Annotated in this window: 53 protein-coding genes (2 of these 53 cut by a window edge); 33 read left to right on the plus strand and 20 right to left on the minus strand. The window is 60.7% G+C overall.

The features are described 5' to 3' along the window. The 3 genes in view from EX00_RS13285 to EX00_RS13295 are tightly spaced (at most 43 nt apart) and all read left to right on the plus strand, a layout consistent with a single transcriptional unit that may run on beyond the window. On the plus strand, positions 1–128 hold the 3' portion of the coding sequence (locus EX00_RS13285; RefSeq protein ID WP_047458348.1) for a DUF3175 domain-containing protein. The gene continues 163 nt to the left of window position 1, outside the view; only the last 128 of its 291 coding nucleotides appear in the window; its start codon lies beyond the left edge, outside the window; its stop codon occupies positions 126–128. Positions 129–171: 43 nt separating this feature from the next. Beyond that, complete coding sequence (locus EX00_RS13290; RefSeq protein WP_047458351.1) at positions 172–909, plus strand: glutathione S-transferase; 738 nt, start codon at positions 172–174, stop codon at positions 907–909. Next, positions 906–1,481, plus strand: a complete 576-nt coding sequence (locus EX00_RS13295) for a methyltransferase family protein (RefSeq protein ID WP_047458354.1) — start codon at positions 906–908, stop codon at positions 1,479–1,481. The genes EX00_RS13290 and EX00_RS13295 overlap by 4 nt, the downstream gene beginning before the upstream one ends. Positions 1,482–1,487: 6 nt before the next feature. Here the strand turns inward: EX00_RS13295 and ligD are convergent, their stop codons facing one another. The 5 genes from ligD to EX00_RS13320 form a co-directional block, all read right to left on the minus strand. Then, on the minus strand, positions 1,488–2,375 hold the full coding sequence (gene ligD, locus EX00_RS13300; protein WP_052210736.1) for a non-homologous end-joining DNA ligase: 888 nt from the start codon (positions 2,373–2,375) through the stop codon (positions 1,488–1,490). Between the two features lie 80 nt (positions 2,376–2,455). Next, positions 2,456–3,250 carry an SDR family NAD(P)-dependent oxidoreductase gene (locus EX00_RS13305; RefSeq protein WP_047458357.1) on the minus strand — a complete coding sequence of 265 codons (795 nt, stop codon included), beginning with the start codon at positions 3,248–3,250 and terminating at the stop codon, positions 2,456–2,458. 153 nt (positions 3,251–3,403) lie between these two features. Next, the gene (pcaF, locus tag EX00_RS13310; RefSeq protein WP_047458363.1) at positions 3,404–4,609 is read right to left on the minus strand and encodes a 3-oxoadipyl-CoA thiolase; all 1,206 of its coding nucleotides are present in this window, start codon (positions 4,607–4,609) and stop codon (positions 3,404–3,406) included. Between the two features lie 10 nt (positions 4,610–4,619). Continuing rightward, entirely contained in the window at positions 4,620–5,309 is a 690-nt protein-coding gene (locus tag EX00_RS13315) for a CoA transferase subunit B (protein WP_047458366.1), read from the minus strand. After that, positions 5,306–6,013, minus strand: a complete 708-nt coding sequence (locus EX00_RS13320) for a 3-oxoacid CoA-transferase subunit A (RefSeq protein WP_047458369.1) — start codon at positions 6,011–6,013, stop codon at positions 5,306–5,308. The genes EX00_RS13315 and EX00_RS13320 overlap by 4 nt, the downstream gene beginning before the upstream one ends. A gap of 153 nt (positions 6,014–6,166) precedes the next feature. Between EX00_RS13320 and EX00_RS13325 the strand changes: the two genes are divergently transcribed. Beyond that, positions 6,167–6,922: an IclR family transcriptional regulator domain-containing protein gene (locus tag EX00_RS13325; RefSeq protein ID WP_047458374.1), complete on the plus strand. Its 756-nt coding sequence runs from the start codon at positions 6,167–6,169 to the stop codon at positions 6,920–6,922. Positions 6,923–6,928: 6 nt separating this feature from the next. Here the strand turns inward: EX00_RS13325 and EX00_RS13330 are convergent, their stop codons facing one another. Beyond that, positions 6,929–7,816 carry a helix-turn-helix domain-containing protein gene (locus EX00_RS13330; RefSeq protein ID WP_047458377.1) on the minus strand — a complete coding sequence of 296 codons (888 nt, stop codon included), beginning with the start codon at positions 7,814–7,816 and terminating at the stop codon, positions 6,929–6,931. 113 nt (positions 7,817–7,929) lie between these two features. Between EX00_RS13330 and pobA the strand changes: the two genes are divergently transcribed. Continuing rightward, a complete protein-coding gene (gene pobA, locus EX00_RS13335; RefSeq protein WP_047458378.1) occupies positions 7,930–9,102 on the plus strand; it encodes a 4-hydroxybenzoate 3-monooxygenase in 1,173 nt (390 codons plus the stop codon). A 12-nt stretch (positions 9,103–9,114) separates the two neighbouring features. Here pobA and pcaQ read toward each other — a convergent pair whose 3' ends face one another. Then, on the minus strand, positions 9,115–10,041 hold the full coding sequence (gene pcaQ, locus EX00_RS13340) for a pca operon transcription factor PcaQ (protein ID WP_047458380.1): 927 nt from the start codon (positions 10,039–10,041) through the stop codon (positions 9,115–9,117). Between the two features lie 93 nt (positions 10,042–10,134). Between pcaQ and pcaD the strand changes: the two genes are divergently transcribed. From pcaD to EX00_RS13365, 5 genes are read left to right on the plus strand one after another with little or no spacing between them, the layout of a single operon-like run. After that, entirely contained in the window at positions 10,135–10,947 is an 813-nt protein-coding gene (gene pcaD / locus EX00_RS13345) for a 3-oxoadipate enol-lactonase (RefSeq protein WP_047458382.1), read from the plus strand. Then, a complete protein-coding gene (gene pcaC, locus EX00_RS13350) occupies positions 10,940–11,344 on the plus strand; it encodes a 4-carboxymuconolactone decarboxylase (RefSeq protein WP_015917817.1) in 405 nt (134 codons plus the stop codon). The genes pcaD and pcaC overlap by 8 nt, the downstream gene beginning before the upstream one ends. Positions 11,345–11,356: 12 nt before the next feature. Then, positions 11,357–12,106, plus strand: coding sequence for a protocatechuate 3,4-dioxygenase subunit beta (gene pcaH / locus EX00_RS13355; RefSeq protein ID WP_047458387.1), 750 nt, complete (start codon positions 11,357–11,359; stop codon positions 12,104–12,106). After that, entirely contained in the window at positions 12,106–12,720 is a 615-nt protein-coding gene (pcaG, locus tag EX00_RS13360) for a protocatechuate 3,4-dioxygenase subunit alpha (RefSeq protein ID WP_047458389.1), read from the plus strand. Before pcaH ends, pcaG begins: the two co-directional genes overlap by 1 nt. A 3-nt stretch (positions 12,721–12,723) precedes the next feature. Next, on the plus strand, positions 12,724–13,773 hold the full coding sequence (locus tag EX00_RS13365) for a 3-carboxy-cis,cis-muconate cycloisomerase (protein WP_047458390.1): 1,050 nt from the start codon (positions 12,724–12,726) through the stop codon (positions 13,771–13,773). On the opposite strand, the gene EX00_RS13370 is transcribed toward EX00_RS13365, so the two are convergent. Together EX00_RS13370 and EX00_RS13375 are read right to left on the minus strand one after the other, a co-directional pair. Beyond that, entirely contained in the window at positions 13,770–14,093 is a 324-nt protein-coding gene (locus tag EX00_RS13370; RefSeq protein ID WP_047458393.1) for a helix-turn-helix domain-containing protein, read from the minus strand. The two genes, EX00_RS13365 and EX00_RS13370, sit on opposite strands and share 4 nt — an antisense overlap. Further along, positions 14,086–14,442 (minus strand): type II toxin-antitoxin system RelE/ParE family toxin, encoded by a 357-nt coding sequence (locus EX00_RS13375; protein ID WP_047458403.1) that lies wholly within the window; start codon positions 14,440–14,442, stop codon positions 14,086–14,088. Before EX00_RS13375 ends, EX00_RS13370 begins: the two co-directional genes overlap by 8 nt. A 229-nt stretch (positions 14,443–14,671) precedes the next feature. Here EX00_RS13375 and EX00_RS13380 point away from each other — a divergent pair, with 229 nt between their 5' ends. The 5 genes from EX00_RS13380 (at position 14,672) to EX00_RS13400 (ending at position 19,283) form a co-directional block, all read left to right on the plus strand. Beyond that, a complete protein-coding gene (locus EX00_RS13380; protein ID WP_047458405.1) occupies positions 14,672–15,844 on the plus strand; it encodes an ABC transporter substrate-binding protein in 1,173 nt (390 codons plus the stop codon). Positions 15,845–15,955: 111 nt separating this feature from the next. Continuing rightward, positions 15,956–16,819, plus strand: coding sequence for a branched-chain amino acid ABC transporter permease (locus tag EX00_RS13385; RefSeq protein WP_007691834.1), 864 nt, complete (start codon positions 15,956–15,958; stop codon positions 16,817–16,819). A gap of 1 nt (position 16,820) precedes the next feature. Next, positions 16,821–17,825 carry a branched-chain amino acid ABC transporter permease gene (locus EX00_RS13390; protein WP_047458409.1) on the plus strand — a complete coding sequence of 335 codons (1,005 nt, stop codon included), beginning with the start codon at positions 16,821–16,823 and terminating at the stop codon, positions 17,823–17,825. Next, positions 17,822–18,586, plus strand: coding sequence for an ABC transporter ATP-binding protein (locus EX00_RS13395; protein WP_047458411.1), 765 nt, complete (start codon positions 17,822–17,824; stop codon positions 18,584–18,586). The genes EX00_RS13390 and EX00_RS13395 overlap by 4 nt, the downstream gene beginning before the upstream one ends. After that, the gene (locus EX00_RS13400; protein ID WP_047458413.1) at positions 18,567–19,283 is read left to right on the plus strand and encodes an ABC transporter ATP-binding protein; all 717 of its coding nucleotides are present in this window, start codon (positions 18,567–18,569) and stop codon (positions 19,281–19,283) included. The genes EX00_RS13395 and EX00_RS13400 overlap by 20 nt, the downstream gene beginning before the upstream one ends. 92 nt (positions 19,284–19,375) lie before the next feature. Here EX00_RS13400 and EX00_RS13405 read toward each other — a convergent pair whose 3' ends face one another. Beyond that, positions 19,376–20,287 carry an agmatinase gene (locus tag EX00_RS13405; protein ID WP_047458416.1) on the minus strand — a complete coding sequence of 304 codons (912 nt, stop codon included), beginning with the start codon at positions 20,285–20,287 and terminating at the stop codon, positions 19,376–19,378. Positions 20,288–20,564: 277 nt separating this feature from the next. On the opposite strand from EX00_RS13405, the gene EX00_RS13410 reads away from it, so the two are divergent. From EX00_RS13410 to EX00_RS13420, 3 genes are all read left to right on the plus strand, one after another. Further along, positions 20,565–24,197, plus strand: a complete 3,633-nt coding sequence (locus EX00_RS13410; protein WP_047460270.1) for a hydantoinase B/oxoprolinase family protein — start codon at positions 20,565–20,567, stop codon at positions 24,195–24,197. 9 nt (positions 24,198–24,206) lie between these two features. Next, positions 24,207–24,737 carry a winged helix DNA-binding protein gene (locus EX00_RS13415; RefSeq protein WP_047458419.1) on the plus strand — a complete coding sequence of 177 codons (531 nt, stop codon included), beginning with the start codon at positions 24,207–24,209 and terminating at the stop codon, positions 24,735–24,737. A 250-nt stretch (positions 24,738–24,987) separates the two neighbouring features. Continuing rightward, entirely contained in the window at positions 24,988–25,818 is an 831-nt protein-coding gene (locus tag EX00_RS13420; RefSeq protein ID WP_047458422.1) for an MBL fold metallo-hydrolase, read from the plus strand. Here the strand turns inward: EX00_RS13420 and EX00_RS13425 are convergent. After that, on the minus strand, positions 25,815–26,561 hold the full coding sequence (locus tag EX00_RS13425) for a polysaccharide deacetylase family protein (RefSeq protein WP_047458425.1): 747 nt from the start codon (positions 26,559–26,561) through the stop codon (positions 25,815–25,817). The genes EX00_RS13420 and EX00_RS13425 overlap by 4 nt on opposite strands. Further along, complete coding sequence (locus EX00_RS13430; protein ID WP_047458427.1) at positions 26,551–27,654, minus strand: glycosyltransferase family 4 protein; 1,104 nt, start codon at positions 27,652–27,654, stop codon at positions 26,551–26,553. The genes EX00_RS13425 and EX00_RS13430 overlap by 11 nt, the downstream gene beginning before the upstream one ends. Before the next feature lie 200 nt (positions 27,655–27,854). On the opposite strand from EX00_RS13430, the gene EX00_RS13435 reads away from it, so the two are divergent. Further along, entirely contained in the window at positions 27,855–29,579 is a 1,725-nt protein-coding gene (locus EX00_RS13435) for an adenylate/guanylate cyclase domain-containing protein (protein WP_047458430.1), read from the plus strand. A 29-nt stretch (positions 29,580–29,608) separates the two neighbouring features. Further along, a complete protein-coding gene (locus tag EX00_RS13440; protein ID WP_047458432.1) occupies positions 29,609–30,487 on the plus strand; it encodes an FkbM family methyltransferase in 879 nt (292 codons plus the stop codon). Positions 30,488–30,592: 105 nt separating this feature from the next. On the opposite strand, the gene EX00_RS13445 is transcribed toward EX00_RS13440, so the two are convergent. Then, positions 30,593–31,072 (minus strand): class I SAM-dependent methyltransferase, encoded by a 480-nt coding sequence (locus EX00_RS13445; protein ID WP_047460273.1) that lies wholly within the window; start codon positions 31,070–31,072, stop codon positions 30,593–30,595. A 148-nt stretch (positions 31,073–31,220) separates the two neighbouring features. Between EX00_RS13445 and EX00_RS13450 the strand changes: the two genes are divergently transcribed. The 11 genes from EX00_RS13450 to EX00_RS13500 all read left to right on the plus strand — a co-directional run bounded on the left by EX00_RS13450 (position 31,221) and on the right by EX00_RS13500 (position 47,461). Beyond that, positions 31,221–32,414 (plus strand): DUF3095 domain-containing protein, encoded by a 1,194-nt coding sequence (locus tag EX00_RS13450; RefSeq protein WP_047458436.1) that lies wholly within the window; start codon positions 31,221–31,223, stop codon positions 32,412–32,414. A 356-nt stretch (positions 32,415–32,770) separates the two neighbouring features. After that, a complete protein-coding gene (locus EX00_RS13455) occupies positions 32,771–34,108 on the plus strand; it encodes an adenylate/guanylate cyclase domain-containing protein (RefSeq protein WP_047458438.1) in 1,338 nt (445 codons plus the stop codon). 161 nt (positions 34,109–34,269) lie between these two features. After that, entirely contained in the window at positions 34,270–36,177 is a 1,908-nt protein-coding gene (locus EX00_RS13460; RefSeq protein ID WP_047458440.1) for an ABC transporter ATP-binding protein, read from the plus strand. Then, positions 36,171–38,087 carry an ABC transporter substrate-binding protein gene (locus EX00_RS13465; protein WP_047458443.1) on the plus strand — a complete coding sequence of 639 codons (1,917 nt, stop codon included), beginning with the start codon at positions 36,171–36,173 and terminating at the stop codon, positions 38,085–38,087. The genes EX00_RS13460 and EX00_RS13465 overlap by 7 nt, the downstream gene beginning before the upstream one ends. Beyond that, positions 38,080–39,078 (plus strand): ABC transporter permease, encoded by a 999-nt coding sequence (locus EX00_RS13470; protein WP_047458445.1) that lies wholly within the window; start codon positions 38,080–38,082, stop codon positions 39,076–39,078. The genes EX00_RS13465 and EX00_RS13470 overlap by 8 nt, the downstream gene beginning before the upstream one ends. Next, positions 39,075–40,250, plus strand: coding sequence for an ABC transporter permease (locus tag EX00_RS13475; RefSeq protein ID WP_047458447.1), 1,176 nt, complete (start codon positions 39,075–39,077; stop codon positions 40,248–40,250). Before EX00_RS13470 ends, EX00_RS13475 begins: the two co-directional genes overlap by 4 nt. Before the next feature lie 101 nt (positions 40,251–40,351). Further along, positions 40,352–41,566: a glycosyltransferase family protein gene (locus EX00_RS13480; protein WP_047458449.1), complete on the plus strand. Its 1,215-nt coding sequence runs from the start codon at positions 40,352–40,354 to the stop codon at positions 41,564–41,566. Positions 41,567–41,583: 17 nt separating this feature from the next. Continuing rightward, positions 41,584–42,843 (plus strand): glycosyltransferase family 4 protein, encoded by a 1,260-nt coding sequence (locus tag EX00_RS13485; protein WP_047458451.1) that lies wholly within the window; start codon positions 41,584–41,586, stop codon positions 42,841–42,843. Continuing rightward, positions 42,840–43,985: a glycosyltransferase family protein gene (locus EX00_RS13490; protein WP_047460276.1), complete on the plus strand. Its 1,146-nt coding sequence runs from the start codon at positions 42,840–42,842 to the stop codon at positions 43,983–43,985. The genes EX00_RS13485 and EX00_RS13490 overlap by 4 nt, the downstream gene beginning before the upstream one ends. Positions 43,986–44,218: 233 nt before the next feature. After that, a complete protein-coding gene (locus EX00_RS13495; RefSeq protein ID WP_047458454.1) occupies positions 44,219–46,933 on the plus strand; it encodes an ABC transporter ATP-binding protein in 2,715 nt (904 codons plus the stop codon). Between the two features lie 51 nt (positions 46,934–46,984). Further along, positions 46,985–47,461, plus strand: a complete 477-nt coding sequence (locus tag EX00_RS13500; protein ID WP_037220261.1) for a cyclic nucleotide-binding domain-containing protein — start codon at positions 46,985–46,987, stop codon at positions 47,459–47,461. 49 nt (positions 47,462–47,510) lie between these two features. Here the strand turns inward: EX00_RS13500 and EX00_RS13505 are convergent, their stop codons facing one another. After that, positions 47,511–47,969 carry a DUF3237 domain-containing protein gene (locus EX00_RS13505; RefSeq protein WP_047458456.1) on the minus strand — a complete coding sequence of 153 codons (459 nt, stop codon included), beginning with the start codon at positions 47,967–47,969 and terminating at the stop codon, positions 47,511–47,513. Positions 47,970–48,077: 108 nt separating this feature from the next. On the opposite strand from EX00_RS13505, the gene EX00_RS13510 reads away from it, so the two are divergent. Both EX00_RS13510 and EX00_RS13515 read left to right on the plus strand, forming a co-directional pair. Continuing rightward, entirely contained in the window at positions 48,078–48,935 is an 858-nt protein-coding gene (locus EX00_RS13510; protein WP_047458459.1) for a LysR family transcriptional regulator, read from the plus strand. Between the two features lie 245 nt (positions 48,936–49,180). Further along, on the plus strand, positions 49,181–49,435 hold the full coding sequence (locus tag EX00_RS13515) for a DUF982 domain-containing protein (RefSeq protein WP_047458462.1): 255 nt from the start codon (positions 49,181–49,183) through the stop codon (positions 49,433–49,435). 192 nt (positions 49,436–49,627) lie between these two features. Here EX00_RS13515 and EX00_RS13520 read toward each other — a convergent pair whose 3' ends face one another. The 6 genes from EX00_RS13520 to EX00_RS13545 all read right to left on the minus strand — a co-directional run. Next, positions 49,628–50,770: a fumarylacetoacetate hydrolase family protein gene (locus EX00_RS13520; RefSeq protein WP_047458465.1), complete on the minus strand. Its 1,143-nt coding sequence runs from the start codon at positions 50,768–50,770 to the stop codon at positions 49,628–49,630. A gap of 182 nt (positions 50,771–50,952) precedes the next feature. After that, positions 50,953–52,323, minus strand: a complete 1,371-nt coding sequence (melA, locus tag EX00_RS13525) for an alpha-glucosidase/alpha-galactosidase (RefSeq protein WP_047458468.1) — start codon at positions 52,321–52,323, stop codon at positions 50,953–50,955. A gap of 17 nt (positions 52,324–52,340) precedes the next feature. Beyond that, complete coding sequence (locus EX00_RS13530; protein WP_047458470.1) at positions 52,341–54,011, minus strand: ABC transporter ATP-binding protein; 1,671 nt, start codon at positions 54,009–54,011, stop codon at positions 52,341–52,343. A 13-nt stretch (positions 54,012–54,024) separates the two neighbouring features. Further along, positions 54,025–55,152, minus strand: coding sequence for an ABC transporter permease (locus EX00_RS13535; RefSeq protein ID WP_047458472.1), 1,128 nt, complete (start codon positions 55,150–55,152; stop codon positions 54,025–54,027). Further along, positions 55,152–56,162 (minus strand): ABC transporter permease, encoded by a 1,011-nt coding sequence (locus tag EX00_RS13540; RefSeq protein WP_047460280.1) that lies wholly within the window; start codon positions 56,160–56,162, stop codon positions 55,152–55,154. The genes EX00_RS13535 and EX00_RS13540 overlap by 1 nt, the downstream gene beginning before the upstream one ends. A gap of 150 nt (positions 56,163–56,312) precedes the next feature. Continuing rightward, a protein-coding gene (locus tag EX00_RS13545) for an ABC transporter substrate-binding protein (protein ID WP_047458475.1) crosses the window boundary here: on the minus strand, positions 56,313–56,839 show its 3' end. It continues 1,561 nt past the right edge of the window; the window shows 527 of its 2,088 coding nt (coding positions 1,562–2,088); the start codon falls outside the window, past its right edge — the gene reads right to left on this strand; it ends in the stop codon at positions 56,313–56,315.

The raw sequence follows: 56,839 nt of genomic DNA on the forward strand, positions 1-56,839 counted from the left end.
GTTCCGCCATGTCGATGCTAAGTTTCTATATCAATCGCGCTGGCAACCATCTTGACCGGCGGCAGAGACAGACGCTCGAGGCCGCCAAAGATGAGTTGCGCAAGGACTTCGATCGTGAACCGAAATAGTGACAGCAACACACAGCGACACAAGGAACGGGAGGAACTTTAAATGGCCTACGAGCTGTATTACTGGGACGGTATCCAGGGCCGTGGCGAGTTCGTGCGTCTGGCGCTCGAGGAGGCCGGCGCTGACTATATCGACGTCAGCCGTGGTCCGGCAAGCGAGGGCCAGGGTGTACGAGCGATGTTTGCCGTGATGGAGAGCAAGTCGGAGGCGCATATTCCACTCGCCCCGCCCTTTCTGAAGGACGGCGATCTCGTCATTTCCCATGTCGCCAATATCCTGATGTATCTCGGCCCGAAACTCGGCCTCACGCCAGAGGATCAAGGTGAGCGCTATGTGGTCAACGGGCTGCAGCTGACGATCACCGATCTCGTCGCCGAGGTGCATGACACGCATCACCCGATCGCGACCTCGAAATATTACGAGGAACAGAAGGAGGAGGCCAAGGCCCGCGCCGCCGAATTTCTCGACAATCGCATGCCGAAATTCCTCGGCTATTTTGAGCGCGTCCTGGACCAAAATCCGAAGGGGCCAATGCACATATTCGGCAACCGGCTCACCTATGTCGACCTGTCATTGTTCCAGGTGTTCGAAGGGCTACGCTATGCCTTCCCACGCGCAACAGTGCATCTGAGTGACGAATATCCGCATCTGGCGGCTTTGCGTGAGACCGTTGCGAGACGACCGAACATTGCCCGTTATCTAAAATCCGAGCGCCGCATTCCCTTCAACGAAGATGGTATCTTCCGGCATTATCCCGAGCTGGACAGGGGCGCGGCATGAGCGAAGCACGGTTGCTGGCTGTATTCTTTCCGGCCTGCTGGAGTATCTGGGGATTGATCTGGGCTGTCGCGGCGTTCAGCGTCAAGAAGACGACACGGAGCGAGGATCCGTTATCGCGGTTTTCGAATACAGCCCCAATCTGGATATGCGGCCTTTTGCTATTGGCTCGACCATCCTGGCTCGGCCCACTCTCGTTCCAGCTCGTTCCGCAAAATCTGTTCTACTACGGCATCGGCGCGGCGCTGACCGTCGCGGGCCTCGGCTTTGCCGTCTGGGCGCGCTATCACATCGGCCGCAATTGGAGCGGCGTGATCACGGTCAAGGAGGATCATGCGCTGATCCGCACCGGTCCCTATGCCATCGTCCGTCATCCGATCTATACCGGCCTGCTGCTTGCCATCATCGGTTCGGCGCTCGCGCGTGGCGATATCGCTGCCTTGCTGGCGATCGCCTTCATGCTCTACGCCGTCCTGCGGCGCGTCGGCATTGAGGAGCGCTGGATGAGCGAGACATTCGGCCAAGCTTATGTGGACTACAAGGCTACGACGCCGGCGCTGGTGCCGTTCGTGTGATAGAGCCTAGCTTTTCAGCGGCTTCGCAGCTTCGAAGAAACCGGCCCATGGATCGGCGGCGTGTCCGCTCAGCCGCGAAGCCGCATTCTTGACGGTGAAGGAAGCCGGACCAATCTTTTCCGTCAACTCATCCCAGGCAAGCGGCATCGAAACCGCCGCCCCCGGCCTCGCGCGTGTCGAATAGGGCGCGACGGCGGTGTTGCCACGGCCATTGCGCAGGTAATCGATAAAGATATGGCCGGTCCGTTTTGCTTTCGCGGCAACCGAGAGGTATTTTTCCGGATTGTCGCCGCTCATGCCGTGGGCGATCGCTTCGGCTACGGCCTTGACATCCGGCCAGGTCGCCTTCGGCTTGAGCGGAGCGACCACATGCAATCCCTTGCCGCCAGACGTCTTGACGAAGGAAGCAAGGCCCATCTCCTCAAACCGCGCCTTTATGTCCTCCGCGCCCGCGATAACCGCGCTCCAGGCGACATCTTCGCCAGGGTCGAGATCCATGATGAGCATGTCGGGCTTTTCCCAATGATCCGTCGTCGTGCCCCAAGGGTGGATTTCCAGCGCGGCGGATTGGACAAGTGCGGCAAGCCCGTCAAAATTCCTGATCCGCAACAGTTTTTCACCGTCTTTATCGTCGGGATCGGCGACTTCCTCGATATGCGGATTGATGCCTTTCCAGGCATGCTTCTGGAAGAAACGCGGACCTTTTATGCCGTCGGGGCAGCGCAGGAGAGCCAGCGGCCGATCGACGACGAAGGGCGCCATGCGCGGCCAGGCAAGCGCGTAGTAGTCGACAAGATCCTGTTTGCTGACACCGTCATCCGGCCAATAGATCCGCTCCGGATGCGTCAGTTGCACGGAGGTCTTCGCAAGGTCCTGTGTGGGCGTCTTTGCCATCCGCATAGGCTCCATCATCGGTGCTGCGCCGGGCATAGATTACCATTGCCCGGCGCTAAAAGTCGATTGCCGGGCGCGCCTTACGGCATCAGCTGGCCGCCGTTGACCTCGATCACCTGGCCGGTGATGTAGCCGGAAAGGGCTGGCGAAGCGAGGAAGAGATAGGCGCCGACGCAGTCTTCCGAAGTGCCGACGAAGCCCATGGGAATGGTCTTGCGCTGCAACTCCATCTGCTCGTCATTGGTATAGCGCTCATGAAACGGCGTCGCGATGACGCCCGGTGCGACCGCATTGACGCGGATCTTGTCGGCGACGAATTCCTTGGCATGGCCATGAGTGATGGTGGAGACGAAGCCCTTGGAGGCGGCATAGAGGATCGCGCCGTTACCACCACCGTTGCGAGCGGCGATCGAGGTGGTGTTAATGATGAAGCCACCCTGCTTCTTGAGGTGTGGGTGCGCGGCCCGGGTAGCGGCAAGCACCGAGCGGGCATTGAGGTTCATCACGCGCTCGTAATGTGCATCGGTCATCTCGGAGGTCGGAACACGACCGAGCATGCCGCCGGCATTGTTGACCAGACCGTCGAGGCCGCCGAAAGATTCCGCCGTCTCGCTGACGACGCGCTCGGTCTCGCCGTCCCGCGAAACATCGCCCTGGACGAGATGCACCTGCCCGCCGGCAGTGGTGATTTCAGCGGCGAGCTTCTCGGCCGGCTCGCGGCTGGCGTTGAAGTGGATGCCGACCTTCATACCCTGCTGGGCAAAGGCTCGTGCCAGCGCCGCGCCGATGCCGGTCGAGGCGCCGGTGATCAGCACCCGCTTGCCGGCGAGATCGGGGATGCGAATGGATGCGAGGGATTGCGCAAGCTCTGTCATGACGGCTCCTCCTGAAAGTCGACAATAAATCATACGATGAAACCGCAACTGTAATATCAGGCGGAAGCGCGGCGCGGCAATGCGCCGTAGGCAAACAAAAGCGAGCCGCCCGGAACATTCCGCGCGACCCGCCGTCAATTCATCGTGAGGGGATCAGACCCGCTCGAGCGCGATGGCAATACCCTGGCCGACGCCGATGCACATGGTCGACAGCGAGTAGCGCCCGCCGGTTTCCTTCAGCTCTAACGCCGCCGTGCCGGTAATGCGGGCGCCGGACATGCCGAGCGGATGGCCGAGCGCGATAGCGCCGCCATTGCGGTTGACGCGGACATCGTCGCCGGCAATGCCGAGTTCGCGCAGGACGGCAAGCCCTTGCGAGGCGAAGGCTTCGTTGAGCTCGATGACGTCGAACTGTTCTTGGCGCATGCCAAGCCGTGCCATCAGCTTGCGCGAGGCCGGGACCGGACCAATGCCCATGACGCGCGGTGGCACACCGGCGGCAGCGCCGCCGAGGATGCGGGCAATCGGCGTGAGGCCATATTTCTTCACTGCCGCTTCCGAAGCGATGATCAGCGCCGCGGCGCCGTCGTTGACGCCGGAAGCATTGCCGGCGGTCACGGTCCCGCCTTCCTTCTTGAAGGGCGTGCCGAGCTTCGCCAGCGCTTCCATCGTCGTTGCGCGCGGATGTTCGTCCTTGCTGACAACGATGGCATCGCCCTTGCGCTGCGGAATGGTGACCGGCGTGATCTCCTTGGCGAGACGGCCGTTTTCCTGCGCGGCCGCAGCCTTAGCCTGCGAGCGGACGGCGAAGGCGTCCTGATCCTCGCGGCTGACCTTATAGTCCTCGGCAACGTTCTCACCGGTTTCCGGCATGGAATCGACGCCGTATTGCTTCTTCATCAGCGGATTGACGAAGCGCCAGCCGATGGTGGTGTCGTAGATCTCTGCGTTGCGTGAAAAGGCGCTGTCGGCCTTGGGGATAACGAAGGGCGCTCGCGACATGCTCTCGACGCCGCCGGCAATCATCAGCTCCGCTTCGCCCGCGCGAATGGCGCGCGCGGCGGTGATAACGGCATCCATGCCGGAGCCGCAGAGGCGGTTGATCGTCGTGCCGGAAACGGACATGGGAAGACCGGCAAGCAGAAGCGACATGCGCGCAACGTTGCGATTGTCCTCGCCCGCCTGGTTGGCGCAGCCATAGATGACGTCGTCGACGGCCTCCCAATCGACGGAGCCGTTGCGCTCGATCAGAGCCTTCAAGGGCACCGCGCCGAGATCGTCGGCGCGAACGGAAGAGAGCGATCCGCCGAAACGGCCAATGGGTGTGCGGATATAGTCGCAGATGTAGGCTTCGGTCATGGTCTTCTCCTCAGAGTACCGGCACGACGAGGTCAGCAACGGGACGATCGGCATGGAGGGGGGCGCCGGTCATCGCCTGCAGTTCGTCCATGGTCATGTCAGCCAGCTTTTCACGCACCACGAAGCCTCCGTTGATGATATCGATCACGGCATGGCTCGTATAGACGCGGGTGATGCAGCCGACACCTGTCAGCGGGAAGGTGCAGGCGTCGACCAGTTTCGGCTTGCCGTCCTTTGTCACATGCTCGGTGATGACAAAAACCTGCTTGGCGCCATGCACCAGGTCCATAGCGCCACCAACGGCGGGCACGCCCTTGGTGCCGACGCGCCAGTTGGCGAGGTCGCCATTTTGCGCCACCTGATAGGCACCAAGGATCGCTACATCCAGATGACCGCCGCGCACCATGGCGAAGCTATCGGCGTGATGGAAAAAGGCAGCGCCGGGCTTCAGAGTGACGGCCTTCTTGCCGGCATTGATCAGGTCCCAATCTTCCTCACCTTCCGCCGGCGGCTCGCCGAAATCCAGAATACCGTTTTCCGTGTGAAAGATCGCTTGGCGTCCTGGGGGCTGGTAGCGAGCGACCATTTCCGGAAAGCCGATGCCGAGATTCACATAGGCGCCATCTTCAATGTCCTGAGCCGCGCGCCAGGCAATCTGGGCGTTGGAGAGCTTGATGTCGTCGCGTGTGTCGATGGTCATGCGTATACCACTCCGGCCCGAATGAGGTTCTCTTCCTGTTGCGGATCGGCGACTTCGACGACGCCATTGACGAAGATGCCGGGGGTGACGATGTGCTCGGGATCGAGCTCGCCGAGGGCGACGATTTTAGAGACTTGCGCAATCGTCTTTGCTGCGGCCATGCACATCAGTGGATTAAAATTGCGGCCGGCCTTGTTGTAGATGAGGTTGCCGTGGACGTCGCCGACCTGGGCTTTGACAATGGCGAAATCGGCCTTGAGCCAGCGCTCCTGAACATAGTTGCGGCCGTCGAATTCGGCGATGACCTTGCCATTAGCGAGCTCGGTGCCATAGGCGGTTGGCGTGTAGAAGGCCGGGATGCCGGCGCCGCCGGCACGGATGCGTTCGGCCAGTGTACCCTGCGGCACCAGTTCCAGCTCGATTTCACTTGCCAGATAGCGGTCCGTGAAGGCGCGAGGATCGGACGAGCGCGGGAAAGAGCAGATCATCTTCCGGACCATGCCCGCATCGATCATCGCCGCAATGCCGATACGCCCGTTGCCGGCATTGTTGTTGATGACGGTCAGATTCTTCGGGCCCTTGTCGATCAGCGCATGAATGAGCTCGATCGGCGCTCCGGAGCCGCCGAAGCCGCCAATCATGACGGTCGCGCCATCGCCGATGTCCGAGACGGCGGCCGCCGTGCTCGCAATTGTCTTGTCCATGCGGAAACTCCCGTTTGCCGTCGCGGGCGGATAAAGACGGCCCGTCCTCTTCCTTCGAAATAGATCAGCGCGGACTGGACGGCAATTGATTTGTGCGTTATTTGATATTTGTTCATATATCGCACAAATTCGGATGCGTGATCGGAGGATGAATTGCGCGAAACGGATTTCGTCAGCGGCTTTGCCAGGGGCCTGAAGGTGATCGAGGCTTTCGGCGAGACCCGGCAGCGCCTGTCGATCGCCGAGGCGTCGAAACTGACCGGCCTCGATCGCGCCACCGTGCGCCGCTCGCTGCTGACGCTGGCGGAACTCGGCTATGCCGACTATGACGGCAAATTCTTCACGCTGACGCCGAAGATCTTGCGGCTCGGCCATGCCTATCTCGCCGCCACGCCGCTGCCGACGATCATCCAGCCCTATCTCGATCAACTTGCAGAACAGGCCGGCCACAATGCCTCGGCCTCCGTGCTCGACGGCACAGAGGTCGTCTATATTGCCCGTGCCTCGCAACGCCGGGTGATGTCGATCAATCTGACGCCGGGCAGCCGCCTGCCCGCCTTCTGCGCCTCCATGGGCCGCGTCCTGCTTGCCGCCCTGCCGGAGAGCGAGGCACGCGCCGTTTTGGCGCGAACCGACCTCAAGGCGAATACGCCGAATACCAAGACAGACCCGGATGAGCTGATAGCCGAGTTTCGCCGCGTGCGGGCTGAAGGCTACGCCGTCATCGACCAGGAACTGGAAATCGGCCTCTGCTCCATCGCCGTTCCAGTGGAAAACGATCGCGGCCAGACGGTGGCGGCGATCAATATCGGCGCACCGGCCGCCTATGTCGCCGCCGCTGAAATGGCGGAGCGCTTTTTGCCGCTGTTGCGGGAAACCCAGAAGGCGCTGCGACTGGTTTTGCGCTGAAAATCCCTACACCCCAAGTCTATCCCGCTCGGCAATGCGCCAGGCGCGTGGCGTCTCGCCGGTCTGCTTCAGGAAGAAACGCGAGAAATAGGCAGGGTCGGCAAAGCCCAGGCGATAGCCAATCTCCTGCACCGAGCCGAAGGTAAAGACCAGTTCGCGCTTGGCCTCATCGATCAATTTGCGGGCGATCAATTCGTGGATGGCTTGACCTGTCTTTCCGCGCACGATGCGGTTCAAATGGGTCGGCGAGATGCCGAGGGCTTCGGCGTAAAAGGCTGCCGGCTTGTGCGAGCGGAAATGCCGCTGGATCAGGCCGTATAATATTTCCATGCGCCGCTCGCTTTCGTCGGAAGCGCCCTGCCCTTCGCCCTCCTGCTGAGACAGCCGGGCGGTCAGAAGCAGCGACGATGTCAGATAGGCTTCGAGCAGGTCATTGCGCCCACCACGCCGGTTGGCGAATTCTGCGCCAAGTCGCCTCAACGTTCCCGAGACATGGGCCGCGTCCTCATTGTCCATATCGAGCCGCGTCAAGTGCGGCTTGGCCAGCCATTCGCCGAGCCGGCTGCGGTCGCCTGGTGAGGTCTTGAGATGCGAAATCAGTACGGTGACGACGAAGCCGTCGATATCGCGGGAAAAGCGGAAACCGTGATTGAGGCGCGGCGGCACGGTGATGACGGTGGGCGGCATAATCGCGTGGTTTTCGCCGTCGAAGACCGCGTCACCCGAGCCGGCGTCTATGTACAAGATCTGAAAGAAACTCTCGTGGCGGTGTGGGCGGATTTCCCAATGATGTAGGCTGCTGCGAGAGGGTATGGTTTCGCAATGCAGCCAGAAATCGGGCTTTCGTCCAGTATTTTCACCGTAGAGTTCATAGGTTGGTACAGGCCTCGACATGGCTCTCTCCCTTCGCCATGTTCGATTTGTGCAAGTTTCCGGGTGAAATGTCCATTGTTACCACCCTCTTTGCCGCGCAAAGTTCAACAAAAGACGAAGCGCGGGAGGAGCCCATGCGTACTCAGGTTGCCATTATCGGTTCCGGTCCTTCCGGCCTGCTGCTCGGCCAATTGCTGACGGAAGCTGGCATAGACAACATCATTCTCGATCGCGTCGGCAAGGATTACATTCTCGGCCGCGTGCGGGCTGGCGTGTTGGAGGAAGGCACGGTCTGGCTGATGGACAAGGCGAAGTCCGCAGCGCGGCTGCACGCCGAGGGCCTGCCGCATGACGGTTTTTCACTGGCTTTCGACGGGCGGGATCACCGCATCGATCTTCACAGCCTGACCGGCGGCAAGCGCGTGATGATCTATGGCCAGACAGAGTTGACCCGTGATCTGATGGCGCAGCGCGAGCAAAGCAGCGGCCTGACGATCTATGACGCCGCAAATGTTTGCCCGCATGAATTCGAGGGCGCCGCACCCTATGTCACTTATGAGAAAGACGGCGTCACCCACCGCATCGATTGCGATTTCATCGCCGGCTGCGACGGCTTTCATGGCGTCAGCCGCAAATCGGTTCCGGAAAAGGCGATCCGCTGCTTCGAGAAGGTCTATCCCTTCGGCTGGCTCGGCCTGCTCGCGGACGCCCCGCCCGTCAATCATGAATTGATCTATGCCAACCATCCGCGCGGCTTTGCACTTTGCTCGATGCGGTCGATGACGCGCAGCCGCTACTACATTCAGTGCCCACTTGACGAGAAGGTTGAGAACTGGAGCGACGACCGTTTCTGGGATGAGCTGCGCCGGCGCCTGCCCGCCCACCATGCCGAGGCCCTGGTCACCGCACCCTCGTTCGAGAAATCGATCGCGCCGCTGCGCTCCTTCGTTGCCGAGCCGATGCGCTTCGGCCGCCTGTTCCTCGTCGGCGATGCCGCTCATATCGTACCGCCGACAGGCGCCAAGGGTCTGAACCTTGCAGCGAGCGACGTCCATTATCTCTTCTTAGGACTGGCGGAGCACTATCAGGATCGCTCCAATGCCGGCCTGGACACCTATTCCGCCCACGCACTTGCGCGCGTCTGGAAAGCAGTGCGCTTTTCCTGGTGGATGACGACGATGATGCATCGCTTCCCCGATACCGGCGATTTCGACCAGAAGATCCAGGAGGCGGAGCTCGACTACCTCACGCATTCGCGCGCGGCGTCGACGGCCCTTGCCGAGAATTATGTTGGCCTGCCCTATTGAGATCGCGGTGGCTTAGCGCTTCTTCGCGACCTCGTCTGCCGCCTCGCGGATCGTTTGCATCAGGATCGACAGCGGCATGCTGGGAATGGCGTCGGTACGCATGGTGAGCCCAACCGGTCCCCTCGTCTCGCTGGTGTCGATGGGCAGCAAGCTCAGCAGACCATCCTCGACGTCGCCGGCGACGACGCCGGTCGAAATGATCCAGACTGCATCGCTGGAGCGCACGAAGGCGCGACCAAAGGAATCCGATACCGTCTCGATCTGGTTCGGCAGGGTGGCGACACCGTTGGAGATCAGAAAGCTCTCGACAAAGGGGCGGATGATTGAGCCGCGCGACGGCATCAGGATCGTATATTTGCCGAGATTGGAAAACAGCGATTGTCTGGCCTTCAGCAGCGGATGCCCTGCCCGCACCACGAAGACGACCTGTTCGGAATAAAGATGCTCGAAGGAAAAACCTGCCATCTTATCAGGACTGCTCAGGCGCCCGACGACGAGATCGAGATCGCCAACGCGGAGCTGCTCGAGCAGCACGGCATTCTCGCCGGTGACGATCTTGATGCGGCTCCAGGTTTCTTCCTTCAGGAACAGTTCCATCGCCCGCGGCATGATCCGCGTCGACACAGTCGGCAGCGCGCCGATCCGGATCGGCGGCGCCTCGCCGGATCGTTCCTGCGAAACGGAATCGAGGCCCTGCCTCAGCGCCGTCAGCGCCGCCCCCGCATGGCGCAGGAAGACTTCACCGTAGCGGGTGATTTTGATGCCCCGCCCGTCGCGTTCGAACACCGCGACGCCCAGCGCCTCCTCCAGTTCGCGAATGGTCTTGGTCACCGCCGGCTGGCTGACATGCAAGAGCCCGGCCGCCTTGACCACGCTTTTCTGCCGCGCGACCTCGACAAAAGTCTGGAGATGGCGGAATTTGACGCGGGTGTCGATCATGGTTTTAATAACCTTTTGGTTATCGGAAAGCCATAAAATATCATTTTACTTAACCAGATTAAACCGACAATCTCGCTGTCGAGGAGATTTCCAGTGCAGTTCGCCCGTATCAATGACGTCACGATCCATTATCAGATCATCGGTGCTGCCGGTGACAAGCCGGTGCTTGTCTTTGCCAATTCGCTCGGCACCGATTTTCGCATCTGGCGCGACGTGATCGTGCGGCTGGCCGGCGATTTCGCCATCGTTCTCTATGACAAGCGTGGCCATGGCCTCTCCGATATCGGCCGGGTGCCCTATGCCATCGAGGACCATGCCACCGATCTCGCCGGGCTGCTCGATCTGCTCAATGTCAAGAACGCCGTCATTTGCGGCCTTTCGGTCGGCGGGCTGATCGCACAGTCGCTCTATCAGCGCCGGCCGGATCTGGTGCGGGCGCTCATCCTTTGCGACACCGCCCACAAGATCGGCACCCCCGATACCTGGAATGCCCGGATCGCACAGGTGGAAGCGCATGGTATCGAATCGATCGTCGACGCGGTAATGGAGCGCTGGTTTACGCCGGCTTTCCGCCGCCCGGAAAACACCGCCTTCGCCGGCTACTCCAATATGCTGGCCCGTCAGCCGGCGGCTGGTTACGCAGCAACTTGCGCGGCACTGCGTGATGCCGATTTTACCGAGGCCGCGAAGAAGATCGCGGTGCCGACCATCTGCATCGTCGGCGATCAGGACGGCTCAACACCGCCGGACCTGGTGTTGTCGACCGCCAAGCTCATTCCGAATGCGCGCTATGAAGTGATCAAGGATGCGGGACACATTCCCTGCGTCGAACAGCCCGAGGCGCTAACCGCCGTCATTCGCGCCTTCATCGATTTCGCCTTGCATGGAGAAAGACCCCATGAATGAACCCAACGCTCCGTCCGAGCGCTATCGCCAGGGCATGGCGACGCGACGCGCCGTTCTTGGCGACAGCCATGTCGACCGCGCCCAGTCAGCATCGACGGAGTTCGACCAGCCTTTCCAGGAGCTGATCACCGAAGCCGCGTGGGGTCATGTCTGGTCGCGTCCGACGCTCAGCAAGCGCGAGCGCTCGATCGTCACCATCGCGCTTCTGGCCGCACTTGGCCAGGATGATGAGGTGGCGATGCATGTCCGAGCGACGATCAATACCGGCGCGACACGCGACGATGTCCGCGAAGCGCTGTTGCATGTGGCGATCTATGCCGGCGTGCCGGCCGCCAATCACGCGATCAAGATCGCCAAGCAGGTTTTCGAACAGATGGACGCCGAGAAGGCGGCTTGAAGCGAGGCAACAATGTCTGACAAAAGCAATAGCAGGCCCGAAACCGGCGCCTTTTTCGGGCGTGATCGCGCCTGGCACGCGCCGGCCTTGACGCCCGGCTACAAGACCTCGGTGCTGCGCTCTCCACAGCGCGCGCTCCTGTCGCTGGACGGCACGATCTCCGAGATCACCGGCCCGGTCTTCGGGCATTCCATTCTCGGCGAGTTCGACAACGACCTGATCCATAACTTCGCCAAGCCCGGCGAAAGCGCCATCGGCGAGCGTATCATCGTGCATGGCCACGTGCTCGACGAGCGCAATCGGCCGGTTCCGGGCGCTCTGCTCGAATTCTGGCAAGCCAATGCCGGCGGGCGGTATCGTCACAAGAAAGAGACCTATCTCGCCGCCCTCGATCCGAATTTCGGCGGCTGCGGCCGTGCCATCACCGACGAGGATGGCCACTATGCCTTCCGCACGGTCCGGCCCGGTGCCTATCCCTGGCCGAACGGCGTCAACGACTGGCGGCCGGCGCATATACATTTCTCGGTCTTCGGCCACGGCTTTGCGCAGCGGCTGATCACGCAGATGTATTTCGAGGGCGATCCGATGATCTGGAAATGTCCGATCGTCGGCACGATCCCCGACAAGAAGGCGATCGAGCAATTGATCGCGCCGCTCGACTGGGGCCATACGATCCCGATGGACGCGCGCGCCTATAAATTCGACATCGTGTTGCGCGGCCGCCGCTCTACCCTGTTCGAAAACCGGCTGGAGGGCAACTGATGGTTAGGGAAATCGGCTACCTCAAGGAAACGCCGTCGCAGACGGCAGGCCCCTATGTCCATATCGGCCTGACACCGAACTTTTGCGACATTGGCGGCGTCTATGACGCGGATCTCGGCACGTCCATGGTCAACGACAAGACGCTGGGGCAACACATCACCGTCAAGGGCCGGATTTTTGATGGCGCCGACACGCTGGTGAAGGATGCCGTCGTCGAGATCTGGCAGGCAGACAGTGCCGGGCTCTACAACAGCCCTTCGGAAATGCGCGGCACAGCCGATCCCAATTTCAGCGGCTGGGGCCGCTGCCCGACCAGCGCCGAAGATGGCGTTTTCTCGTTTGAGACGGTGAAGCCCGGCCGCGCTCCCTATAAGGACGGGCGTAAGATGGCGCCGCATATTACGCTTTGGATCGTGGCGCGCGGCATCAATATCGGCCTGCATACGCGGATGTATTTTCCCGACGAGGCCGAGGCCAATGCGGAGGATCCGTTGCTTGCCCGCATCGAGCATCGCCAACGTGTCGCCACCCTGATCGCCAGTCAGGAAGGGTCGGTCTATACGCTCGACATTCATTTGCAGGGCGACAAGGAAACGGTTTTCCTCGATATATAGACCATGAGCATTTCCGCCTTCGACCACCCGTTTCTCTCCGGCCTCCTCGGCGACGAGGAAATTTCCGCTTATTTCTCAGCGGAAGCTGATATCCGCGCCATGCTCGCCTTCGAAGCAGCACTCGCCAGGGCCGAGGCGCGGCATGGTGTCATTCCACAGGAAGCGGCACAGCGGATCACGGAGGTCTGCGGCACCTTCCAACCGGACATTGCCAGCCTGAAATCGGCGACGGCCACGGACGGCGTCGTCATTCCCGATCTCGTCAAGCAATTGCGCAAGGCGGTTGGCGGCGAGGCCGCACAACATGTGCATTTCGGCGCCACCAGCCAGGATGTCATCGATACCAGTCTGATGATCCGTCTGAAAGCAATCGCCTTCCTGTTCACCGGCCGTCTTTTCGCCGTCACCGCTGGGCTCGAAAAACTCGACAAGCAATGCGGCACGAACCAGCTGATGGGCCGCACCCGCATGCAGGCCGCTATTCCGATGACGGTATCCGACCGGTTGCGCGCCTGGCGCACTCCACTCGACAAGTATCGCGACCGCCTGACCCAGGAGAGCTTTCCGCTTCAGTTCGGCGGCGCGGTCGGCACACTGGAAAAGCTTGTACCCAAAGCCGCCGATATCAGGGCTTCGCTGGCGCAGGAGCTTGACCTGACGGACGCGCCGCAATGGCAAAGCCAGCGGGGAGGCATTGCCGAGTTCGCCGGCCTGCTCTCGCTGATCTCAGGCAGTCTCGGCAAGATCGGCCAGGATGTCGCTCTTCTGGCGCAGACCGGCGAGGAAATCGAGCTTGCTGGCGGCGGCGGCTCCTCGGCCATGCCGCACAAGCAGAACCCGGTCGCAGCCGAGACCCTGGTCTCGCTTGCCCGCTTCAACGCCGTCCAGCTTTCCGGCATCCATCAATCCCTCATGCACGAGCAGGAACGCTCGGGTGCCGCCTGGACGCTCGAGTGGCTGCTGTTGCCGCAGATGGTGCTGGCCACCGCCGCATCGCTGCGATCGGCGCGGGAGTTGATCGGGAACGTGAAGCGGCTGGGAATAACCGCTTAGTTCAAGACCGCAAGGCCATGTTTTTGCACGATCGAAAGCAGTTTCAGCGCCATGCCGCTTGGCCGCTTTGCGCCACTTTCCCACTTCTGCACGGTCGACTCGCTGGTGTTGAGATAGCGTGCAAAAACCGGCTGGCTCACGTGGTTGCTCTCGCGCAACGCCTTAATGTCCGCCGGCTCGAAATCGGTCGGCACAGCTAGACAATCCTCATCGAAGGAGCGCAAGGTTTCCTTGTCAATCGCCCCTACTTTATAGAGGGCCTCAGCGGAAGTATGGATCGCCTCAAAGGCATCGCTTCTATACTTGCGTGTTTTAGTCATTCCCGATCTCCATAAAATGGCCGATCTGCACCAAGTGCTGAAGTTGCTCGTCTGAAAGACCCGCATATGATTTGGCGAGTTTTCTAAATTGAAGCAGCTCGTCATCCTCGATGTTTGCCTGATCCTGTTTTGCGAACAGATATTCGTAGACCCAAAAGTGGCCAGCCTTTGTCAATATGATCGAGCGATGCCGATTGTCATTCAATCGCTTCTTGAAAACACCGCCTCCGAGATCATCGGCCTTGCCATCGGCAACCTGCTTGATAGCCTTCAGCAATTCAACATCCGAAATATGTGCTTTGCGGGCAGCCTTGCCGAACCACTTTGTCTTGAATATTCGCTCATTCATGATTTTATATAGCACCTGGTCCTACTTATTTCAACAATGCCTCGAATAGCTATTCCAAAAAAGCGCGGTTTTGTCCTATGCTTTCCATTGGGCGAAATCATAACCCTGGCATTATCGATGCAAGCGTTTATTTCATTTTACATCACTATTTCGTATGCCAGATTGACCGTAGCAGATCTGCTTAAAAGCAAGCTGGCCCGGGGAGCAGGTCGGTAGGGGAGGAAGAAATATGAAACGGGTTATTCTGGCCGCGATCGCGGCTATCGCCATCGGCAGTGCCGCCTATGCCGACACGATCAAGATCGGCGTCATCGGGCCGTTTTCAGGGCCCTTCGCCCTGCAGGGCAAGAATTTCAAGGCCGGCATCGATGCCTATATGGCCATGCATGGCAGCAAGGTTGGCGACAACGAGGTCGAGGTGATCTATCGCGACGTGCCGCAGGCCGATCCGGCGCAGTCGAAGTCTTCGGCGCAGGAACTGGTGGTCAAGGAGCATGTGCAATATCTGGCCGGCTTCTATTTCACGCCGGATGCCATGGCCGTGACGCCGATCCTCAAGCAGGCCAATGTGCCGATGGTGATCTTCAACGCCGCCACGTCGGCGATCGTCACCAAGAGCCCGCTGGTGGTGCGAACCTCGTTCACGACCTGGCAGACATCGACACCGATCGCCAAGGTCGCGCATGACGGCGGCGTCAACAAGGTCATCTCCGTCGTCAGTGACTACGGTCCCGGCGTCGATGCGGAAAATGCCTTCAAGGCCGGTTTTGAAAAGGTCGGCGGCCAGGTGGTTGAGGCGGTGCGCATGCCGCTGTCTACCAATGATTTCAGCCCGATCATGCAGCGCATCAAGGATTCCGGCGCGCAGGGCGTCTTCGCCTTCCTGCCCTCCGGCCCGACCACGCTCGGCTTCGTCAAGGCCTATAACGAGAATGGCCTGAAGGGTGCGGGCATCAAGCTGTTTTCGCCCGGCGACCTGACGCAGGAATCCGATCTGCCGGCGCTTGGCGACGCAGCACTCGGCATGCAGACGACCTTCCACTACGCGATTTCGCATGACTCCCCGGAAAACAAGGCCTTCGTCGCCGCTGCCGACAAAGCGATCGGCAATCCGGCCGAACTCACCTTCCCGGCAGTCGGCGCTTTCGATGGCATGCATGTCATCTACAAGATGATCGAGGAGACAGGCGGCAAGCAGGACGCTCAGAAGGCCGTCGACGCGGTGAAGGGCCTCTCCTGGGTCAGCCCGCGCGGCCCGGTGACCATCGATCCGGAAAGCCGGCACATCACGCAGAACATCTATCTGCGCGAAGTCGCCAAGGCGGCGGACGGCACCTATTACAACAAGGAAATCCAGACCTTCGAAAAGCAGGGTGATCCCGGTTTGGCGGCGGCGAAATAAAGCGGCTTTTCCTCCGCCCTTCGATATGGCCAGGGAACGGGCGGCTTGCGCCCGGTCCAGCGGCGAAGGATTAAGGTAAGAGCAAAAAAAGCGAACGGACCAGCCCGACCCATGCAAACCGTGTTCAGCATTGCAGTCGATGCCCTCGCCTACGGCATGGTGCTGTTCGTGATTTCCATCGGCCTCTCCGTCACCATGGGGCTGATGCGTGTCGTCAATCTCGCGCATGGCGCCTTTGCCATGATCGGCGGCTATATCGCCTCCTATGCGGCGCGGGATCTCGGCCTGGGTTATGCCGCCGCGGTTCTGCTGGCCGTGGTCGGCACGGTGATCATCTCCATCCCGATCGAGCGGCTGCTCTATCGCCGGATTTACGGCGCGCCGGAGCTGACACAGGTGTTGATGACGATTGGCATTACCTTCTGCATCATCGGCATCGCCAATTATGTCTTCGGCCCGACACTGAAGACCATCCCGCTGCCAAGCGAGCTACAAGGCTCCGTCGATCTCGGCTTTCGGACCATCGGCACACATCGCATCTTCGCAATCGTCTGCGGGCTCGTCGTCGCCCTGGCGTTATGGTTCACCATCGAGAAAACTTCGTTCGGCGTAAAGCTTCGTGCCTCCGTCGACAATGCCTCGATGGCGGCGGCTCTCGGTGTACGTACCGAGATCGTCTATGCCGTCAGCTTTGCCGTTGCCGTCGGGCTTGCCGCCTTCGGTGGCGTCGTCGGCGCCGAACTGCTGCCGGTCGAGCCCTATTATGCCCTGCGCTATATGGTGACCTTTCTCGTGGTCGTCTCGGTCGGCGGCGCCGGTTCGATCGGGGGCGCGCTGCTTGCCTGCCTCATCCTTGGCGGCATCGATACCACCGGCCGCTATCTGATGCCGGAATATGGCGAGTTCTTCTTCTATCTCGCCGTCATCGCCATCGTCTGCGTCTTCCCGCGCGGTCTAGCCGGAAGGGCGAAGTGATATGGCATTGACCATGGATCGAGAGACCATCGCCGCCAAGAGTAACCGTCTCGCGTTCAAGCGAGATGGTATCGCCATAGCGGTCATCCTAGTTCTGGCAGCCGCCGGCTACCTGCTGTTCCCCGACAATCTCGCGCTACTGACGCGGTTGATCGCCATTGCCCTGCTTGTCCTGTCGCTCGATCTGGTCACAGGCTATTGCGGTGTGGCGACGCTCGGCCATGCGGCCCTGTTCGGCGCCGGCGCCTATGCCGCCGGCATCGCCTCGGCGCATTACGGCATCAACGATCCCCTGCTGATGACGCTGGTCGGCATCGCTGCCGGCGCGGTTGCGGGGCTGATCTGTGGCATCGTCATTCTGAGAGCCCACGGCCTGCCGCAGCTCGTGCTGTCGATCGCGCTGATTTACCTCTTCCACGAATTCGCCAACAAGGCATCCAGTTGGACCGGCGGCAGCGACGGGCTCTCCGGCATCTCCACCGATCCGCTGTTCGGCCTGTTCGAATTCGATCTCTACGGGCATACGGCCTATTTCTACGGCGTGGCATTGCTGCTGATCGTCCTGATCCTGCTGCGTTTTCTGGTGCGTTCGCCCTTCGGCATGCTCTGTCGCGGCATAAGGCAGGATCCGTTGCGCATCCGCGCCATGGGCGTCTCGCCGAAGATCACGCTGATCAAGATGTATGTGATCTCAGGCGCCGTCGCCGGCGTCGGCGGCGCGCTGAACGCGATCTCGACCCAGGTGGTCGGGCTCGATAGCCTCTCCTTCACGCAATCGGCCGAGGCGCTTGTCATGCTCGTGCTCGGCGGCACCGGCTCGCTGTTCGGGGCGCTCGCTGGCACGCTGGTCTTCATGCTGTTCGAGGATTATGTCTCCGCCGCCAATCCCTTCCATTGGCTGACCATCGTCGGCCTGCTGCTGATCGTCGTGGTACTGTTCGCGCCGAAGGGCATCTATGGCACAGCCGCAGCCTATCTCGCGCGCCGCCGGGAGGCCCATTCATGAGCGCAATCTTCGAGGTCAATCATCTCAGAAAAGCCTTTGGCGGATTGACGGTGACCAATGATGTCAGCCTGTCGATGGCGCCAGGCGATCGCGTGGCGCTGATCGGGCCGAATGGTGCCGGCAAGACCAGCTTCGTCAATCTGGTCACCGGCAACCTGAAGCCGGATGCTGGCGAGGTCAGTCTTGGCGGCGAGAGGGTGACCAAAATCGACGCCATCGGCCGCGTCCGGCGCGGGCTGGTGCGCTCCTTCCAGGTGACGAGGCTTTTCCAGGATATGACGCCAGCCGAGCATGTGGCGCTTGCCATCCTGCAGCGCTCCGGCCGCTCCGGGCGCATGTTCGGCAATTTCCTCGCCATGCGCAACGTCATGACCGAGACCGGCGATCTGCTGGGCAAACTCGGCCTTGCCGACCTCATGCATCGCAAGGTCAGCGAAATTGCCTATGGCCAGCAGAGATTGCTGGAGATCGCCGTCGCCATGGCACTGAAACCGAAAGTGCTGTTGCTCGACGAGCCCGCCGCCGGCGTGCCGCAAAGCGATACCGGCCGCATCGAGCAAGCCCTGGCCGATCTGCCCAGTGACCTTGCCGTTCTGATGATCGAGCACGACATGGATCTGGTCTTTCGCTTCGCCAAGCGCGTCGTCGTGCTCGCCGCCGGCACCATCATCTTCGATGGCTCGCCCGCCGACGTCACCAAGGATGCGCGGGTGCGCGAAGCCTATCTGGGGAGCTATGCCAATGCCGGCCACGCCGCTTGAAGTGGAAAACCTTTCAGCCGGTTATGGTCCGACACGGGTGCTGGAAGGGGTATCCTTTTCCGTTCCGGCCGGCGCACGGCTCGCCGTGCTCGGTCGCAACGGCATGGGCAAGACGACGCTGCTTGCCACACTCGCCGGCCAGACGCGCCGCTATGAAGGCAGCATCCGATTGGGCTCGACCGACGTCACCGGCCTGCCGAGCGCCAGGCGGGCGCATCAGGGTCTCGGCTACGTGCCGCAGACGCGCGATGTCTTTCCGACGCTGACGGTGGAGGAGAATCTTTCCGTCGGCTTGAAGGGCCGCCCCAAGGCCGCGCTGCAGGAAGCCTACGACATGTTTCCACGCCTCAAGGAACGCCGCAAGAACCTGGGCAACCAGCTTTCCGGCGGCGAACAGCAGATGCTGTCGACCGCCCGCACCATTCTCGGCCGTCCCTCCGTGCTGCTCCTTGATGAACCGCTGGAAGGTCTCGCCCCCGTCATCTGCGAGGAACTGATGGCAGCTTTTACCAATCTCGCCAAGACCGGCGACATGACCATCCTGCTGGTGGAACAGCGCATCCAGAGCGCACTGGATTTCGCCGATCAGGTTATCGTCCTCGAGCGTGGCCGGATCGCCTGGCAGGGCACGCCGGGTGCGCTTTCTGAGGATCACGAGACGGTCGAACGCCTGCTCGGCGTCGGCGGTCTGCACTAGGCGCCTAAGCGGACGCCAGTCGCATGGGAGTATCCTCCCGCCAGCGAACAGAATTTTGTCGGGCCGTCATGCTGAGAAACGGAAGCGAGGTTTCAAACCTGCCGGACGACGGTCCCAATCACATTGACGAGAAGGCGCGCGGCGGTCAGGGCCGACAGGCCGTCAATATCGGCGGGAGGATAGAGCTCGACAAGATCAAACCCTGCGATCTTTGCCCGCCTGCCAAGGCCGGCGATCAAGTCGATCACCTGCGTATAGGTGAGACCGCCGGGTGTCCGCGCCGCTACGCCCGGCATGATGCTGGGATCGAGACTATCACAGTCCAGGGTGACGACGACCCGCGCTCCCTCGGGAATATGCCGGAGAGCGGCCTCGACGCCCTCAGCGTGAACTTCGCGAGCGGTTACGAATCGGCTGCCATAGTGCTGTGCCGCTTCGATGTCGGGTAGGCGCGCGCTGCCGACACTACGGAGGCCAACCTGTACTATGCCGGCGACATGCGGCATCTCGCTCGCGCGGCGCATCGGGCTCGAATAACCGTGGCGCTCGCCATGCATCTCGTCGCGCCAGTCGATATGAGCGTCGATCTGCAGGATCCAGACCGGCCCGTGATCCGCAAAGCCACTGAGGAAGGGAATGGTCACGGAACAGTCGCCGCCGAGCAGGATCGGTATGGCCGGCAATGCCAGAACCTCGCGCGTCTTAGTCTCGATCCTGGCCCGGTTGCCGCCATTGTCATGCAAGGTTGTCGGGATGTCGCCGGCGTCGACGCAACAGATCGGCTTTCCGTCGAAAAGCGGGCCGCAGAGATCAAAATCCCAGTGTTCGACGAGCGCGGCATCGTCCTGGCTCGCAGCACGAATGGCGTCGGCGGCCAAGGCATGGCCGCTACTGCCCTTCCCGGCATAGGTGCTGCCGTGACCAGCTCCGAAGATCACCGCGCGCGGCACGCGGCCATCGGCGAAGCGATTGGGAAAGTCGAGGAAAGGACGTGAAGTGGTCATTTCTGGATTGTCTTAACGATGGTCTAGCCGAGAATTCGGTGTTGAGAATGCTGGATCGGGTCGTGTCTGGATGCCCGCATCTTTCCAACTCTGGGTCTCATCGACGGAGCGTAACACAGATATCATCTCCGCTGCGAGTGCGGAAACCATTAATACCGATTTGGCGCTAAGCGTAATATTTCGCCCCTGCTGGAATCGATCCCTATTCACTCTTGACGATAAAACATCGACGATTTATCGATATTTTATCAGTAAGAATTTCGGCGATTTGATGGAGATGGTCTTGTCAGGCAATGTAGCGGGTCATTGGGATTTCTGGATCGATCGTGGCGGCACTTTCACCGACATCGTAGGGCGGGATCCCTCGGGAGAGCTGCATGCCCGCAAGGTCTTGTCGGAAAATCCTGAGGCCTATCGCGATGCTGCCATCTATGGCATTCGCCTGCATCTTGGCCTCGCGAATGGCGAACCGATCCCGGCCGGCCTGATCGGCGAAGTGCGCATGGGCACGACGGTCGCCACCAATGCGCTTCTGGAGCGCAAGGGCGAGCGGCTGGCGCTGGTGACGACCAAGGGTTTCCGCGACGCGCTGCGCATCGGCTATCAGGAGCGCAAGAAGATCTTTGCGACCGAGATCGTCAAGCCGGAAGCACTCTATGACGATGTCGTCGAGCTTGACGAGCGTGTGCTCGCCGACGGCACGGTCGAACAGGCTCTCGACGAACAGGCGGTGGAAGCAGCCCTGCGGGACCTGCGCGCCAAGGGCTATCGCGCCGTCGCCATCGTCTTCATGCACGCCTATAAATTCCCTGAGCACGAGGCGGCCGTTGCCCGGATCGCCCGCAATATTGGCTTTGAGCAGGTCTCCGTCAGCCATGAAGTCTCGCCGCTAATCAAGCTGGTGGGCCGTGGCGATACTACCGTGGTTGATGCCTATCTCTCGCCTGTGCTCGGCCGCTACATCGGTCAGGTTTCCGACGAGCTCGATATCGCCCGCACGGGCGCACGCGTCATGTTCATGATGTCGTCGGGCGGGTTGACGGCCGCCGATATGTTCCAGGGTAAGGATGCCATTCTCTCAGGCCCGGCCGGCGGCGTGGTTGGTCTCGCCAAGACCGGCGAGCAGGCCGGCTTCGCCAATGTCATCGGCTTCGACATGGGGGGCACGTCGACGGATGTCGCCCATTTCGACGGCGAATATGAGAGGGCTTTCGAAACGGAAGTTGCCGGTGTCCGCGTCCGCGCGCCGATGATGCTGATCCATACGGTGGCGGCCGGCGGCGGCTCGATCCTGCATTTCGATGGCGACCGGTTCCGCGTCGGCCCTGATTCCGCCGGCGCCTTTCCCGGCCCTGCCTGCTACCGCAATGGCGGCCCGCTGGCCGTCACCGACGCCAATGTCATGACTGGCAAGCTGCTGCCGGAATTCTTCCCGGCGATCTTCGGGCCGAACCAGGACCAGACGCTGGACATCGAGACGGTGCGCGGCAAGTTCGCCGAACTCGCAGCCAGGATCGGTGACGGCCGCAGCCCGGAAGAGGTGGCGGATGGTTTCATCCGTATTGCAGTCGCCAACATGGTCGAGGCGATCAAGAAAATTTCGGTGCAGCGCGGCTATGACGTGACGCGCTATGCCCTTAACTGCTTCGGCGGTGCCGGCGGACAGCATGCCTGCCTGGTCGCCGATGCGCTCGGCATGAAGAGCATTCTCCTGCATCCGATGTCGGGTCTGCTATCCGCCTATGGCATGGGCCTTGCCGATATCCGTGCCACGCGCCAGAAAGCACTTGGCGTGTCGCTCGATGCGGCTGCACCTGCCGCAATCGCCGCGCTGGGCAAGGAATTGCAAGGCGAGTGCCTGCCGGAGCTAGAGGCACAAGGCGTGGCGACGGCCGACATCCGCACCGTCCTGCGTGCTCATGTCCGCTATGCCGGAACGGATACGATGCTGACGGTTGAGGTGACCTTTCCCGAACTCGACAATCCCGCGCGGCTGCGGAGCGAATTCGAAGTGCTGCACAAGCGCCGCTTCGGTTTCGTGGCCGAGGACAAGCCGCTGGTGGTGGAGGCTGTCGAAGTCGAGACCATCGGGGGAGCAGCGGCCGAGATCGATCTCGAACGGAAAGAAGCGGGCAAGGGCGAAGCCGATGCGGCTCGCCACACCTCGTTCCATTCCCAGGGTGAGAGCCATGATGCAGCCGTCGTGCTGCGTGAAGCGATGCTGCCCGGCCAGACCGTGACCGGACCGGCCATCATCATCGAGCCGAACCAGACCATTGTCATCGAAGACGGCTGGCAGGCAAAGCTGACGGCGAAGGACCACGTCGTCCTCACCCGTATCAAGGCGCTGCCGCAGCGCACCGCCATCGGCACCAAGGCCGATCCGGTGATGCTGGAGATCTTCAACAATCTCTTCATGTCGATCGCCGAGCAGATGGGCGTGACGCTGCAGAACACCGCCTATTCCGTCAACATCAAGGAGCGACTGGATTTCTCCTGCGCGGTCTTCGATGCCGAAGGCAATCTCGTCGCGAACGCGCCGCATATGCCGGTTCATCTCGGCTCCATGGACGCCTCGGTCGCGACCGCCATCCGCGAGAACGCGGTCATCCATCCCGGCGACGTCTTCCTGATCAATGCTCCTTACAACGGCGGCACGCACCTGCCAGACCTCACCGTCTGTACGCCGGTCTTCGACGATGCCGGCAAGGAGATACGCTTCTGGGTCGCCAGCCGCGGCCATCACGCCGATATTGGCGGCATCTCGCCGGGCTCGATGTCGCCGCTCGCCACCCATATCGAGGAGGAAGGCGTCTATATCGACAATTTCAAGCTGCTCGATCGTGGTCGCTTCCGCGAGGAGGAATTGTCGTCGCTCTTGCTTGGCGCGCGCTATCCCGTGCGGCAGCTGGCGCAGAACGTCAACGATCTGAAGGCGCAGGTCGCCGCCAATGAGAAGGGCGTCGCCGAACTGAAAAAGATGATCGTCCACTTCGGCGAAGACGTGGTCGACGCCTATATGGGCCATGTTCAGGACAATGCCGCTGAAAGCGTGCGCCGCGTCCTCGACCGACTGCCCGATGGCGAATTCAGCTATGAGATGGATCAGGGCTGCAAGATCGTCGTCAAGATTTCGATCGACAGGGACAAGCGCGAGGCGACGGTGGATTTCACCGGCACCTCCGAGCAGCGTGCTGACAATTTCAATGCTCCGCAGCCAGTCACCCGCGCCGCCGTGCTCTATGTCTTCCGCGTCCTGGTCGAGGCCGATATTCCGATGAATGCCGGTTGCCTGCGACCGGTCCGGATCGTCATTCCGGAAGGCACCATGCTGACACCAAAATATCCGGCCGCCGTCGTTGCCGGCAATGTCGAAGTGAGCCAGGCCGTCACCAACTGCCTGTTCGGCGCGGTCGGAACGCTTGCCGCCGCGCAAGGGACGATGAACAATCTGACCTTCGGCAATGAAGTCTACCAATATTACGAGACGATCTGCTCCGGCGCGCCCGCCGGCCCCGGCTTCAGCGGCGCCGATGCGGTTCATACGCACATGACCAATTCACGCCTGACCGACCCGGAAATCCTCGAGACCCGCTTCCCCGTGGTGTTGGAGGATTTCCATATCCGCCCGAATTCCGGCGGACGCGGCAAGTGGAGCGCCGGCAACGGCACGCAGCGCACGATCCGCACCCGCGAAAAGCTGGAATTCGCCGTACTCTCCGGCCATCGCCGTGTCGCCCCCTTCGGCGTCAAGGGCGGCGAGCCGGGTCAGACCGGGCGCAACTATGTCCGGCGTAATGACGGCACGATCGAAGAGCTGATCGGTTCCGCCCATACGGTGCTGGAAGCCGGCGAAGCCTTTACCGTGGTCACGCCAACCGGCGGCGGCTACGGCAAGAAAGAGAGATAGGAGCGCGCCATGGACTGGCCAAAGGACGGAAAAACGCCCCGAGAACTGATCGTGTCATCCTCCCATCTGGCGGTTGGTACATCTCCTGCGCTCTCCGAGCTGGAATATGGATCGATCCTGTTTTCGCATGCGTTTAACCGCTGGATCGTGCGTTGCATGGCGGCTGCTGGCGTTCCCGGCCTCTCGCCGATCGAGATCCTGATCATCCATTCCGTGCGGCACCGCGAGCGGCCGAAGACGCTCTCCGATCTCTGCCTCGTGCTCGACATCGAGGACACGCATGTCGCTAACTACGCCGTGAAGAAGCTGGAGGCTGCCGGCCTCGTGAAGACTGGCAAGAGCGGCAAGGAAAAGCAGATCCAGGTCACCGACAGGGGCCTGGAAGCTCTGACGCGCTATTCCGAGATCCGCGAGCGATTGTTGGTGGAGGCGACCAAGGTCTCCGGCCTGTCGCAGGACGATCTTTCCGGGATCGCATCGCATCTGAGGGCACTGTCCGGCTATTACGAACAGGCAGCCCGGTCGGCCGCGACCCTGTGATCGTTTTTACAGGCACCTGATGCCCTTTTCTTCGAGGCCATACTTGGCTTTCGAAAGATTATCTATTCCGCGACCGCATACCTATATTAGATCAGTGCGATCTATTGTTGAACGTCAGCCGAGCACCTGCGTTGATGAAACGACGGGATTTTGTTTTCACAGGAGCATGACTTTTGTGAAAATTGCTGGCTTCGCACGGTAGGAAAAGTGTGCTTACGTTGACGGAAAGGGGAATGGTGTCAAAACTTCTATGAAAAACGATAGTTTCGAGCTTAGATTCTGGGGTGTGCGGGGAAGTATCCCCGTATCGGGACCGGAATTCGAACGTTACGGCGGGAATACGTCCTGCATCGAATTACGGCATGACGGCAGGCGCATTATTTTTGACGCCGGAACCGGAGCGCGGGAGGCCGCATTGTCGCTCGCGAAAGATGGCGTTCGTGATGTCGATGTCTTCTTCACCCACTCGCATTACGACCACATGATCGGCTTGCCCTTCTTCAAGCCGATCTACGATCCCGGGGTCAGCGTCGATCTCTGGTCGGGCCACCTCGCGGGCAAAACGACGACGCGGCAACTGATCGGCCAGTTCATGCGGCCGCCGTGGTTTCCGGTGGAACCGGATATCTGTCGCGCCACCATGGGGTTTCGCGATTTTGCGGCCGGCGATACGCTGAAGCCGCACCCGGGCATCGTCATCCACACCGCCACGCTCAACCATCCGGGCGGCTGCGTCGGCTACCGCATCGAATGGGCGGGCCGGATCATCGCGCTGGTCTACGATACCGAGCATGTGAACGGCCATATGGACGAAGCGGCCCTTTCACTGATGGCCGGAGCCGATCTCGCCGTCTACGACGCGACCTATACCGAAGCGGAGATACCGAAGCATCTGGGATTCGGGCATTCCACCTGGCAGGAGGGCGTCAAATTGGCGAAAGCGGCGGGCGCGAAGCGCCTTGCGCTCTTCCATCATGCGCAATGGCGCACGGACAAGGACCTGGACGATATGCAGCGCGACGCGCGCGAAAGCTTCCCTGGCGCATTTGCCGCTTTCGACCGCCAGCTCATCGAGCTTTAAGCCATGAAATCGCCGACCGGGCGCCAATCGATGGCGGCATGGCGGGCTGTTTCCTGAAATAGCGTGTCGATGAAATCCCATGCCAGCGCATCATGGACGAGATGATGCGTCAGGATGCCGATCGGCTCGTCATTGCCCTCGAAACGGTTTTTGAGCTCGCCGACCAAGACGTCCACCAGCTCCCCATGCGGGCGCCCCCCATTCGTGCCGTGCCAGTCCATGATGTCGACATGGGTGTTGACCAAGGCGATCGGCCTCGGCTTCGCCAATCCGTAGACGGAAACGGCGCGATAGCCGAAGGGGGCAAGCTCCGGCAGCAGAGCCTTGTCGATGCGGTTCCACGGCGGCACCAGCATCGGCGCGAATTGCCGGGGGTAGAGGTCTTTGAGCTTATCGAAACCCCGGCGGAGTTCATCCAGCACGATCGCCTGCGGGCGGTGCAGACCCAGTTCCTGCTTTTTCGCCTCGTCCGGCGCGTAGTTGTGATGTGTCCAGCCATGGACCGTGACGGTCAGGGCTTCCTGGCGTGCGAGGCGGTCTGCAAGCGGCTTACCGGTGGGGCCGGGAATGACCGCCAGGGCCATGGGCACGCCGTATCTGTCCGAGAGCGCCAGCAACTGGTCGAGGGCAACAGTCGGCTCGATGGCGTCGTCGTCGCGAAACCATAGCGTTGCCTTCCGCCCGGCCTCGGCCCAGCGCTGTAATTCGTCGCGCAAAGGCTGCCATTCGGCTCTATCGCTCATAATAGGTGTCTCCCAGATGTTTCCGCAGAATGGCCTCAAGTCGTTTCGAGGCCCCGGTCAAGGACCTCTCCTCCTGAACGAAGCGATGGGCCGCCTTGGCCATCGCACTCCACTCCCAGTCGTCGCCCAGCAACCGTGCGATCGCACCGGCATAGGCCTTCAGATCGCCCCCGGGCGTCAAAATCCCCGTTACCCCATTCATCACCACTTCCGGTACCCCAGCTGTCGCCTGCGCCACGACCGGCAGGCCCGCCGCCTGCGCTTCGAGATAGGCCAGACCATAGGCCTCGCCACAGCCGGGCCAGACATAGATGCCCCCTGCCCGCAGCTCGGCGACGATCTCCGGCGCTGTGCGCTCTCCGAGCCAGCTGATACGATTGCTCTCGAAACCGGCAAACAGGGCTCGGACCTCCGCTCGCATCGGTCCGTCGCCGATAATGCTGAGCGTCCAGTTCCGATCCCGGATCAGCTCCAGTGCCCGGGCGAGCATCACATAGCTGTCGAATTTGTCGCCGCGGCGCAACATCGCAACGGTAATCAGCCGATGCGGCGTGCGCTTGCCGATCATAGGTCCGAAATGCACAGTGTCGATGAATGGCAGGAAGCGCTCATATCGCCCCTCTGGGATGGCGTCGACAAGGCCGATCCGGTCGCGCTCGGTAAAGCACAGATTGACTGCGGCCTGCCGCACGGCGTCGGCGATAAGACGCTGATTGTCGCCCCAGCCATTATCGTCGTGCCGCCTGCCATAGGATGCCTCGGCGGTGACATAGGCAATGCCAAGGCTCGCCGCCACCCGAGGGCCGATCATGTCCGGCGTCTTGTAGTAGGGATGGTAAGTAAACCAGAGGTCCGGCGCAGTCTCGCCGCGCCATTTTTCCAGCAGCCTGTCGATTTCCGCTTCCGCTTTCCGGGCGATCTCGGCGCGCGGCCCGGCCTCCGGCGTCGGTGTAAAACTGCGCAGTTCGGAGGCAAGCTCGACCTGGTGTCCCGCCATCTCAAAGGCCGCGATGATCAGACGCGCCATCAACCGATCGCCCGATGGTACGGGATGATTGGGCGACTTCAGAGGAGCGTAGAAGGCGATCTTCATGGCGCGGCCAATAGTTGACAATTAAGTGATAGTTCTGCGCGGAAATGTGACGGGAAATGCCCGAATTCCGGCGGGTTGCTTGACAATTAAGGCCCTGACTTCAACGACCGCATTCTCGACAGCATGCGGCATTGCAGCTAGATGATTAGGCGATAACTGTTTTCCGTCCCCTTGTGAACGGGCAATGTAAATTGGATTTGATGACCACAGAGGCAAGAAAACCCATCATATCCGATCGTCTCGTGCGAAAATTCCGGCTTGGCTCCGGTTTGATCATCTTCGTTTTCGTGATCATGCATCTGGCCAATCATTCCCTTGGATTGATCTCGCTCAACGTTGCCGATCATGCCCAGCATTGGTTCATGGCGGTCTGGCGCAATCCGGTTGGCACCGTTCTTTTCTACGGCGCCTTGATCGTCCATATCCTCCTCGTCCTGCGCATGCTCTACAAGCGCCGCACTCTGGTCATGCCGGCAGGCGAGGCCTTCCAGATCGTTACCGGCTTGATGGTGCCCCTGCTGTTGATCGATCACATCATCGCCACGCGCATCGTTCACGAGATCTACGGCTATCACGACAATTACCGGGCCATCGTTCGCAGCCTCTGGGTCTCTTCGCCGCTCAACGGCGTGCGCCAGTCGATCGTCCTCCTGATCGTCTGGATCCATGGCTGCATCGGCATCCATTTCTGGCTGCGCTATCGTGCCTGGTACACGGCCATTGCGCCCGTCATGTTGTCCTTCGCCATCACGCTTCCGGTTCTTGCCCTGCTCGGTTTCGCGGCCATGGGAAAGACGGTATCGCACGAGGCGGCACAAGAGGACGAGCGCGGTCTTCGCGGCGGCTATTACAGCGATGTGCGCAGCCTTGGCGAAGCCGGCTCCATGCCAGGCAGCCGGGCGAGCAGTACCCTATGGCCCTATCGCGCCGGCTTTTACGGCGCTTTCAGCATGTCGATCCTCGGCCTCTTCGCCTTCCGCACCCATCGAAGACTGCGCGAACGGCAGCATCAGGTGGCGATCCGCTACGCGAGCGGCGAAGTCGTACACGCACCGCGAGGCTTCACCGTGCTCGAAGCCAGCCGCCTCGGTGGCATCCCCCATTATTCGGTCTGCGGCGGCAAGGGGCAATGTTCCACCTGTCGCGTCCAGATCATAGAGGGCGCGGAGAACCTGCCGCCACCCGAAGGACTGGAGCAAAAGACCCTGAACCGGATCGGCGCGACACCGGATGTCCGCCTCGCCTGCCAGTTGCGCCCGACGGGAAATATCAGTGTCGTGCCGCTTCTGACGCCGATGGCGGAGGCGGCCATTCCCGTCTACAGCCAGACGGCAAGTCCTGGCCGCGAGCGCGAGATCGTCGTCTTTTTCTGCGACCTGCGCCATTTTACCGCGCTGACCGAGGCGCGCCTGCCCTTCGATATCGTCTTCCTGCTCAACCGTTATTTTGCCATCGTTGGGCGCATCGTCGAGGAGAATGGCGGTCGGATGGATAAATTCATCGGCGACGGCGCCATGGCACTGTTCGGCCTGCGCACCACACCGAAGGAAGCCAGCCGTCAGGCGCTGAAGGCGGCAGCCGAAATCGTCAGGGAAATTGACAAGTTGAGCGCGGAACTGGCGGATGACCTCGCGGCTCCGCTCGAAATCGCCATAGGCCTGCATACCGGATCGGCGGTGGTCGGCTCGATGGGCTACGGCAATGTCAAGAACGTGACGGCGATCGGCGATACGGTCAATGTCGCCAGCCGCCTGGAAAGCGCCGCCAAGGAGTTCAACCGTACCCTTGTCTTTTCCGAGCCCGTGGCAAGCCTTTCCGGTGTCGATGTCGCCGGCATCGAAAGCCGCGAAATTGCGGTTCGCGGCCGTGCCGAGCCTCTGCGCGTTTACATCGTTGCGAAGGAAGAGAGTGCCCGCTTTGCATAGGCCGTTCAGGCGTGTAGGGATGACGCCCGATGTTCGACCGTAAGATTCTGACCGCTAAATTCTGGAAGCGTACCCTTCGCAAGGCCAGGGATCGCATCGCCACGCGCCTGTTCGATACGCGCCTCGGCCGCGATATCCTGATCAGCGCCGTCGGTCCGCGCGTGCGGACCATGACGGTGGATTGTGGCGATCATGTCATGAGCTTCTCACCGGCCGATTACATCGGTCGCAAAGTGTTCCGCAAAGGGCATTTCGAGCGCGATCATGTCGACCGGCTGTTGATCGTGTTGCGCGAACGTGGACTGTTGCGCAAGGGGACGGTGCTGCTCGAACTCGGCGGCAATATCGGTACGCAGACCTGCTACTTCGCGCTCAGCGGTGCCTATCGCCGCATCGTCGCTGTAGAGCCCGACCCACGTAATTTCCGGCTCCTGACGACCAATATCGCCGATAACGGATTTCAGGATCTGGTGACGGCGGTCAACTGCGCCGCCGGCGACCGCGAGGGGCAGCTCGATTTCTACCTGAATCACAACAACCACGGCAAAAGCAGCGCCTTGCGCCAAAGCCCGAGCGACGAGAAGATTTCCGTGCCGGTCCGGCCGGTCACCGATATTCTCGGCGAAGCCAACGTCGAGGCTGCCGATGTCGGGCTGATCTGGATGGATATCGAGGGGTATGAGCCCGTCGCCGTAAGGTCGATGCAGGCATTGATGGCCCTCAAGGTGCCGCTCTACATGGAGTTCACACCAGCCTTCTATGGCAAGGAACAGACAACCGCTTTCATCTCCGATCTTGCTGGCTACTACACGGAGTGCCTCGCCTTTTTCGAAGATCGCACCGTGCCGATGAAAGTCGCCGACCTGCCGATCGAGGGCGAGCAGTTCGACGTCCTGTTCCTGCACTAGAGCAATTCCAGGAAAAGTGCGAAGCGGTTTTCCGCCCGGAATTGCGTAAAAACAAAAAGTTAGAGCGTTTCAGCGATTCTATGAAGCGCTGAAACGCTCTAACGTCTATCGGCGCCGATAGATGAAATAACGGCCCGCCTTCACGCCGGGCGGCAAAGGCAATGGCTCGAGATCGGGATGATCGAGCGACAGACCGCTAATGGCGAGCCCGCGCTGAGCCAGCACGCCCACCATGATCTCGGGCAGCCAGGTCAGGGTCACCGCGTCCTTCTCCTCATAGCCAGTGCCGATATCGGCATGAGCAAGCGAGGCGCCGATGCCGATGAAATCCCTCGCGGTATCCTTGATCTCGCCAAGCACGAGATTGCCGGCCTCCGGCATAGAAGGACCATAGGCGTTGGCGGCGCGGTCAAAAGCGACGATGCGGTGGCCGGGGAAAAGCTCGCGCAGGTGATCGAAGGTGCGGCCGTTGCCAAGCCCGAGCTCCAGCACCGGGCCATCGAGCGTTTTAACCTCATCTGCAATACCGTTGAGGATGTCGCGTTGCGCGGTTAGGCGGCGGATGAAACTATCCAGGCGGCTCATCGTATCTGTCTTGTCCTTGGCATCGTGGTGTCTCTCTCGCAGCCGGAGTAGCATGGCGCATGTCGCCACGTCGACCACCCGCTGGTTTTTCGATGCGGTTGCTATAGGGATAGTTTGTCGCGGCGCTCATATGTAAGGGGGACATCTCATGGCCGATCCATCGAACGACGATTTCTTCCGCGCATTACCGGTTTTCACCCGTTTCGAGGGCGTCACGGACAGCGACAATTATCGGCCGCTTCCGGATGACTGGCTCCTGGCGGTGGCCGATATCGTCAGCTCGACGAGTGCGATCGCCTCCGGCCACTACAAATCCGTCAACATGGCCGGCGCCAGCGTGATTTCCGCCGTGCTTAACGCGCTGGACAAGGGCGATTATCCCTTCGTCTTCGGCGGTGACGGCGCACTGGTGGCCATTCCTCCTTCCGGCGAAGCACGCGTGCGAGAGGCGCTCTCGGCGGTGCGGACCTGGGTGAGCGAGGAGTTGCAGCTCAACCTGCGCACCGCACTGGTACCCTTGGCGGAGATCCGCGCCGAGGGACTGGATGTGCGGGTCGCCCGCTTCAGCCCGAGCGATTTCGTCTCCTACGCCATGTTTGCCGGGGGTGGCGCGAGCTGGGCGGAAAAACAGATGAAGGCGGGACGCTTCGCCGTCAAAGCGGCAGCACCGGAAACACGGCCGGACCTCACCGGCCTCTCCTGCCGGTGGAACCCGATCGAGGCGCACAATGGCGAGATCGTCTCGATCATCGCCGTGCCCGATGAAGCAGGCACCGGCCCGGAATTTCGACGCCTTGTGACTGACATTATCGCCATTTCCATGGAGCAAAATCGCGATGGCCATCCCGTACCGGTGGAAGGCCCGACACCGGTACTTGCCTTCAAAGGCGCCGAGATCGAAGCCCGCGCCACCGCACCGGCGATCAATCGCTGGCGGCGCAAGCTTGTGATCGCCGCCCAGATCGTTCTTGTCTACATTCTCGACAAGTTCGGCATCCGCGCCGCGACCTTCGACGCCAAGATCTACCGGCGCGATCTCGCCGCCAATTCCGATTTCCGCAAATTCGACGATGGACTGAAGATGACCATCGATGTCGACGGGGCGCATTTTTCCCGTATCGAGACACGGCTGCGCGAGGCCGAGGCAGAGGGCGTGTGCCGTTATGGCCTGCATCGGCAGGACAGCGCGCTCATGACTTGCTTCGTGCCAACCCCCTTGATGCGCGACCATATGCACTTCATCGACGGAGCCAGCGGCGGCTATGCGATGGCGGCGATGGCGTTGCGGGAGAAGCTGCGCGCCGGCGAGACCGCGACCTTGCCGTCACCCGGCATGCCATGACGATTCGCGCCTCATGCGGTTTTTTCTTGGGCCCCGTCATTTTCACCCATTGTTTCAGCGAGATGAGAACCTTATCTGAAGGAGAACAAAACGAGAGCCGGCAGCTCTGTCGAGCCCTTTTCCAATGCGCCACATGTCCGACAGGATGCGTAGAATGCGCAGGGAAAACTTTTCACGGCGCCGGCGCAATTCGCAGTTTCGGGTGGAATGTGCCGACGCCAGCCGTATGCTCCGCTCATCCAACCAGCGCCACTAGGCTTGGAGATGACAGCGCCGCCGCGCCCATATGTGATACGGTCGGTGGTGCCTTGTGGGGTGGGCAATTTTTTTGATCGCAAGGATAGGCCGTGGGGACGATGACAGTTCATTCGAGTGTTTCCGATATTTTTCTCGACAAGGTCGCGGAGTGGCTGACCCAGGCGGCGCTGACCGGCGAAGACCTGGAGACCATCGTTCGCGGTTTCTGCGAACGGATGGCGGCTTCCGGTCTGCCGATCGCCCGCGTGCACCTGACCTTTTCGATGCTCCATCCGCTCTATGACGCACTTGGCTTTACCTGGCGTCGGGCCGGCGGGTTGACGATCGAGGGTTACCGGCACATGGACGACAAGCCGGAACGCTTCGTGCAGAGCCCCTATTATTACCTGCTCTCCAACAATCTTCTGCATCTGCGCCGCCGGATCGATCTCGATGGGCCACTGGAATTCCCCATCTTTGAGGATCTGCGCGAGGAAAAGATCACCGACTATATCGCTTTCGTGCAGACCTTCGGTGCCGGTTCCGCACAGGGGATGATGGGCTCCTGGTCGACCGACGGCATCAGCGGCTTCAGCGAGGAAATGATCGGCGCGCTGATGCGCATGCAAAACCACCTTGCCATGGCGGCAAAAATGGCTGTTCTCGGCAAACTCGCCAATAACATGCTGACTACCTATCTCGGCGGTGACGCCGGCAAGCGCGTGCTGAACGGCCAGGTCCGCCGTGGCGACGGCGAGACAATCCGCGCCGCCCTCGTCATGGGTGACATGCGCCAATCGACCGTTTACGCCGAAAAGGAAGGTCGCCAAGCCTATATCGATACGTTGAACGAATTCTTCGACGCCATCGCCGCGCCGTTCAATCGCAATGGCGGCGAGATCCTGAGTTTCCTCGGCGATGGTTTTCTCGCCGTCTACCCCTGCGGGCGGCACAAGGATCCCTCCAAGGTCGCCTGCGAAGCGGCGCTATCTGCCGTTTTCCAGGCACAGAGCCGGGTCACCGCGTTGAACAAGGATCGTCAGACGCGTGGCCTGAGCGAGATCCGCTATGGCATCGGGCTGCATGTCGGCAACGTCATGTTCGGCAATGTCGGTCTGAAGGATCGCCTGACCTTTTCGGCCTTTGGCGCAGCCGTCAACGAGGTGCAACGGCTGCAATCACTGACCAAGAAATATTCGACAGAGGTGGTCGCGAGCCAGGCTTTCTCCGGCTACACCGATAGCGAATGGGTGACGCTCGGCGAGGAACGGCTACGCGGCGTGCGTCAGCGTTTCACGGTCGTGCATCCAAAGGCCAATGCCGTGCTGAACGGGACGACGGAAATCTTTCACGATACAGCCACCGATGCCCTGTCGGAGGCTGAACAGGTCATTCTGCTGCATCGGGACGCCAAGAAGTTCGAGAACCGCCCGCAAGTCGAAAAATTCATTCAATGATAGTAAGGCATGCTTAGTTAAGCATTTCCCGATAGATCATTGGAAAAATAACAGTTTTTTTACTGTTCAAGTCCTGCTTTGACCAACTGGACACTCGTTATGGCCTACGTTAGTGTGCCGAATGGGGCCGTATAAGGTCGTGCAATCGGGACTACACAGGCATGACGTCAGGGACTGATTTATTGCGTATCGAGAACCTCGACGTCTCGTTCTCGATTTACGGGGACAAGTTGCGCGTGGTGAAAAATGCCAACTTGCGGGTCCTCCCCGGCAAGGTGACGGCGTTGGTCGGTGAGTCCGGCTCTGGCAAATCGATCATCAGCCAGTCGATCATGGGCATCCTGCCGACGCCCGCGCAGGCGAGCGGCCGTATTCTATTTACCGATCCGCTCGACGGCCGAACCACCGACATTCTGCAATTGCCGCGCGACGGCATCGCGATCCGCCAGATGCGCGGCGCGCGCATGGCCAACATTTTTCAGGAGCCGATGACCTCGCTGTCGCCGCTGCATACGGTCGGCGACCAGGTCAGCGAGGCCCTTCGCATTCATAATCCCGCCCTCGACAGGGCCGAGCAACGGGAAAAGACCGAGGAGATGCTGAGCCTTGTGGGCTTTCAGAACCCGCACCGCACCTTCGACATGTATCCGTTCGAGCTGTCGGGCGGCATGCGGCAGCGCGCGATGATCGCCATGGCGCTGATCTGCAATCCGGCGCTGTTGATTGCCGACGAGCCGACGACGGCGCTCGACGTCACCATCCAGGCACAGATCCTCGGCCTGCTGCGCAGCCTGCAGCAGAAATTCAACATGGCCATGCTGCTGATCACCCATGATCTCGGCGTCGTCGCCAACATGGCCGATGAAGTCGTGGTCATCTATCACGGCGAGATCATGGAAGCCGGGCCGGTCGAGACCATCTTCCGCCAGCCGCAGCATCGTTATCTGAAGGCGCTGATGTCGGCTGTGCCGCATTTCGACATGAAACCCGGCGAGCGGCTGAAATCGCTGCGCGATGTGCCGGTCAATCTCGGCACTTTCTCGGGCAAGAAGAAACTCGTCAAGGCCAATGCCAGTGGCAAGGCCGCGCCCGATGTGCTGCTTTCGGTACGCAACCTCGTCAAGACCTATACCTCCAAGGGAGGCGGGCTGTTCGGTCGCCGGGAAGGCACGAAGTTCCGCGCGGTCGATGATGTCAGCTTCGATATCCGTCGTGGCGAATGTCTCGGGCTCGTCGGTGAAAGCGGCTGCGGCAAGACGACGGTCAGCAAGATCCTGATGCGCGCCGTCAGCGCCGACAGCGGTTCGGTCAGCTTCGACGATGGCGACGGCAAGATCGACGTGCTGGCCGTCAAGGGTGACGCGCTCATGGAACTGCGAACCAAGGTCCAGATGGTGTTCCAGGACCCCGTTTCCTCCCTGTCGCCACGCATGACAATCCGCAATATCCTGAGCGAGCCCCTGGAAATCCATCGGCATGGCGACAGCGCCGAACGCAAGGAGAAGGTCAAGGGGCTGATGCAGGCGATCGGGCTCGATCAGCATTATCTGAGCCGCTATCCCCACAGCTTTTCCGGCGGCCAGCGCCAGCGCATCGGCATTGCGCGCGCCCTGGCGCTCGGCCCGAAGCTCCTGATCCTCGATGAGCCGGTCTCAGCGCTGGATGTTTCCGTACAGGCGCAAATCCTCAATCTTCTCAAGGATTTGCAGAGAGAACTTGGCCTCACCTATCTCTTCATTTCGCATAATCTCGCCGTCGTCGACTACATGGCGGACCGTATCGCCGTCATGGCCCGCGGCCGCATCGTCGAAATCGCACCGCGCGAGATCATTCTTCGCGATCCGGTCCATCCCTATACACGCTCTCTGCTTGCCGCCGTGCCCTTCCCCGACCTCGATCGGCCGCTTGATTTCTCCGCGTTGAACAGCGAAGGTCCGGCCGCCAAGCAGAGTTGGGGGCCGCATTTTGCGGAAGAAGACGGCGGGGATCTTGCCTATGCCGATCTTGGCGGTGGTCATTTCGTGCGCGCTCGCCGTGGCGCCGATGTTCAGGAATTGCGCGCGTGGTAACCCGTCGAACCTTCCTAGGCCTGATGGCCTCCAGTGTTCTGCCACTGCCTGTCGTTGCGGCAGAAGTCGACAACGAGCCGGATTATCTGGCCGACTGGCTCCGCTCCGGCCAGATGCCGCCGCTCGTCAAGCGCCTGCCGAAATTTCCGCGCGTCGTCAACGTCAAGGCGCTGGGCCGCGCGCCCGGCCATTATGGCGGCACGGTGCGCACCATCATCGGCAGCCAGAACGATATTCGCTTCATGACGATCTATGGTTATGCCCGCCTTGTCGGCTACGACCGGACATTGTCGCTGCAACCGGATATTCTCGAATCCTACTCCGCCCTCAACGACTGCGTCTTCACCTTCAAGCTCCGCAAGGGTCACAAGTGGTCGGATGGCCAGCCCTTCACCGCCGAGGATTTCCGCTATTGGTGGGAAGACGTCATCCTCAACAAGGAGCTGACGCCGGGCGGCGGGGCGCTAGAGCTGCGTCCGCATGGCAGCCTGCCGCGCTTCGAAGTGCTAGACGAGCTAACGGTGCGCTATTCTTGGGATCAGCCCAACCCGGATTTCCTGCCGAGCCTGGCGGCGCCCCAGCCGCTGGTCATCTCCGGCCCGGCCCATTACCTAAAGCAATTCCACAAGAAATATCAGGACAGCATCCGGCTTGCCTCGCTGATGCAGGAATCCCGTGCGCGCAAATGGCAGGATATGCACATCAAGAAGGGCCGCGCCTACAGGCCGGAAAATCCCAAGCTGCCGGTGCTTGATCCCTGGCGCAACACGACCGCGCCGCCGGCGGAGCAATTCGTTTTCGAGCGCAATCCCTATTTCCACCGCGTCGACGAGAATGGCCGGCAGCTGCCCTATGTCGACCGTTTTGTTCTGAGTATCAGCTCGGCGGCGATCATCGCGGCCAAAGCAGGCGCCGGTGAAAGCGACCTGCAGGCGACGGGCATCGACTTCAATGACTATGCCTTCCTGAAGGATGCGGAGAAACGCTATCCGGTGAAGGTCAATCTCTGGAAATCGACGCGCGGCTCACGCGTCGCCCTGCTGCCGAACCTCAACAGCGCTGATCCCGTCTGGCGCGAGGTCTTGCGCGACGTGCGCGTGCGCCGGGCGCTATCGCTTGCGATCGACCGGCACGAGATCAATATGGCGGTCTTCTATGGCCTCGGAACGGAGAGCGCCGACACGGTCCTGCCCGACAGTCCGCTCTACAAGCCGGAATACGCATCCGCCTGGATCTCTCATGATCCGGATCAGGCCAATGCGCTGCTCGATGCCGCCGGTCTCGACAAGCGCGACGAGGACGGCATCCGCCTGCTGCCGGATGGCCGGCGTGCGGAAATCACGGTCGAGACACCAGGCGAAAGCACGCTCGACACCGATGTGCTGGAATTGATCACCGATCATTGGCGCAAGGTCGGCATCGCACTCTTCACCCGGGTCTCGCAACGCGACATCTTCCGCAGCCGCGCCATGGGCGGCCGCATCATGATGTCGATCTGGTATGGCCTCGACAATGGAGTGGCGACCGCCGACATGAATCCCGGCCAACTCGCGCCGACGATGGACGATCAGATGCAATGGCCTCTTTGGGGCATGTATTATCTTTCCCGCGAGACACAGGGGGTTGCGCCGGACGTGCCGGAGGCGGCGGAACTGGTCAGACTTCTTGGTGAATGGGGAAAGGCGGCCTCGTCGTTCGAACGTGCCGCCATATGGCATCGGATGCTGTCGCTCTATTCGGACCAAGTCTTCTCCATCGGCCTGATCAACGGCACGATGCAACCGATCCTGCATGCCTCGCGCCTGCAGAACGTGCCGGAAAAAGCACTCTACGGGTTTGATCCGACCTGCTATCTCGGCGTCTACATGCCCGATACCTTCTGGCTGAAGGAGGATCCGGCGCATGCTTAAATATATCCTCTGGCGCATCGCAGTGATGGTTCCGACGCTGATTGTCATCTCGATGCTGGTCTTCACCATCATCCAGTTGCCGCCCGGCGACTTCTTCGAAAGCCAGATCGCAGAACTTCGCGCGCAGGGCGAAAGCGCCAACCTGCAGGAGATCGAGGATCTTCGCCACGAATACGGCCTCGATAAGCCCATGGCGCTGCAATATGTCTATTGGGCCGCGGGCATGCTGCATGGCGATTTCGGCTATTCCTTCGAATATCAGTTGCCGGTCTCCGAGGTCGTCGGCGACAGGCTATGGCTGACGATCCTCGTCTCGATGACGACGATCCTGCTGACCTGGCTGATCGCCTTCCCCATCGGCATCTATTCCGCCACCCATCAGTACAGCTGGGGCGATTATGGCCTGACCTTTTTCGGCCTGCTCGGCATCGCCATTCCGAACTTCATGCTGGCGCTGATCCTGATGTATTTCGCCAATGTCTGGTTTGGCGTCTCGATCGGCCACCTGATGGATCAGAAATACCTGTCGCAACCGATGAGCTGGGAAAAGGCGCGCTCGATCCTGTCGCATCTATGGATTCCGGTCATCATCGTCGGCACGGCGGGCACGGCGGGCATGATCCGCCGGCTTCGCGCCAACCTGCTCGACGAGATGCAGAAGCAATATGTCATCACCGCCCGCGCCAAGGGGCTGCATCCCTTGAAGGCATTGGTGAAATATCCACTGCGCATGGCGCTGAACTTTTTCGTCGCCGACATCGGCTCCATCCTGCCGTCGATCATTTCCGGCGCGGAAATCACCGCCATCGTGCTATCTCTGGAAACGACCGGACCGATGCTGATCAAGGCGTTGCAAAGCCAGGACATGTATCTGGCCGGCTCGTTCCTGATGTTCCTCGCCTTCCTGAACGTCATTGGCGTGCTGATCTCCGATATCGCGCTCGGCTTCCTCGATCCACGTATCCGCTTGCAAGGCAGGAGCACAAAGTGACCGCACCCCTGCCGCGCCCTGGCGCCCCATTGGAGCATTACGTTTCGACCGCCGCCTTCGATCCGGACCAGTTCGAAGCCATGTCCGCCGGTCAGGCGCGTTACTACCAGGCCTCGCAGAAGCGGCTGATGTGGTGGAAGTTCAAGCGACACAAGCTTGCGCTTGCCTCCGGCATCTTCCTGATTCTGCTCTACGGCATGATCATGATCGTGGAATTCCTGGCGCCCTACGGGCTGCATACGCGCAACGTCGACTATATTCATTCGCCGCCGCAGGCGATCCACCTGTTCGACCAGGGCAAGTTCGTCGGCCCCTTCGTCTATGGCCGCAAAATGACGCTCGAGCTCGATACGCTGCGGCGGGTCTATACCGAAAATTCCGCCGATGTTCAGCCGATCCGTTTCTTTTGCCGTGGTGATCCCTATCGCTTCTGGGGCCTGGTGGATTCGGATATCCATCTGGTCTGCCCTGCCGTCGGCGGGCAGATGTACCTGCTCGGCACCGACCGGCTTGGGCGCGACGTATTGTCCCGAATCATCTACGGCGCGCGCATCTCGCTGACGATCGGATTGATCGGCATTGCCATCAGCTTCGTGCTCGGGATCGTCATCGGCGGCCTCGCTGGATATCATGGCGGTCTCTTCGATCTTCTGGTCCAGCGCGTCATCGAAGTGCTGCAGTCGCTGCCGAGCCTGCCACTGTGGATGGCGCTGGCGGCGATCATGCCGGTGAGCTGGAGCCCCATCCTGATCTACTTCGGCATTACCATCATTCTCGGCATTCTCGACTGGACGGGGCTGGCGCGAGCCGTCCGCTCCAAGCTCTTGTCTTTGCGTGAAGAAGACTATGTTCTTGCTGCACAGTTGATGGGGGCGAGCTCGCCCCGCGTCATCGGTAGGCATCTCGTACCCGGCTTCATGTCGCATCTGATCGCAACGGCGACGATTTCGATCCCCAGCATGATCCTCGGCGAAACCGCGCTGAGCTTCCTGGGCCTCGGCCTTCGTCCACCGATCACCAGCTGGGGCATTCTATTGACGGAAGCCCGAAGCGTCAGCGTTATTGCATTTTATCCGTGGCTCCTTTTCCCGATGGTGCCAGTGATTTTGGTCATTCTAGCGTTCAACTTTTTAGGAGACGGCTTGCGCGACGCGGCCGATCCCTACAAATAGCGGAAAGCGTGGCCAGCAAATGGATTGCAATTCGAAGAGAGGCCGCGGACGTCGTTTGCAGAGAACCCGCGAAAATGACTTTCAGTCCTGAGGTTTTGCCCATGAAGCGGCGCTTAGAAGATGCTCGAATCCTCATGTATAGTCACGACACGTTTGGTCTGGGTCATCTCAGACGGTGCCGGACCATCGCGCATGCGCTTGTCGAGAATTATCGTGGACTGAAGGTCCTGATCATTTCCGGCGCTACGATCGCTGGCGCCTTCGACTATCGAGCGCGAGTCGATTTCGTGAAGGTGCCCAGCGTGATCAAGCTGCGCGACGGCGAATATACGTCGATGGCAAGTCACGTCGATCTTCAGGAAACGTTGAAGATGCGCCAGTCGATCATCCGCCATACGGCGGAGACCTTCCAGCCGGACATCTTCATCGTCGACAAGGAGCCGATGGGCCTGAAGGGCGAGGTCGAGGAAACCCTGCACTATCTGAAGGCGCGCGGCACGACGCTGGTGCTTGGCATGCGCGACGTCATGGATGCCCCGCATCTGCTCGAAGCCGAATGGAAGAAGAACAGCGTACTGCAGAAGATCGACCAGTTCTACGACCGCGTCTGGGTCTACGGGCCGCCGGATTTCCACGACCCACTGGTCGGTCTCGACGTTCCGCCCGGCGTTCGCCGGAAGATGGAATTCGTCGGCTTCCTGCAGCGCAGCGTCTCCACGCAAGGCGCGAAGTCTGAACACGTACCGGATGAAGACTATCTTCTCGTCACCACCGGTGGCGGCGGCGACGGCGCCGATCTTGTCAACGATGTCGTCAGCGCCTTTGAGCAGGACGACACGCTGCAGCATAAGACGCTGATCGTGCTTGGCCCCTATATGCCGGCCAAGGAGCGCATTCAGCTTCTGAAGCGCGCGGAGAAGATTGCCTGTCTGCAGGTGATCGAGTTCGACAACAAGATGGAGGAACTGATCGCCGGCGCCAAGGGCGTGGTCGCCATGGGCGGCTACAACACCTATTGCGAGATCCTGTCCTTCGACAAGCCGGCGTTGATCATCCCGCGCACAAGGCCACGGGAGGAGCAACTGATCCGCGCCCAGCGGGCAAGCGAGCTCGGTCTCGTCGACATGCTTTTGCCGGAGGAATCCGCCGATCCGAAGCAGCTTGCCGCCGCGCTGAAGCGCCTGCCGACCCGCGCGCCACCGTCGGCGAGCAGCGAGATCATGCGGCTGGAGGGGCTGGTGCATATTTCTCGCATCGTCGGCGAATGGTTCGACGACCGCGAGCAGTATCCCCCTCTGTCCGTTGTCGCTGAATAGAGCATCGGAACCCCTCGATGCGCAAAAAAATCCTGGTGGTCCTCAAGGGCTACCCCCGCCTGTCCGAAACCTTCATCGCGCAGGAATTGCTCGGTCTTGAGAAGGCCGGCTTCGACCTGACGCTGATTTCCATGCGCAGGCCGACGGACAAGAAGCGTCATCCCGTCCATGACGAGATCAAGGCTCGGATAGTCTACCTGCCGGAATATCTCCATGACGAGCCGTTGCGCGTGCTGCGCGCTTTCTTTGCCGGCATTAAAAAGCCCGGATTCAAGCCGCTGCTGAAGCAGTTCTGGGCCGATCTCAAGCGTGATGTCACGCCGAACCGCTTTCGCCGTTTCGGCCAGGCACTGGTGTTGGCGCATGAATGGCCCGACAATGGCGAATGGCTGCACGCGCATTTCATCCATACGCCCGCCTCGGTGACGGCCTATGCCAGCATCATGACCGGTATTCCCTGGACCTGTTCCGCACACGCCAAGGATATCTGGACCTCGCCGGACTGGGAGCTCTCGGAAAAGCTCGCGCGCGCGCGCTGGACGGTGACCTGCACCCGTAGCGGCTATGAGCACATGCGCGATCTGACCTCAATGCCCGACCATGTGCATCTGAGCTATCACGGCCTTGATCTCGCCCGCTTCGGCCCCTTCGGGGGTGAGCATTCCGACCGCGATGGCTCGCAGGCCTCCGATCCAGCCCTCCTCCTCAGCGTCGGCCGAGCCGTGGAGAAGAAGGGCTATGACGTGCTCCTGAGCGCGCTGGCGCTGCTGCCCGCCGATCTTCATTGGCGCTTTACCCATATTGGCGGCGGCGACGGGCTAGCGAAGCTGAAGGCACTTGCCGACACGCTCGGCATAGCCGATCGCATCACCTGGAAGGGCGCGCTGGCGCAGGAGGATGTACTGGCGCATTACCGCCAGGCGGACCTCTTCGCACTTGCCTGCCGCGTGGCGGCCGATGGCGACCGCGACGGACTGCCGAACGTGCTGGTCGAGGCTTCCAGCCAGCGCCTCCCCTGCCTCTCCACCAATATTTCCGGCGTGCCGGAACTGCTCACCGATGGCGAGAACGGTTTCGTCGTGCCGCCGGAAGACCCGCAGGCACTGGCGGCGGCTCTGGAACAAGCAATCCGCGATCCGGCGCTGCGCCACCGGCTAGGCGACGCTGCCGAAAAGCGCGTGCGCGAGCACTTCGACCATCATTCCAGCATTCGGCAATTGACGCGGCTGTTCGAGGAGCAGTGGCAAAAAGAAGAGCAATGGCGGAAATCGGCATGACAGCCCCCGGTACTTCGTCCCCATGCGTGTTCTTTTATGTCCAGCACCTGCTCGGCATTGGCCATCTCGCCCGCGCCAGTCGCATTGCCAGCGCGATGGCAAAGGATGGCTGTCAGGTGACAGTCGTTACCGGCGGCGTACCGGTGAGCGGTTTTCCCGGCCCGGATGTCACCTCGGTCGTTCTCCCGCCGGTCGTCGCCAGCAGCGCCGGCTTTTCCGGTCTTGCCGATCAATCGGGCAATGTTGTCGGCGAAGAGTTTCTGTCCGCGCGCCGCGACCGGCTGCTGGACGCTTTCCGCGCGGCGGCCCCCGATGTCGTCATCATCGAGGCCTTTCCCTTCGGCCGCCGCCAGATGCGCTTCGAACTGTTGCCCCTGCTTGATGCCATCGCATCGACAACACCGAAGCCGAAACTCTACAGCTCGGTGCGCGATATCCTGCAGCAGCAGAAAAAGCCGGGGCGTGACGAGGAGACCGTAAGCTTGCTGCGGGATCATTTCGACGGCGTACTCGTCCACGGCGATCCGAGCTTTGTCCGGCTGGAAGAGACGTTTCCGTTGACTGCCGCCATTTCCGACAAGATCACCTATACCGGCGTTGTCGCGCCGCCCTTGCCGCCCGAACCGGCCGAGACCTTCGACATCGTGGTTTCCGCCGGCGGCGGAGCTGTCGGGCGCAACCTGATCCGCGCTTGCCTGGAAGCGGCAAGCCGGATCGCGGTCGATCGCCGCTGGCTGCTGGTCACTGGACCGAACCTGCCGGAGCAGGATTTCGTGGCCTTGACCAAGGACGCGCCGAACAATGTCACGGTCGTTCGTTTCCGCAAGGATTTCCCGTCTCTGCTGCGGGGCGCGGAGCTGTCGATCTCGCAGGCGGGCTATAATACGGTCGGCGATCTCCTCGTCGCCGGCTGCCGCTCCATCCTGGTCCCGTTCACCGCCGGCGGCGAGACGGAGCAGTCGGTGCGCGCCGAGCGACTGGAGAAGCTCGGACTGGCGCTGGCCCTGCCGGAAGCAGGATTGACAACGGATCTGCTTGTCGGGGCCATCGACACGGCGCTGTCGCGGCCGAAGCCGTCCAATCCCGATATCGACCTTTCCGGCGCCGAACGGACCGCGGCAATCATCCGCGACTTCTCGTGAAATCATAGTGACGGTCTGTCACCTTACTCGTCGTTTTTGCCCCCCTCGTTTTCCGCAATGTTGTGATATAAAATAAGAATTCAATGAATCGGGGGGAGCCTGGACGAAAGACCGGGGGCGTCTCGTTTTCGATATGGGGCCGCGCATCCAAAATGAACTCCTCTCGCACCTCTGCAACATCGGCGCCGGCATTCGCGGCGAAGACTGTTGAATTTGGAAGCATGCAATAAGCGATGGAAAAAAGCCTAGCGCGTTACATCTGGTCGAATACCCGGCTGGAGCAGATCTGGATCCTGACGATCGTCGCAGCTTCGATGATCCCCTACTTTCTGTCCTTCGACTTGCCGAAGCAGATCGTCAACGGGCCTATTCAGGGCAAGGGGTTCGAACATCCCGGCGACACCCAGACCTTCATGCATATCTCTTTCGACCTGCCCCTGCTCGGCCACGTCGAAGTATTTGAGGGCCTGCATCTCACACGCTTCTGGATGCTGATCGCGCTCAGCCTAGTGTTCCTGGCGCTCGTCGTCCTCAACGGCCTCTTCAAGCTCTACATCAACACCTACAAGGGTCGTCTCGGCGAGCGTATGCTGCGCCGCATCCGTTTCGAGCTGATCGACCGCGTGCTGCGGTTCCCGCCGTCGCATTTCAAGCGGGTCAAGCCTGCCGAGATCGCCACCATGATCAAGGACGAGGTGGAGCCGATGGGCGGCTTCACCGGCGACGCTTTCGTGCAGCCGGCCCTGCTCGGCGGCCAGGCGATCACCGCCCTCATCTTCATCATCATGCAGAATTTCTGGCTGGGCATGATCGCCGCGGCCATCGTCGTAGTACAGGCGATCGTCATTCCGCGCATGCGCAAGCGGCTGCTCGAACTCGGGCGCCAGCGGCAATTGACGGCACGCGAACTTTCCGGCCGCGTCGGTGAGATCGTCGAGGGCATCGGCACGATCCATGCCAACGACACCTCCAATCTGGAGCGTGCCGACATCGCTGCTCGTCTCGGGCTGATCTTCTCGATCCGCTACGATCTCTATCAGTGGAAGTTCATGGTGAAATTCATCAACAACTTCCTCGCTCAGGTAACGCCCTTCCTGTTTTATTCGATCGGCGGATTTCTGGCGCTGCAGGGTCGGCTCGATATCGGCCAGCTCGTTGCCGTCATCAACGCCTACAAGGATCTGCCAGGGCCGCTGAAGGAACTCATCGACTGGGATCAATCGCGCCAGGATGTTCAGGTCAAATACAATCAGGTGGTCGAACAGTTCAGCGTCGATGGACTCATCGATCCGAAGACTCAGCTTGTCTCGCCCGCCCCAGCCAGCCGCATCACCCATCCGCTGGTCGCCACCAATCTCACCGTGGTCGATGACAGCGGCGCCCGTGTGCTGGATCACGTCTCCGTCGACATCAATCCTGGCGAGACAGTGGCGATTGTCGGTGAAAGCGGCGCCGGCGGCGAATATCTTGCCGACGCGTTAGGCCGGCTGATCTGGCCGGATACCGGCCGTATCACCATTGATGGCCGCGACCTGCTGGAGCTGCCGGAATCGCTGACGGGGCGGCGCATCGCCTATGCCTCGTCGGATACGTTCTTTTTTCACGGCACGCTGCGCAGCAATCTTCTCTATGGCCTGAAACACGCACCATTGACTGCGGTTGCTTATGACGAGAAGGCGGCCAACAAGCTTAAGTGGCAGATGATCGAGGCGCGTCGCGCCGGCAATCCGGAACTGGACCTCAACAGCGACTGGGTGGACTATGCCGCCGCCGGAGCCAGCGGTCCGAACGACATTTACCCCGCCATTCGTCCGGTTCTCGATATCGTGGCCATGTCCCAGGACATTCTCGACATGGCGCTGCGCTCGACTGTCGATACCGCCGCGCATGAAGATCTCACCTCCCGCATCGTCGAGCTTCGTCAGGCGTTGCGGCTCCGGCTGAAGGAGGAGAATCTCGAAGGGCTTGTCGTGCCTTTCGAATTCGATGCCTACAATCCGCAGGCGACGGTCGGCGAAAACCTGCTGTTCGGCACGCTGAAGCGGCCGCAGATGACCAACCGGAAGCTCGCCGCGCACCCCTATTTCCAGCAGCTGTTCACGCAGACCGGTCTCAATACCGACCTCTATGACATGGGTCTGGAAATCGCCGAGAACGCCGTCGAACTCTTCACCGACCTGCCGCCGGATCACCCGTTCTTCCAGCAGCTTACCTTCATGACGCCGGAAGATATTCCGACTTACGAGGCACTGCTGCAAAAGCTGAACGGCAAGGGTTTCTCCGCCGCTTCGCCTGACGAACGGGCAGCGATCATCCGCCTCAGCTTCTCCTATATCGAACCTCGCCACCGCTTCGGTCTTTTGACCCAGACGCTGATGGAGAAGATCGTCACGACGCGCATCAAGTTCTACGAGAATATCCCGGCCGATCTCGCCGAGGTGATCGAGCGCTATGACCCCGAGCGTTTCACCGCCTCGGCAACATTGATGGATAACGTACTGTTCGGCAGGATCGCGCACCAGCAGGCGAACGCGCCCGAGCGCGTCCACTCCATCATGTACGACGTGTTTGAACGGCTCGGCATGCAGGACAGCGTGCTCTCGATCGGGCTGGATTTCGATGTCGGGTCCGGTGGCAAGCGGCTAACCAACGTGCAGCGGCAGAAGCTCAATCTTGGCCGGGCCCTGCTGAAGCGGGCCGATTACATCATCTGCAACCGCCCGCTGCCGGCGCTTGACCATCGTATTCAGGATCAGATTCTCCGCTCCATCCTGACCGAACTCGATAGGAGCACGGATAAGCCCGCACTCATCTGGGTGCTGTCCAACCCGAATTTTGCCGAGCTGTTCGATCGCGTTCTGGTCTTCAACCATGGCAGCCTGGTTGAAAGCGGCACGACGACCGATCTTTTAGAAAAAAACGGGATGTTCAAAGAACTGTTATCGTAATATCCTATTGCGCGGGGATATCTGGGGCCTGAAACCGGGGATTTGAAGCTCATGCTTCTGAAGGACGAAGTTGAAATGCTGAAACGGGTGCCGATTTTTGCGCGCATCGCACCCGCAAAATTGAAATTGTTGGCATTTACCTCGGATCGCGTCAGCTATAATGCCGGCCAGGCGCTGTTTCATCAGGGCGATCAGGGCGACGCGGCCTACGTTGTTCTTTCAGGAACTGCTGATATTCTTGTCGATAGTCCCGCCGGCGAAATCAAGGTCGCGGAGGTCGATATCAATTCCATCGTCGGCGAGATCGCCATTCTCTGTGACGTCTCCCGTACCGCCACCGTCAAGGCGACGTCGCGGCTGGAAGCGCTCAAGATCAGCAAGGAACACTTCCTGAAGCTGCTCAGCGATTTCCCCGAAATGGCCGTCGAAATCATGCGCGTCCTCGCAGACCGCCTCAATCACACCACCTCCGAGCTCACCGCCGCCCGCAGCCGCCAACAGCAGCCGCACTCGATGTCGACGCATTGAGCGTTTGACAGGCTGCCATCGCCTCTGAGAGCCCGATCTAAAAGCGCATTTAAAGAATTTCGAATACGTCGTATTCGACTCCGCCCGGACGGCGCCCGCCCTGAGCAACCGCGACAATTTGGTTGAGCCACACATGCCGTGGGGCGGCGGTCTCAAAATACGGTGTCGTTCGGAGATAATATTCGGAGGCGTCAACCGCGTCGCCGCGAGCGAGACGCTCGTCAACGGCCCGGGAGGAGTGCCTAACGCCGCGATAGGTCATCAGAATGAGGCCGCCATCATCAGCGATGAGCAAAAGCCTTACATCTTGCTGAAATGTGTTGTCTGCGCGTGCGAGCAGAAGATCGGAGCCGATCAGCGGCGACACCTCGCCTTTTAGGCGCTCTCCCTGGAAATATCCGCCGGAAACCGGAAATATGCGGCGGCGGCCAGCTGGCGTCTCGCCCAGTTCAAACGCCGGATGAAGTGTCATGAAGAGTGTGAATAAGTGCCGAGATTGCAGGGACATGTCAGATCGCCTATTGTTTGCCTGAACCCTAACCGAGGGCGCCCTGCCCCCAAAACGCGTTTTACTTGCGACCATCACAAGGGAAATTAATCAGAAGAGAAGCAGATCATGCGGCCGCCGTTGGAGTCTTTGCGAATATTGGAAGCATGCGTTTCCGCAGGCAGCTTCGCGCGGGCAGCCGAAGGGTTATGTCTGACCCCCGCGGCTGTCAGCCTCCGCATTCGCTCGCTGGAGGCCGAATTTGGTCGGTCGCTCTTCGTGCGCTCAGGGCGAAGAGTTGTCCCGACACCTGCGGCTTCTGTTCTGGCAGGCCGAATTCGAGAGGCATTGGATGGAATTGCCGGCGCACTCGACGAATTTCAGGGTGCCACGCCGCCGCTCAGATTAACGGCACCTCCAACATTTGCGTCACGCTGGCTTGCACCACGGCTGGCACGCTATTCCGCGACGGGAGCATCGGTCATCGAGGTCGACGTCTCTGCCGATATTCGTAATCCCAGCGCGTTTGACGTCGCCATACGAACGGGGCGCGGCGGTTGGGAAGGGTTTGAGGAATATCGGCTAGCTCCCGTTGAAGTGACACCCATGCTGGCGCCCTCTTTGCTTGGAACGCGGACGCTAGACATGCCGGACGCGCTAACTGATCTCGATCTTCTGCCGCATCCAGATTGGGAAGCATGGTTCATCGGCGCACAATGCGAGACGCCACCGGCTCTGCGGTTTGTAGCGGTTGATTACCCCACGCATGAGTTGGATGCCAATGCCGCAGTGGCAGGTGTCGGTGTTGCGCTCTTGTCGCCATCGTTGTTTCGGCCGCTTTTGGAAAAGGGACTGCTGATTGCACCGTTCCCATACGTATTGAGCGGGCCGGCCTGGCATTTCGCGTTGATGCGCGCAGGCGACACGCGTCTTGCACCTCGGCAGTTCTGCACATGGCTTTGTGAGCAGGCTCGCGTGGCTGCTTGATTGAAGGAAAAGTTCCGTGCGAACTGCGCGGGAACTGAACCACTCGGCGGCCCCATGCTTCCCTCACCACCTTGTTCGTGACCTGCTGTCGGCCGACGATCCTTGTTGGCCCGCCTCCAACTGCATTTGCCGCAGACACCAGTGCTCCCAGCGCAATTCGGTGATCTCGCCAAAGATCATGACGCTCGCTCCGGAACGCATTTTGCAAGGTTACCAAAGTATGTGTGCTTTGGAGGTATTGCGTTTTGAAACGGGACATTTTGCGGCCGTTCCCTGCCGTGACATTGGTGATGGAAGGCGCTGGAGAATATCGGCGTGTCAATTCGGTACAGGCCGCCACCGAGACCCTGCTGGAACATTGGCCGATTGAAGACGGCGAAGAGTATCTGACAGCGATCAGAGTATGCCTGGATGCGATGATGGGCACGGTCCACCCATGCGCCGCGCGAGCGGCACTTATCAAGGCGGCAGAGGAGGCCGGTGTGCCTGTGATGCAGTGAGACGACGCCATGGCCATCCATACGACCCCGTGGCGCATTCGATTGAAAGAGGACGGGCCGACTCTAGATCGCTTCAGTGCTTCACGGAATCACTGACGCGATCTAGCTTATTGTTTCTAGGCAATTCCGGACGGAAAACCGCTACGCACTTTTCCTGGAATTGCTCTAGCCGAGCCCAACCCTAATTCCCCGTCAAATCAGCCCGCGCCCAGCCAGATTGCGCATCAGATGCGACACCCCGAAAGTCCAGGGCGCGCATTCCGTCGATAGCAGGACGCGGTTTCGGAGCGCTCCGAGCTTGTCATTGGAAATGGTGACGATGTCGCCGATCTTATGGGTGAAGCCCTGCCCTGGCGTGTCGCGATCCTCGACCGGGGCAAACAGAGTGCCCATGAACAGCACGAAACCATCGGGATATTGATGATGGCGGCCGATCGTCTGGGAGACGAGGTCGAGTGGATCGCGGCTGATTTCCTTCATCGACGAGCGGCCGTTGAGGACATAACCGTCCTCGCCTTCGACCTTGAGATCAAGATCGGCATTGCGCATGTCATCGAGCGTATAGGTCTCGTCGAACAGGCGGATGAAGGGGCCGATCGAGCAGGAGGCGTTGTTGTCCTTCGCCTTGCCGAGCAGCAGCGCCGAGCGCCCTTCGACATCGCGCAGGTTGACGTCGTTGCCGAGCGTCGCCCCTCTGACGCGGCCCTTGCTGTCGACGGCGAGTACAATTTCCGGCTCGGGATTGTTCCACTTGGAAATCGGATGCAGGCCGACATCGGCGCCCGGACCCATCGAGGACATGACCTGCGACTTCGAGAAGACCTCGGCATCCGGGCCGATGCCGACTTCGAGATATTGCGACCAGACACCCTCTTCGATCAGCGCGGCCTTGACCTTGGCGGCCTCCGGCGAGCCGGCCTTCAGATTGCGCAGGCTATCGCCGATGAGAGCCGTGACCTTGCCGCGGATCGATTCCGCGAGATCCGGATTGCCGGCGGCGCGTTCCTCGATGACGCGTTCGAGCATCGAGCGGGCGAAGGTGACGCCACAGGCTTTGATCGCCTGCAGATCGACGGGGGCGAGAAGATGGACGATCGACAGGTCGGCCTTGGCTGCGAGCAGATCATCAAGCCTGGCGATCACCTCGCCCTTTTGCACGCGGACAAAACCAACCGGATCATCCTTTTCCAGCAGATCGCGCATGGTCGGCGCGTCCTTTGAGGTGATATCGTAAAGCGCACCGTCACGGACGACGACAAGGGCCGGCCCCTTCAACTCAGGACGCCATACACGTCCGACGAAGGTTCCGGTGCTGAAAATATCCGAACTGGCCATGTCTTTGCTCTCTCCCAAGATTTGCTGTCGTTTCTAGCGCAGTCGGATCGGCTTTTCCATCCGATACTAACTTGGAAAATAGAGGGTTTTGGATTTTCACCTTCTTCGGGAAGGCAAAGAGGCAAGGCCCCGCAGCGATGCTGCGGGGCCCTTCCGGCCGCAAAAACCGGGAGAGAGTGGTTTCAGGCGGCCTGAACCTTGCGGGCGCCACGCGCCCATTCCGGCAACCAGTCGCCGTGGGCGGCCAAGAGATCGTCGGTGAGCGACCAGATCTGGTCGAGATCGAGCTCAGCGGCCGTATGCGGATCCATCATTGCCGCGTGGTAAATGTGCTCACGGTTCTCAGTCATCAAGGCCTGAACCGTCAATTCCTGCACATTTATGTTGGTGCGGATGAGCGCAGTCAGCTGCGGCGGCAGATCGCCGATGAAGGTCGGCTGGATGCCGGAGGCGTCGACCAGGCAGGGAACCTCGGCGGCGCAATTATAGGGCAGCGAGGTGATGCAGCCATTGTTGCGGACGTTGCCGTAGATCACCGAAGGCTCGCCGGTCCAGACCGAGTGGATGATCGAGGAGGCGTATTCCTTGGATTGCGTGACTTCGATCTTGTCGGCGCTGCGGTATTCATCGGCCTGGCTTTTCCAACGCGCGATCTGCTCGATGCAGCGCTTTGGATATTCATCGAGCGGAATGCCAAATTTCTCGATCAGGTCCTCACGGCCCTCCTTGATGAAATAGGGCGTGTACTCAGCGAAATGCTCCGAGCTCTCCGTGACGAAATAGCCAAGGCGCGTCAGCATTTCATAGCGCACCTTGTTCGGGCAGCGCGGATTCCAGCCGGGCTTCGGCGCACGTCCCTCGCGATAGCCGCGCACGAGATCGGGATAGAGATCGCGGTAGGATCCATCGGGCTGGCGATGCTCGAATTTCAGGTAGAAGGCCATATGGTTGATACCGGCCGAGCGATAGCGAATTTCTTCGTAGGGGATGTCGAGATCGTGCGCCAGTTCCATCGCCGTGCCCTGCACCGAGTGGCAAAGGCCGACCTGCTTGATCGTGGGGTATTTCTCGGCGATCGCCCAGGTATTGATCGCCATCGGGTTGACATATTGCAGCATCACCGCCTCTGGGCAGACGGCGAGCATGTCCTCGCAGATCTTCCAGAGATGCGGCACGGTGCGCAGCCCGCGCATGATGCCTCCGACGCCGAGCGTATCGGCGATGGTCTGGCGCAGGCCGTATTTTTTCGGCACTTCGAAATCGGTCACCGTGCAGGGCTCATAGCCGCCGATCTGGAAGGCGACGACGACGAAATGGGCGCCGTTCAGCGCCTTGCGCTGATCGGTGAAGGTCTCGACGCTAGCCGACACGCCCAGCGTCGAGGCAAGCTTGCGCACGACGATGGCGCTCTCTTCCAGCCGCTGCGGGTTCAAATCCATCAGCGCAATTTTCGCGCCCGAAAGCGCCGGACGCTGCAAAACATCGCCGACGATGTTCTTCATGAAAACGGTTGAACCGGCGCCGATAAAGGTGATCTTGGGATTGCCTGTCATGTAAAATCTCCTGAATGCTAGGAAGCCACCTCGAACGCCGCTTTGACGAGGCGTTCGGTGTAAGCGGTCTTGGGATGGGAAAGAACGTCGTCGACCGGCCCCTCTTCCACGATCTTGCCGTGCTGCATGACGATGACGCGATGGCAAAGGGCGCGGACAACCTTGAGGTCGTGCGAGATGAAAAGGTAGCTCAGGCCTCGCTCGTCCTGCAGCTTGCGCAGGAGATCGATGATCTGCGCCTGGACGGAAAGATCGAGCGCCGAGGTCGGCTCGTCGAGCAGGATGAACTCCGGCTCGAGCGCGATGGCCCGCGCAATCGCGATGCGCTGGCGTTGACCACCGGAAAACTCATGCGGGAAGCGCGACAGGATATTCGACGGCATGCCGGCGCTCACCAGCGCTTCCTTTACTCGCTCCAGCCGCTCGGCCTTGTTGGCGCCGATATTGTTGACCACCAAGCCCTCGGCAATGATCTGGCCGATCGGCATGCGCGGATTGAGCGAGGAGAACGGATCCTGAAAGACGACCTGCATGCGCGAGCGCAGTGGCCGCATCTCGGCGCGCGACCGGTCTTGGATCGCTTGGCCGTCGAAATAGATCTCGCCACTATCGGCATCGATCAACCGCAGCAGCGCTTGACCGAAGGTGGTCTTGCCGGAGCCGGACTCGCCGACAAGCCCAAGCGTTTCGTGGCGGCGAAGCTCCAGGCTGAGGCCACCGACGGCGACGAGCTCGCGCAGATCGGGCTTGAAGAAGGTGCCGTGACGCAGCATGAAGGCGACCTTGACGGACTTGCCTTGGAGAATGGTGTCGCAGTTCGGCGGCAACGGTTTCGCCTGCCCCCGTGGCTCGGAGGCGAGCAGATGTTGCGTGTAGGGATGCTGCGGATGGGCGAAGAGCTCTTCCGTCGTATTGTGCTCGCGCATCTCGCCATACTGCATGACGTAGACATAGTCGGAGAACTGCCGGACGACGGTCAGGTCATGGGTGATCAGGATCACCGCCATGCCGAGCTGCTTTTGCAGATTGCGGATGAGGTTGAGGATCTGCGCCTGCACGGTGACGTCGAGCGCGGTTGTCGGCTCGTCTGCGATCAGCACGTCCGGGTCGTTGGCGAGCGCCATGGCGATCATCACGCGCTGGCGCTGGCCACCGGACAGCTGGTGCGGATATTGCCGAAGCCGCGTCTCCGGATCGGGGATCTGCACCTGCTTGAGCAGGTCCAGCGCCCGTTTCGCCGCCTCGTTCCGGCTGACCTTGCGGTGAACACGGATCGCCTCGATGATCTGGCTGCCGATCGTATAGATCGGGTTCAGCGAACTCATCGGCTCCTGGAAGATCATCGAGATGCGGTCGCCGCGCAGTTGCCGGCGGGCACGTTCGGAGAACTTCAGTACATTCTTGCCGTCATAGCTGACGGTGGATTTCTCCGAGACGACGGCACGCTTGGTAAGGAGACCCATCACCGTGCGGGCAGTCACCGATTTCCCGGAGCCGGATTCTCCGACGATGGCGATGGTTTCACCGCGATAGAGCTGGAAGGAGATATCCTTGACGGCATCGACGATGCCATCCTCGACCTTGAATTTGACCGCGACATTACGGGCGTCGATGACGGGCGGCACTGTCTTGCCGGCGGAGTCGAGCCTGGTGTCGGGAGCGAAAGGGTTGACGAGCGTGAGGGCCATGGTTCGTTTCCTCTCAATAGGGATCTATCGCGTCGCGCAGACCATCGCCGAGTGCATTGAACGCAAAGACGGTGATGAGCACGAAGGCGACGGGCGAGAGGATCCAGGGATAGGAGCCAATGACCGAATAGGTAGACGTATCCTGCAGCATCAAGCCCCAGGAGATCAGCGGCGGCTTGACGGCGAAACCGAGGAAGCCGAGGAAGGATTCAAGCAGCACGACGCTCGGAATTGCCAGCGTCACGGCAACGATGACGTGGCTCATCACGTTTGGAAAGATATGCTGCAGGATGATGCGCCGATCAGTCGCTCCAACCGCCATGGCGGCGCGCACGTAGTCGATCCTCGCGAGCGCCAGGGTCTTGCCGCGCACTTCGCGCGACATCTGCGCCCAGCCGAGCGCCGACATGACGACAACGACGAAGGCTAGGAAGACATTGGTTGGCGCGGTCACCGGGATGAGCGAGGTCAATGCCAAATAGAGCGGCAATTGCGGAAAAGCGAGGACAAGTTCGACGAAACGCTGGATCCAGGTGTCGAGCGTGCCGCCGAAATATCCCGACACCATTCCCACTGTCGTGCCGACGACAGTGACGATGAAGACGACGGTCAGTGCGATCATCAGGGAAATGCGCGAGCCATAAATGGCGCGGGAGAGAACGTCGCGGCCGAACTTGTCGGTGCCGAGGAAATGCACCGGCTGGCCGTCAGTCGAGCCGAAGAAATGCCGGTCACCAGGGATCAGGCCGAATAGCTGATAGGGCGCGCCCTTGACGAAGAAGCCGAGCGGGCGCGGATTGTTGTAGTCCAGCCCGACTATCGGCTGGAAGGTGACCGGATCGAGCTCATCGGTCTCCGCCAGCGCATAGACGCGCGGCTGGAAGACGAAATTGCCGTCCTTGTCGTGAAAGCTGATCACCTGCGGCGGCGCAAAGCCGGTATCGGTCGCCTTGGGATCGTCGGGCGCGATAAACTCGGCGAAAAGCGACATCAGCAAAAGCAGGATCACGAGGATCAATCCGCTCATACCCGTCCAGGAACGCTTCAGGCGGCGCCAGACGAGCGCGGCGTAGCTTTCGCTGCCGCCTTTCGGCGTCACTTTTTCATCGGTTGGCGGCGGAGATGTATTGAAGGCGAGCATCAGTTGATCCCTCCCTGTTGGCGAACGCGGGGATCAAGCAGGGCAAGCAATACATCCGCAATGATGTTGCCGACGATCAGCGTTGCCGACAGCACCAGCATGAAGGTGGCGGTGACATAGACATCGCCGACCGCCATCGAACCGACGATCGCGGGCCCCACGGTCGGTAGCGCGAAGATGATGGCGGTCTCGATCTCGCCGGTCAGCATGTAGGGCAGCACAACGCCCTGATACATGACGAGCGGATGGAGCGCATTCGGCACGGCATGTCGCATGACCACCGCGCCGCCGGACAGGCCCTTGGCGCGGGCGGTCTCGACATATTGCGCATTCAGCGTGTCGAGCAGATTGCCGCGCATGACGCGCATATTATAGGCAAGCCCGCCGAAGGTGGCGATCGCCACGACCGGCCAGACATGTTTGACGAGATCGACGAACTTGCCCCAGGACCACGGCGCGCCGCCATATTGCGGAGAGTAGAAACTGCCGATCTCCGAGACGTTGAGCTGGAAGACGAGGATGTAGACGATGATCAGCGCCATCAGGAAGCGCGGCACCGTCATGCCCAGAAAAGAGATGCCGGACAGCAGGCTGTCGATCCAGCTATATTGCCGCGTTGCCGCCCATATGCCGAAGCCGATACCAAGAATGGAAGCCAGGATATGGCAAACGAGGGCAAGCAGCAAAGTCCGCGGCAGACGCTCGCCGACGACGTCGGCAACCGGCTTGTTGTAGAACATGCTGTAGCCAAAATCGCCCCTGGTGACGATGCCGCCGATCCAGTTGAAATATTGCACGACCATCGGCTTATCGAGCCCATGTTCGTGGCGGTAGGCCTGCGCCTGGGCATCAGCTTGGGCAAAGGACGCGCCGCCCTGGTTCATCAGCTGTGAGCGGATATAGTCGGCATAGTCGCCGGGCGGCGCCTGGATGATGGCGAAAGTCACCACGCTCAGAATCATGAGCACCGGTATGGCGGAGGCTATGCGCACGAGCAGGAATCGCAACATGGAACGGTTCGCTCTCTTATTGCCGCCGGTGGTCTGCATCCCCTGGGGATCGCACGGACCGGCTGTGTTCACATTTGCCCGGCTGCACCGCGATGCAGCCGGACTTCTAGACGTCTGTCAGACAGCCGGCCTATTGGCCGATTGCCGTGATCATTTGACCGGACCGGCACTACCAGGCGCACCCGGCAGCTGTTGGGGAAAGAGCTCGTATTTCCCCTGCTTGTCGGCAGCGACCCACATGCGTTCACGAATGATGGAGTCTTCAGCCCAGTTGAACATGAAGATCGGCGTGCCCGGAGGAACGTTCGAGAAGCGCTTGTTGATGATCAGTGCGCCCGGATACTCCGTCAGGCCGATGTTGTAGAAGTGCCCGGTCGAGAGTTTCTGGTACTGCTTCATCAAGGCCACGCGCTCATCGCTATCCTTGGAGGCGGTGAACTTGTTGACGGTGTCAACCATCTCCTTTTCGAAAGGCATCAGGTCCAGTTCGCCGCTTTCCGGGGCACGGTGATTCCAGCTGGTACGCGGGCCGACCGGAGCAAGCTGTTCGGTATTCTGTACGACCGAGGCCAGTTCCGTGCTGTTGCGCCGGACCATCCAGTCGAAACGGCCGCTATAGTTGGCATCGTCGCGCTTGGGGCCATCGAGCGCATTGATGATCACGCGAATCCCGAGCT

It is taken from the genome of Martinezella rhizogenes (assembly GCF_000799715.1).
GTDB lineage: Bacteria > Pseudomonadota > Alphaproteobacteria > Rhizobiales > Rhizobiaceae > Rhizobium > Rhizobium rhizogenes_C.

Excerpts from the sequence above, each read along its gene's own strand:
- EX00_RS13485 (WP_047458451.1), top strand. The coding sequence starts at position 41,584 with ATGCGCAAAAAAATCCTGGTGGTCCTCAAGGGCTACCCCCGCCTGTCC.
- EX00_RS13440 (WP_047458432.1), top strand. The coding sequence starts at position 29,609 with ATGTTCGACCGTAAGATTCTGACCGCTAAATTCTGGAAGCGTACCCTT.
- EX00_RS13455 (WP_047458438.1), top strand. The coding sequence starts at position 32,771 with ATGACAGTTCATTCGAGTGTTTCCGATATTTTTCTCGACAAGGTCGCG.
- EX00_RS13400 (WP_047458413.1), top strand. The coding sequence starts at position 18,567 with ATGCCGGCCACGCCGCTTGAAGTGGAAAACCTTTCAGCCGGTTATGGT.
- pcaG (WP_047458389.1), top strand. The coding sequence starts at position 12,106 with ATGGTTAGGGAAATCGGCTACCTCAAGGAAACGCCGTCGCAGACGGCA.
- EX00_RS13505 (WP_047458456.1), bottom strand. The coding sequence starts at position 47,969 with ATGTCCCTGCAATCTCGGCACTTATTCACACTCTTCATGACACTTCAT.
- pcaC (WP_015917817.1), top strand. The coding sequence starts at position 10,940 with ATGAATGAACCCAACGCTCCGTCCGAGCGCTATCGCCAGGGCATGGCG.
- EX00_RS13410 (WP_047460270.1), top strand. The coding sequence starts at position 20,565 with ATGGTCTTGTCAGGCAATGTAGCGGGTCATTGGGATTTCTGGATCGAT.
- EX00_RS13500 (WP_037220261.1), top strand. The coding sequence starts at position 46,985 with ATGCTTCTGAAGGACGAAGTTGAAATGCTGAAACGGGTGCCGATTTTT.
- EX00_RS13405 (WP_047458416.1), bottom strand. The coding sequence starts at position 20,287 with ATGACCACTTCACGTCCTTTCCTCGACTTTCCCAATCGCTTCGCCGAT.
- pobA (WP_047458378.1), top strand. The coding sequence starts at position 7,930 with ATGCGTACTCAGGTTGCCATTATCGGTTCCGGTCCTTCCGGCCTGCTG.
- EX00_RS13530 (WP_047458470.1), bottom strand. The coding sequence starts at position 54,011 with ATGGCCCTCACGCTCGTCAACCCTTTCGCTCCCGACACCAGGCTCGAC.
- pcaF (WP_047458363.1), bottom strand. The coding sequence starts at position 4,609 with ATGACCGAAGCCTACATCTGCGACTATATCCGCACACCCATTGGCCGT.
- EX00_RS13510 (WP_047458459.1), top strand. The coding sequence starts at position 48,078 with ATGCGGCCGCCGTTGGAGTCTTTGCGAATATTGGAAGCATGCGTTTCC.
- pcaH (WP_047458387.1), top strand. The coding sequence starts at position 11,357 with ATGTCTGACAAAAGCAATAGCAGGCCCGAAACCGGCGCCTTTTTCGGG.
- EX00_RS13520 (WP_047458465.1), bottom strand. The coding sequence starts at position 50,770 with ATGGCCAGTTCGGATATTTTCAGCACCGGAACCTTCGTCGGACGTGTA.
- EX00_RS13415 (WP_047458419.1), top strand. The coding sequence starts at position 24,207 with ATGGACTGGCCAAAGGACGGAAAAACGCCCCGAGAACTGATCGTGTCA.
- EX00_RS13420 (WP_047458422.1), top strand. The coding sequence starts at position 24,988 with ATGAAAAACGATAGTTTCGAGCTTAGATTCTGGGGTGTGCGGGGAAGT.
- EX00_RS13380 (WP_047458405.1), top strand. The coding sequence starts at position 14,672 with ATGAAACGGGTTATTCTGGCCGCGATCGCGGCTATCGCCATCGGCAGT.
- ligD (WP_052210736.1), bottom strand. The coding sequence starts at position 2,375 with ATGGCAAAGACGCCCACACAGGACCTTGCGAAGACCTCCGTGCAACTG.
- EX00_RS13445 (WP_047460273.1), bottom strand. The coding sequence starts at position 31,072 with ATGAGCCGCCTGGATAGTTTCATCCGCCGCCTAACCGCGCAACGCGAC.
- EX00_RS13395 (WP_047458411.1), top strand. The coding sequence starts at position 17,822 with ATGAGCGCAATCTTCGAGGTCAATCATCTCAGAAAAGCCTTTGGCGGA.
- EX00_RS13480 (WP_047458449.1), top strand. The coding sequence starts at position 40,352 with ATGAAGCGGCGCTTAGAAGATGCTCGAATCCTCATGTATAGTCACGAC.
- EX00_RS13390 (WP_047458409.1), top strand. The coding sequence starts at position 16,821 with ATGGCATTGACCATGGATCGAGAGACCATCGCCGCCAAGAGTAACCGT.
- EX00_RS13375 (WP_047458403.1), bottom strand. The coding sequence starts at position 14,442 with ATGAATGAGCGAATATTCAAGACAAAGTGGTTCGGCAAGGCTGCCCGC.
- EX00_RS13290 (WP_047458351.1), top strand. The coding sequence starts at position 172 with ATGGCCTACGAGCTGTATTACTGGGACGGTATCCAGGGCCGTGGCGAG.
- EX00_RS13450 (WP_047458436.1), top strand. The coding sequence starts at position 31,221 with ATGGCCGATCCATCGAACGACGATTTCTTCCGCGCATTACCGGTTTTC.
- EX00_RS13460 (WP_047458440.1), top strand. The coding sequence starts at position 34,270 with ATGACGTCAGGGACTGATTTATTGCGTATCGAGAACCTCGACGTCTCG.
- melA (WP_047458468.1), bottom strand. The coding sequence starts at position 52,323 with ATGACAGGCAATCCCAAGATCACCTTTATCGGCGCCGGTTCAACCGTT.
- EX00_RS13540 (WP_047460280.1), bottom strand. The coding sequence starts at position 56,162 with ATGTTGCGATTCCTGCTCGTGCGCATAGCCTCCGCCATACCGGTGCTC.
- EX00_RS13320 (WP_047458369.1), bottom strand. The coding sequence starts at position 6,013 with ATGGACAAGACAATTGCGAGCACGGCGGCCGCCGTCTCGGACATCGGC.
- EX00_RS13315 (WP_047458366.1), bottom strand. The coding sequence starts at position 5,309 with ATGACCATCGACACACGCGACGACATCAAGCTCTCCAACGCCCAGATT.
- EX00_RS13385 (WP_007691834.1), top strand. The coding sequence starts at position 15,956 with ATGCAAACCGTGTTCAGCATTGCAGTCGATGCCCTCGCCTACGGCATG.
- EX00_RS13370 (WP_047458393.1), bottom strand. The coding sequence starts at position 14,093 with ATGACTAAAACACGCAAGTATAGAAGCGATGCCTTTGAGGCGATCCAT.
- EX00_RS13295 (WP_047458354.1), top strand. The coding sequence starts at position 906 with ATGAGCGAAGCACGGTTGCTGGCTGTATTCTTTCCGGCCTGCTGGAGT.
- EX00_RS13365 (WP_047458390.1), top strand. The coding sequence starts at position 12,724 with ATGAGCATTTCCGCCTTCGACCACCCGTTTCTCTCCGGCCTCCTCGGC.
- EX00_RS13470 (WP_047458445.1), top strand. The coding sequence starts at position 38,080 with ATGCTTAAATATATCCTCTGGCGCATCGCAGTGATGGTTCCGACGCTG.
- EX00_RS13430 (WP_047458427.1), bottom strand. The coding sequence starts at position 27,654 with ATGAAGATCGCCTTCTACGCTCCTCTGAAGTCGCCCAATCATCCCGTA.
- EX00_RS13425 (WP_047458425.1), bottom strand. The coding sequence starts at position 26,561 with ATGAGCGATAGAGCCGAATGGCAGCCTTTGCGCGACGAATTACAGCGC.
- pcaQ (WP_047458380.1), bottom strand. The coding sequence starts at position 10,041 with ATGATCGACACCCGCGTCAAATTCCGCCATCTCCAGACTTTTGTCGAG.
- EX00_RS13490 (WP_047460276.1), top strand. The coding sequence starts at position 42,840 with ATGACAGCCCCCGGTACTTCGTCCCCATGCGTGTTCTTTTATGTCCAG.
- EX00_RS13435 (WP_047458430.1), top strand. The coding sequence starts at position 27,855 with ATGACCACAGAGGCAAGAAAACCCATCATATCCGATCGTCTCGTGCGA.
- EX00_RS13305 (WP_047458357.1), bottom strand. The coding sequence starts at position 3,250 with ATGACAGAGCTTGCGCAATCCCTCGCATCCATTCGCATCCCCGATCTC.
- EX00_RS13330 (WP_047458377.1), bottom strand. The coding sequence starts at position 7,816 with ATGTCGAGGCCTGTACCAACCTATGAACTCTACGGTGAAAATACTGGA.
- EX00_RS13535 (WP_047458472.1), bottom strand. The coding sequence starts at position 55,152 with ATGCTCGCCTTCAATACATCTCCGCCGCCAACCGATGAAAAAGTGACG.
- EX00_RS13495 (WP_047458454.1), top strand. The coding sequence starts at position 44,219 with ATGGAAAAAAGCCTAGCGCGTTACATCTGGTCGAATACCCGGCTGGAG.